Source organism: Agrobacterium sp. 10T429, assembly GCF_056393925.1.
In genome coordinates this window covers 1-55,994 of record NZ_JBFTGV010000010.1, presented here as the reverse complement: position 1 = coordinate 55,994, position 55,994 = coordinate 1, and the positions used below count along the sequence as shown (strand labels likewise).

Annotated in this window: 54 protein-coding genes, 1 tRNA gene and 1 pseudogene (1 of these 56 running past the window's edge); 17 read left to right on the top strand and 39 right to left on the bottom strand. The window is 58.1% G+C overall.

The window, feature by feature from the left end:
- The 5 genes from hutC to AC1DCP_RS20445 all read right to left on the bottom strand — a co-directional run.
- On the bottom strand, window positions 1-737 hold the 5' portion of the coding sequence (gene hutC, locus AC1DCP_RS20465) for a histidine utilization repressor (RefSeq protein ID WP_076845313.1). Its footprint begins 7 nt before the window's first position; 737 of the gene's 744 nt are visible here — the first part of the coding sequence; the start codon lies at window positions 735-737; its stop codon lies beyond the left edge, outside the window.
- A 104-nt stretch (window positions 738-841) separates the two neighbouring features.
- Window positions 842-1,756 (bottom strand): ABC transporter substrate-binding protein, encoded by a 915-nt coding sequence (locus AC1DCP_RS20460; RefSeq protein ID WP_003518329.1) that lies wholly within the window; start codon window positions 1,754-1,756, stop codon window positions 842-844.
- A gap of 61 nt (window positions 1,757-1,817) precedes the next feature.
- Window positions 1,818-2,495: an ABC transporter permease gene (locus AC1DCP_RS20455; protein WP_003518330.1), complete on the bottom strand. Its 678-nt coding sequence runs from the start codon at window positions 2,493-2,495 to the stop codon at window positions 1,818-1,820.
- Window positions 2,492-3,142: an ABC transporter permease gene (locus AC1DCP_RS20450; RefSeq protein WP_019566836.1), complete on the bottom strand. Its 651-nt coding sequence runs from the start codon at window positions 3,140-3,142 to the stop codon at window positions 2,492-2,494. The genes AC1DCP_RS20455 and AC1DCP_RS20450 overlap by 4 nt, the downstream gene beginning before the upstream one ends.
- Window positions 3,139-4,251: an ABC transporter ATP-binding protein gene (locus AC1DCP_RS20445; RefSeq protein ID WP_019566835.1), complete on the bottom strand. Its 1,113-nt coding sequence runs from the start codon at window positions 4,249-4,251 to the stop codon at window positions 3,139-3,141. Before AC1DCP_RS20445 ends, AC1DCP_RS20450 begins: the two co-directional genes overlap by 4 nt.
- 503 nt (window positions 4,252-4,754) lie before the next feature.
- On the opposite strand from AC1DCP_RS20445, the gene AC1DCP_RS20440 reads away from it, so the two are divergent.
- The gene (locus tag AC1DCP_RS20440) at window positions 4,755-4,958 is read left to right on the top strand and encodes a cold-shock protein (protein WP_003518333.1); all 204 of its coding nucleotides are present in this window, start codon (window positions 4,755-4,757) and stop codon (window positions 4,956-4,958) included.
- A gap of 61 nt (window positions 4,959-5,019) precedes the next feature.
- Here the strand turns inward: AC1DCP_RS20440 and AC1DCP_RS20435 are convergent, their stop codons facing one another.
- The 17 genes from AC1DCP_RS20435 to AC1DCP_RS20355 form a co-directional block, all read right to left on the bottom strand.
- Window positions 5,020-6,777 carry a putative bifunctional diguanylate cyclase/phosphodiesterase gene (locus AC1DCP_RS20435; RefSeq protein ID WP_476774588.1) on the bottom strand — a complete coding sequence of 586 codons (1,758 nt, stop codon included), beginning with the start codon at window positions 6,775-6,777 and terminating at the stop codon, window positions 5,020-5,022.
- A 66-nt stretch (window positions 6,778-6,843) separates the two neighbouring features.
- A complete protein-coding gene (locus tag AC1DCP_RS20430; protein ID WP_112401708.1) occupies window positions 6,844-7,830 on the bottom strand; it encodes a GlxA family transcriptional regulator in 987 nt (328 codons plus the stop codon).
- A gap of 299 nt (window positions 7,831-8,129) precedes the next feature.
- The gene (locus tag AC1DCP_RS20425) at window positions 8,130-8,435 is read right to left on the bottom strand and encodes a putative quinol monooxygenase (protein WP_026331023.1); all 306 of its coding nucleotides are present in this window, start codon (window positions 8,433-8,435) and stop codon (window positions 8,130-8,132) included.
- A 140-nt stretch (window positions 8,436-8,575) separates the two neighbouring features.
- Window positions 8,576-9,169: a nucleotidyltransferase family protein gene (locus AC1DCP_RS20420; protein ID WP_476774613.1), complete on the bottom strand. Its 594-nt coding sequence runs from the start codon at window positions 9,167-9,169 to the stop codon at window positions 8,576-8,578.
- 44 nt (window positions 9,170-9,213) lie between these two features.
- The gene (locus AC1DCP_RS20415; RefSeq protein WP_065663403.1) at window positions 9,214-10,173 is read right to left on the bottom strand and encodes an XdhC family protein; all 960 of its coding nucleotides are present in this window, start codon (window positions 10,171-10,173) and stop codon (window positions 9,214-9,216) included.
- On the bottom strand, window positions 10,163-12,361 hold the full coding sequence (gene paoC / locus AC1DCP_RS20410) for an aldehyde oxidoreductase molybdenum-binding subunit PaoC (RefSeq protein WP_112391844.1): 2,199 nt from the start codon (window positions 12,359-12,361) through the stop codon (window positions 10,163-10,165). The genes AC1DCP_RS20415 and paoC overlap by 11 nt, the downstream gene beginning before the upstream one ends.
- A gap of 4 nt (window positions 12,362-12,365) precedes the next feature.
- Window positions 12,366-13,316, bottom strand: a complete 951-nt coding sequence (locus AC1DCP_RS20405) for an FAD binding domain-containing protein (RefSeq protein ID WP_035200027.1) — start codon at window positions 13,314-13,316, stop codon at window positions 12,366-12,368.
- Window positions 13,313-13,951 carry an aldehyde dehydrogenase iron-sulfur subunit PaoA gene (paoA, locus tag AC1DCP_RS20400; RefSeq protein WP_003518348.1) on the bottom strand — a complete coding sequence of 213 codons (639 nt, stop codon included), beginning with the start codon at window positions 13,949-13,951 and terminating at the stop codon, window positions 13,313-13,315. The genes AC1DCP_RS20405 and paoA overlap by 4 nt, the downstream gene beginning before the upstream one ends.
- Window positions 13,952-14,169: 218 nt before the next feature.
- Window positions 14,170-14,346, bottom strand: coding sequence for a hypothetical protein (locus AC1DCP_RS20395; RefSeq protein WP_003518350.1), 177 nt, complete (start codon window positions 14,344-14,346; stop codon window positions 14,170-14,172).
- Between the two features lie 193 nt (window positions 14,347-14,539).
- Window positions 14,540-14,848, bottom strand: coding sequence for a hypothetical protein (locus AC1DCP_RS20390; RefSeq protein ID WP_141682257.1), 309 nt, complete (start codon window positions 14,846-14,848; stop codon window positions 14,540-14,542).
- 110 nt (window positions 14,849-14,958) lie between these two features.
- A complete protein-coding gene (locus tag AC1DCP_RS20385) occupies window positions 14,959-16,557 on the bottom strand; it encodes an MFS transporter (RefSeq protein WP_035200026.1) in 1,599 nt (532 codons plus the stop codon).
- Complete coding sequence (locus AC1DCP_RS20380; RefSeq protein WP_065658421.1) at window positions 16,554-16,997, bottom strand: DoxX family protein; 444 nt, start codon at window positions 16,995-16,997, stop codon at window positions 16,554-16,556. Before AC1DCP_RS20380 ends, AC1DCP_RS20385 begins: the two co-directional genes overlap by 4 nt.
- A gap of 173 nt (window positions 16,998-17,170) precedes the next feature.
- Window positions 17,171-19,153: an amidohydrolase gene (locus tag AC1DCP_RS20375; protein WP_065658420.1), complete on the bottom strand. Its 1,983-nt coding sequence runs from the start codon at window positions 19,151-19,153 to the stop codon at window positions 17,171-17,173.
- Window positions 19,153-19,440 (bottom strand): XapX domain-containing protein, encoded by a 288-nt coding sequence (locus AC1DCP_RS20370; protein WP_003519470.1) that lies wholly within the window; start codon window positions 19,438-19,440, stop codon window positions 19,153-19,155. The genes AC1DCP_RS20375 and AC1DCP_RS20370 overlap by 1 nt, the downstream gene beginning before the upstream one ends.
- 62 nt (window positions 19,441-19,502) lie before the next feature.
- Window positions 19,503-20,192 (bottom strand): hydrolase, encoded by a 690-nt coding sequence (locus AC1DCP_RS20365; protein WP_013762171.1) that lies wholly within the window; start codon window positions 20,190-20,192, stop codon window positions 19,503-19,505.
- A 723-nt stretch (window positions 20,193-20,915) separates the two neighbouring features.
- Window positions 20,916-21,833, bottom strand: coding sequence for a LysR family transcriptional regulator (locus AC1DCP_RS20360; protein WP_013762169.1), 918 nt, complete (start codon window positions 21,831-21,833; stop codon window positions 20,916-20,918).
- A 57-nt stretch (window positions 21,834-21,890) separates the two neighbouring features.
- Complete coding sequence (locus AC1DCP_RS20355) at window positions 21,891-22,823, bottom strand: VOC family protein (RefSeq protein WP_065663399.1); 933 nt, start codon at window positions 22,821-22,823, stop codon at window positions 21,891-21,893.
- Between the two features lie 120 nt (window positions 22,824-22,943).
- Here AC1DCP_RS20355 and AC1DCP_RS20350 point away from each other — a divergent pair, with 120 nt between their 5' ends.
- Window positions 22,944-23,843: a LysR family transcriptional regulator gene (locus AC1DCP_RS20350; protein ID WP_476774587.1), complete on the top strand. Its 900-nt coding sequence runs from the start codon at window positions 22,944-22,946 to the stop codon at window positions 23,841-23,843.
- Here the strand turns inward: AC1DCP_RS20350 and AC1DCP_RS20345 are convergent.
- The 3 genes from AC1DCP_RS20345 to AC1DCP_RS20335 form a co-directional block, all read right to left on the bottom strand.
- Complete coding sequence (locus tag AC1DCP_RS20345) at window positions 23,830-24,540, bottom strand: gamma-glutamylcyclotransferase (protein WP_173739259.1); 711 nt, start codon at window positions 24,538-24,540, stop codon at window positions 23,830-23,832. The genes AC1DCP_RS20350 and AC1DCP_RS20345 overlap by 14 nt on opposite strands.
- 75 nt (window positions 24,541-24,615) lie before the next feature.
- On the bottom strand, window positions 24,616-25,596 hold the full coding sequence (locus AC1DCP_RS20340; protein ID WP_162705606.1) for an alpha/beta fold hydrolase: 981 nt from the start codon (window positions 25,594-25,596) through the stop codon (window positions 24,616-24,618).
- 187 nt (window positions 25,597-25,783) lie between these two features.
- Window positions 25,784-26,575 (bottom strand): alpha/beta fold hydrolase, encoded by a 792-nt coding sequence (locus AC1DCP_RS20335; protein ID WP_065658417.1) that lies wholly within the window; start codon window positions 26,573-26,575, stop codon window positions 25,784-25,786.
- 143 nt (window positions 26,576-26,718) lie between these two features.
- Between AC1DCP_RS20335 and AC1DCP_RS20330 the strand changes: the two genes are divergently transcribed.
- Window positions 26,719-27,186, top strand: a complete 468-nt coding sequence (locus tag AC1DCP_RS20330; RefSeq protein WP_003519242.1) for a MarR family winged helix-turn-helix transcriptional regulator — start codon at window positions 26,719-26,721, stop codon at window positions 27,184-27,186.
- A gap of 21 nt (window positions 27,187-27,207) precedes the next feature.
- Here AC1DCP_RS20330 and AC1DCP_RS20325 read toward each other — a convergent pair whose 3' ends face one another.
- A complete protein-coding gene (locus tag AC1DCP_RS20325; RefSeq protein WP_065658416.1) occupies window positions 27,208-27,987 on the bottom strand; it encodes an SDR family oxidoreductase in 780 nt (259 codons plus the stop codon).
- Window positions 27,984-28,307 (bottom strand): nuclear transport factor 2 family protein, encoded by a 324-nt coding sequence (locus tag AC1DCP_RS20320; RefSeq protein ID WP_065658415.1) that lies wholly within the window; start codon window positions 28,305-28,307, stop codon window positions 27,984-27,986. Before AC1DCP_RS20320 ends, AC1DCP_RS20325 begins: the two co-directional genes overlap by 4 nt.
- 47 nt (window positions 28,308-28,354) lie before the next feature.
- Between AC1DCP_RS20320 and AC1DCP_RS20315 the strand changes: the two genes are divergently transcribed.
- Window positions 28,355-29,308: a LysR family transcriptional regulator gene (locus AC1DCP_RS20315; RefSeq protein WP_476774586.1), complete on the top strand. Its 954-nt coding sequence runs from the start codon at window positions 28,355-28,357 to the stop codon at window positions 29,306-29,308.
- Window positions 29,309-29,379: 71 nt separating this feature from the next.
- On the opposite strand, the gene AC1DCP_RS20310 is transcribed toward AC1DCP_RS20315, so the two are convergent.
- The 3 genes from AC1DCP_RS20310 to AC1DCP_RS20300 are packed head-to-tail and all read right to left on the bottom strand — an operon-like array spanning window position 29,380 to window position 31,966.
- Window positions 29,380-30,351 (bottom strand): alpha/beta fold hydrolase, encoded by a 972-nt coding sequence (locus AC1DCP_RS20310; RefSeq protein WP_025595168.1) that lies wholly within the window; start codon window positions 30,349-30,351, stop codon window positions 29,380-29,382.
- Window positions 30,352-30,375: 24 nt separating this feature from the next.
- Complete coding sequence (locus tag AC1DCP_RS20305; RefSeq protein ID WP_003519251.1) at window positions 30,376-30,894, bottom strand: Dps family protein; 519 nt, start codon at window positions 30,892-30,894, stop codon at window positions 30,376-30,378.
- Between the two features lie 52 nt (window positions 30,895-30,946).
- Window positions 30,947-31,966 carry a cupin domain-containing protein gene (locus tag AC1DCP_RS20300; RefSeq protein ID WP_038494755.1) on the bottom strand — a complete coding sequence of 340 codons (1,020 nt, stop codon included), beginning with the start codon at window positions 31,964-31,966 and terminating at the stop codon, window positions 30,947-30,949.
- Window positions 31,967-32,328: 362 nt separating this feature from the next.
- On the opposite strand from AC1DCP_RS20300, the gene AC1DCP_RS20295 reads away from it, so the two are divergent.
- From AC1DCP_RS20295 to AC1DCP_RS20275, 5 genes are all read left to right on the top strand, one after another.
- Window positions 32,329-33,906: an ATP-binding protein gene (locus tag AC1DCP_RS20295; protein WP_112524142.1), complete on the top strand. Its 1,578-nt coding sequence runs from the start codon at window positions 32,329-32,331 to the stop codon at window positions 33,904-33,906.
- Window positions 33,899-34,540 carry a response regulator transcription factor gene (locus AC1DCP_RS20290; RefSeq protein WP_013762159.1) on the top strand — a complete coding sequence of 214 codons (642 nt, stop codon included), beginning with the start codon at window positions 33,899-33,901 and terminating at the stop codon, window positions 34,538-34,540. Before AC1DCP_RS20295 ends, AC1DCP_RS20290 begins: the two co-directional genes overlap by 8 nt.
- Window positions 34,541-34,631: 91 nt before the next feature.
- Window positions 34,632-35,003 (top strand): response regulator transcription factor, encoded by a 372-nt coding sequence (locus AC1DCP_RS20285; RefSeq protein ID WP_065663393.1) that lies wholly within the window; start codon window positions 34,632-34,634, stop codon window positions 35,001-35,003.
- A 28-nt stretch (window positions 35,004-35,031) separates the two neighbouring features.
- Window positions 35,032-35,337 carry a UBP-type zinc finger domain-containing protein gene (locus AC1DCP_RS20280; protein ID WP_003519260.1) on the top strand — a complete coding sequence of 102 codons (306 nt, stop codon included), beginning with the start codon at window positions 35,032-35,034 and terminating at the stop codon, window positions 35,335-35,337.
- Between the two features lie 57 nt (window positions 35,338-35,394).
- Window positions 35,395-37,068 (top strand): FAD-dependent oxidoreductase, encoded by a 1,674-nt coding sequence (locus AC1DCP_RS20275; RefSeq protein ID WP_476774585.1) that lies wholly within the window; start codon window positions 35,395-35,397, stop codon window positions 37,066-37,068.
- Between the two features lie 96 nt (window positions 37,069-37,164).
- On the opposite strand, the gene AC1DCP_RS20270 is transcribed toward AC1DCP_RS20275, so the two are convergent.
- Both AC1DCP_RS20270 and AC1DCP_RS20265 read right to left on the bottom strand, forming a co-directional pair.
- The gene (locus tag AC1DCP_RS20270) at window positions 37,165-38,280 is read right to left on the bottom strand and encodes an FAD binding domain-containing protein (protein WP_111804901.1); all 1,116 of its coding nucleotides are present in this window, start codon (window positions 38,278-38,280) and stop codon (window positions 37,165-37,167) included.
- 10 nt (window positions 38,281-38,290) lie between these two features.
- Entirely contained in the window at window positions 38,291-39,514 is a 1,224-nt protein-coding gene (locus AC1DCP_RS20265) for an MFS transporter (RefSeq protein WP_320187732.1), read from the bottom strand.
- A gap of 156 nt (window positions 39,515-39,670) precedes the next feature.
- Between AC1DCP_RS20265 and AC1DCP_RS20260 the strand changes: the two genes are divergently transcribed.
- Both AC1DCP_RS20260 and AC1DCP_RS20255 read left to right on the top strand, forming a co-directional pair.
- On the top strand, window positions 39,671-41,956 hold the full coding sequence (locus AC1DCP_RS20260) for an FdhF/YdeP family oxidoreductase (protein WP_174043368.1): 2,286 nt from the start codon (window positions 39,671-39,673) through the stop codon (window positions 41,954-41,956).
- A 219-nt stretch (window positions 41,957-42,175) separates the two neighbouring features.
- On the top strand, window positions 42,176-42,757 hold the full coding sequence (locus tag AC1DCP_RS20255) for a TetR/AcrR family transcriptional regulator (protein WP_112496235.1): 582 nt from the start codon (window positions 42,176-42,178) through the stop codon (window positions 42,755-42,757).
- 40 nt (window positions 42,758-42,797) lie between these two features.
- Here AC1DCP_RS20255 and AC1DCP_RS20250 read toward each other — a convergent pair whose 3' ends face one another.
- The 4 genes from AC1DCP_RS20250 to AC1DCP_RS20235 all read right to left on the bottom strand — a co-directional run bounded on the left by AC1DCP_RS20250 (window position 42,798) and on the right by AC1DCP_RS20235 (window position 46,924).
- Complete coding sequence (locus tag AC1DCP_RS20250; RefSeq protein ID WP_013762153.1) at window positions 42,798-43,802, bottom strand: NADP-dependent oxidoreductase; 1,005 nt, start codon at window positions 43,800-43,802, stop codon at window positions 42,798-42,800.
- Window positions 43,803-43,913: 111 nt separating this feature from the next.
- On the bottom strand, window positions 43,914-44,738 hold the full coding sequence (locus tag AC1DCP_RS20245) for an oxidoreductase (protein ID WP_003519271.1): 825 nt from the start codon (window positions 44,736-44,738) through the stop codon (window positions 43,914-43,916).
- Window positions 44,739-44,992: 254 nt separating this feature from the next.
- Complete coding sequence (locus AC1DCP_RS20240; protein WP_112496236.1) at window positions 44,993-46,087, bottom strand: alkene reductase; 1,095 nt, start codon at window positions 46,085-46,087, stop codon at window positions 44,993-44,995.
- A gap of 48 nt (window positions 46,088-46,135) precedes the next feature.
- Entirely contained in the window at window positions 46,136-46,924 is a 789-nt protein-coding gene (locus tag AC1DCP_RS20235; protein WP_112496251.1) for an SDR family NAD(P)-dependent oxidoreductase, read from the bottom strand.
- A gap of 112 nt (window positions 46,925-47,036) precedes the next feature.
- On the opposite strand from AC1DCP_RS20235, the gene AC1DCP_RS20230 reads away from it, so the two are divergent.
- Window positions 47,037-47,585, top strand: a complete 549-nt coding sequence (locus tag AC1DCP_RS20230) for a TetR/AcrR family transcriptional regulator (protein WP_038494739.1) — start codon at window positions 47,037-47,039, stop codon at window positions 47,583-47,585.
- Window positions 47,586-47,802: 217 nt separating this feature from the next.
- Window positions 47,803-47,933: pseudogene (locus tag AC1DCP_RS20225) on the top strand (flavin reductase family protein); the annotation flags it as partial.
- Between the two features lie 23 nt (window positions 47,934-47,956).
- Here the strand turns inward: AC1DCP_RS20225 and AC1DCP_RS20220 are convergent.
- Window positions 47,957-51,067 (bottom strand): efflux RND transporter permease subunit, encoded by a 3,111-nt coding sequence (locus tag AC1DCP_RS20220; RefSeq protein WP_476774584.1) that lies wholly within the window; start codon window positions 51,065-51,067, stop codon window positions 47,957-47,959.
- The gene (locus tag AC1DCP_RS20215) at window positions 51,067-52,179 is read right to left on the bottom strand and encodes an efflux RND transporter periplasmic adaptor subunit (protein WP_038494733.1); all 1,113 of its coding nucleotides are present in this window, start codon (window positions 52,177-52,179) and stop codon (window positions 51,067-51,069) included. Before AC1DCP_RS20215 ends, AC1DCP_RS20220 begins: the two co-directional genes overlap by 1 nt.
- A 98-nt stretch (window positions 52,180-52,277) precedes the next feature.
- On the opposite strand from AC1DCP_RS20215, the gene AC1DCP_RS20210 reads away from it, so the two are divergent.
- The 4 genes from AC1DCP_RS20210 to AC1DCP_RS20195 all read left to right on the top strand — a co-directional run bounded on the left by AC1DCP_RS20210 (window position 52,278) and on the right by AC1DCP_RS20195 (window position 55,705).
- Entirely contained in the window at window positions 52,278-52,865 is a 588-nt protein-coding gene (locus AC1DCP_RS20210) for a TetR/AcrR family transcriptional regulator (RefSeq protein WP_003519277.1), read from the top strand.
- A gap of 173 nt (window positions 52,866-53,038) precedes the next feature.
- A complete protein-coding gene (gene fabF, locus AC1DCP_RS20205; protein ID WP_038494730.1) occupies window positions 53,039-54,322 on the top strand; it encodes a beta-ketoacyl-ACP synthase II in 1,284 nt (427 codons plus the stop codon).
- A gap of 107 nt (window positions 54,323-54,429) precedes the next feature.
- Window positions 54,430-55,383: a cell division protein FtsZ gene (gene ftsZ, locus AC1DCP_RS20200; protein WP_121556214.1), complete on the top strand. Its 954-nt coding sequence runs from the start codon at window positions 54,430-54,432 to the stop codon at window positions 55,381-55,383.
- A gap of 130 nt (window positions 55,384-55,513) precedes the next feature.
- Complete coding sequence (locus tag AC1DCP_RS20195) at window positions 55,514-55,705, top strand: hypothetical protein (RefSeq protein ID WP_038494727.1); 192 nt, start codon at window positions 55,514-55,516, stop codon at window positions 55,703-55,705.
- Window positions 55,706-55,908: 203 nt separating this feature from the next.
- On the opposite strand, the gene AC1DCP_RS20190 is transcribed toward AC1DCP_RS20195, so the two are convergent.
- Window positions 55,909-55,985, bottom strand: a tRNA-Met gene (locus AC1DCP_RS20190).
- Window positions 55,986-55,994 lie beyond the last annotated feature (9 nt).

Below are 55,994 nucleotides of genomic sequence, written 5' to 3'. Positions count from 1 at the left end.
CTGCTGTAAAGACGATAGCGGCTGCCGGGATAAAGGAGGCGGACGGAAGACACGATCCCCTTTGTCGACCATGTGCGACGACGCACGAGCAGGCATGGTTCCGTCTTGGAAATCGCCAGCAGCTTGCACTCCCAGGGCTGTGCGCTGACCGCCTCGATATGCTGCTCGGCCTTCACGATCGGTGCCACTCGCGTGAGATAACCGTTGGGTGTTACGAGGTTGAAATCCTGTTTGATGTAATCGGGCGCGCAGTCCGAATTGACGAAACGATCCTCGATTTGCATCGGCACGCCGTCTTCCGCATGCACAATGATCGAGTGCGCAGCAAGGCTGCCAGCCGGAACAGCGAGAGCTTCGGCAAGATCTGGATCGCAGGTTTCGATTTGAAGAAGTATGACCCGCGCGCTGTGAACACCGCCGTTTCGTGTTATTTCTTCGGCAATGTTGGGTACGCTCTGGAACTGCGATGTACGCTTTTTGGACGCAACGAACGAACCTTTGCCGCGTACACGCACCACAAGCCCTTCGTCGGCCAGCTCACGCAAAGCGCGGTTGGCCGTCATACGGCTGACACCGAGAATATCGACCAGTTCGTTTTCCGAGGGAACACGTTGACCGATCTTCCACTCACCCGCCTCGACGCGACTGCGGACATAGTCTTTCAGCTTTACATAGAGCGGTGAACTCTGGTCTTCGGTGCCCTGCGCGTCACGAGCGTCCTCAGATATCGGCGGCATCACTTCCCGGAAAATCTTTCTGTCGTGATCCATAGCTATGACGTCACCAATACGCAGGGTTGTCGGCAAAGGGCGGGGCAATGCCACGCCCTTTGCCGATGGATTCAGTTCAATTTGTGTTCGGCCAGCCAGTCGCCAGCCACGACATCGAAACTGTCGTGATTGGCCAGACGACCGTTCATAACGACGAGATCTTTCGTCGTCAGGGCGGCAGAAACAGCATCGAGAGTGCTTGTCACAACGTCGCTAACTTTCGGTGTGGCAATAACTGGTACGATGTTCTGGGCGGGAAAGAGGTTCTTGACGTCTTCAAGCACGATGAGATCGTTTGCAGCGATGGCCGGATCGGTCGAGAACAGGTTTGCAGCATGGACCTGACCGTTGATGAGTGCCGAAAGGGTCAGCGGGCCACCGACGTCAAGCGATTTGAACGACTGGAACTCGAGGCCATAAAGTTCCTTCAGACCGATAATGCCTTCCTTGCGCGTTTTCCATTCCGGTGGACCTCCAAGTACGAGCTGCGAGGCTACGGGTGCGAGATCGGCAATCGTCTTCAGCTTGTATTTGTCAGCGGTCGCGCGCGTCACAGCCACGCTATCGGAATCCTGTGCTGCGGAGGGTGTCAGCATCGAGACGCCTTTCGGCAGAGCCGCCTTGAGCGCTGCGGCCACATCGCTTGGCGAATGGGCCGTCGCGTTCTTGTCGAGATAGCTCAGCGTCGCACCAGCATACTCCGGCAACAGATCGATTGATCCGTCGAGCAACGCAGGGATATAGACTTCGCGGCTACCGATGCTCAACTTCGTTTCGACGGCAACACCCTTGGCGGCAAGGGCCTTGGCGTAGATCGTCGCCAGAAGCTGGCTTTCGGGGAAGTCGGCGGAACCGACGATGATTGTCGTCGTATCGGTTCGCGGAGTGGCTGGCGCGGCCAGCGGATTGCTTTGCGCCAATGCCGAAGCAGCGGAAAGTGCCATGAGCGCAAATGCGCTGGCGGCAGTGATGATCCTGAATGCCATGCGAGCTTCTCCTTTATGTTGAAACAGTCGTGGAATAGAAAACCCGGTTATTTTAGAACCTCTAACGCTTCGCTCGACGCGTCAGCCCTGGTGATACGGTGACCCTCGATATGACGCCGATGATCAGATCCACGGTCAGGGCCAACGCACCGACGAGAACGGCACCTGCGGCCATCTGATAATAATCGTTCTGCGCCCGCCCATCGATAATCAGGCGACCGAGACCACCAAGAGAAACATAAGCGGCGATGGTTGCGGTCGAGATGATCTGAAGCGTGGCGCTGCGCAGACCGGAAAAGATCAATGGCAGAGCGCATGGCAGTTCCACATCGAACAGAATATCGAGCGGACGTTTCCCCATGCCTCTTGCAGCGTCCACCGCAGCGGGATCCACCGCCGCGATACCGGCGTAACTGCCAGTCATGATCGGCGGCACGGCCAGAAGCACGAGCACGATAAGGCTGGGTACGATAAAAGCCATATCGGATGCGAAAACGGGGCCAAAAACAATCACAAGAAGTGCGATCAGGCCGAGGCTTGGAAGGGAGCGCAGCGCATTTGCAAGACCCGCGATGAAGACGACACCGCGTCCCGTGTGTCCCACATAAAGCCCAACCGGCAAGCCAATCAGACAGGCGAGAAAAAGGGCCGCAAAGCTATAAGCCAGATGCTGACCGACAAGAACGATGACACCATCACTCCCTGTCCAGTGAGCTGGATCGCTAAACCATTCGATCATCGCGCCGCACTCCCAGGCTGCCACGGCGTCAGGCGGCGTGAAATGAACAGAACAAGCCCGTCCAGCAAAGCTGCGAGCAGCACGCAGAGTACGATGCCTGCTATGATCGGCGTCAGGAACCGCAGTTGAAGCCCCTGCGTGAAGAGCAGACCAAGTTGCGGCGTTCCGACCAGTGCCGCTACGGAAACGATGCTGACATTGGAAACCACGGCCACACGCAATCCGGCGGCAATCACAGGGACCGCGAGAGGTAGCTCCACCATCACCAGACGCGCAACCTGTCTGTAGCCCATGGCATTCGCCGCCTGGAGGACGTCTGGCGAAACCGATTCCAAACCATCGTTCACTGTTCGCACCAGAAGCGCCAACGCGTAGATCGTCAGCGCGACGACGACGTTTAGCGGATCGAGTATACGGGTGCCGAGCACCAGCGGCAGCAGTACGAACAGCGCAAGCGACGGAATTGTGTAAAGAAGTCCGGCAACCCCCAGCAGGGTCGACCGGAATAAACCGGCCCGCTGCGCAATCCAACCGAGCGGCAGGGCAAGAAGCAGGCCGATCACCACCGGGATGACCGAAAGGCCGAGATGCCAGATAAAAAGCTCGAAAATCCGCCCGGATTCCCGGTAGAGCCAATCAAACCTCATGGTTGACCTCCGAAGCGACCGACCCGCGCGGCTTCGATGGCTTTGGCGACATCAGAGAGTGTGACGGTGCCGACAAGCTGGCCCGTTGACCCTACGATGACCCCGCGGCCGGAGGGCGAACTCAACGCTGCATCGAGCACATGGCGCAAACTGCTACCTTCCGGCGCCAGCGTACCGCTGAGATTGAGATCTCCCTCGCGCAGTGGCTGCCTGAGACCCTGCGCATCGGCCCATCCAATGGGACGATGTTCGGCGTCAGTCACCAGAACCCAGCGATCCGTTGCAACGCCACGAAGGCTGTCCGGTGTTGCGCCGAGCAAGGCTGTCGGCTCCGCACCGAGAGGGACTGCTCCGTCAAATTCTGCAAAACTCAGGAAGCGATACCCTCTGTCCCGGCCGATAAAGTCCGCCACGAAGGCATCTGCCGGGCGCGCCAGCAATTCCTCTGGAGTGGCGATCTGCGCAAGCGTTCCGCCGGCACGCAAAACAGCAACCTGATCGCCAAGCTTCAACGCTTCGTCAATATCATGGGTCACCATGATGATGGTCTTGCCAATCTCACGCTGCAAGCGAAGAAATTCGTCCTGCAACTGTGTGCGAACGACGGGATCGACAGCACTGAAGGGTTCGTCCATCAGCATGAATTTGGGATCTGAAGCGAGTGCACGTGCAACGCCGACGCGTTGCTGCTGGCCACCCGAAAGCTGCCACGGATAACGATCGGCAAAGGCGGCGGTCAGCCCTACACGCTCAAGCAACTCATGCGCCGTGCGCAGTGCTTTTTCCTTCGGCGCTCCGTTTAGCCGCGCAGTGGTCGCAATGTTCTGAACAACGGTGCGATGGGGGAAAAGCCCGGCATGCTGGATGACATAACCGATACGACGGCGCAGCAGTGCCACGTCCATGCCATCTGTCGGTTCGCCGTCAAGAAGGATCGACCCGGACGATTGTACGATCAACCTGTTGATCATCCGCAAGGATGTGGTTTTGCCGCAACCCGAAGGGCCGACGAACACGGTCAGCTTGCCGTTTGGCGCCGTCAGGGACAAACCGTTTACGGCAGTAGCCGCGCCCGCATATTGCTTGGTGACGTTGTCGAAGACGATCATGCAAATCTCTCCTGCGCTCTGTCTGCGCCTTCAGGCTCGGCAACTGTGATGACTGCCTAGGTTGTMTATACAAGCACGCAAATAGCGTATCCGCAAGATAGATCGATGAAAATATCCGCAACCCTAAAAATGACTAAACTTTAAGCATTTTGACCGCTATAGAGACGCTGTATGCACATAGAGCAAGCGGTCTCAGCGGCCGCAACTCTCTACGCCTTCAAACTGCGCTGCTTTTCCGATCAAGATCAGGCCCGCTCAACGCGACAAATTTGTTCATAAGCAACTCGTTGCTTCGATTTTTGTGCGCGGGAGCAGAATGGAAATACGAATTAATTCGTGCTGAAATTCAAAAGATCGCGCGCTGATCGTGACTGAGACCGCAAAACAGGCGTTTTTGAAAACCACTCATCCACGGCGACTTGTCTCGAGAAGGCCATAAAGCCTTGTGGCCACCGCCATCGAACAATAGTATTACCGCGTCGTATTCAATTAACGAGGATAACATGGCAACAGGTACCGTCAAATTTTTCGCACAGGACAAGGGCTTCGGCTTCATCACACCGGACAACGGCGGCCCGGACGTCTTCGTCCACATCTCCGCCGTAGGGTTTGGTGGTTCTCTTCAGGATGGCCAGAAGGTCAGCTACGATGTTGGACAGGACCGCAAGACTGGAAAGTCCAAGGCCGAGAACGTCAGCCTCATCTGATCAGCGTCTCTTGGCTCCGCGATTACTCGCGGGGCCAAATCGGTCCTTACTCCCGCTGACCTTAGGCTGTTTCCATCCCGTCGCTCCCAATCCGTGCCAAGCCGGCTGCAAAAACTTCGGCGTCGATGGGGCGGCCGAAAAGGTAGCCTTGGCCGACCGGACAGCCCATTTCGCGAAGCATTTTGCGCTGGGCCTCGGTCTCCACGCCTTCTGCAACCACAGTTAACCCAAGGGCGCGTCCAAGATCGATAACGGCCTGGACGATCACCCTTCTGGACGGCCTCGTTGCGAGTTCGCTGATAAAGGTGCGGTCTATCTTGATCTCGGTAACCGGAAAGGTTTCGAGCGAGCGCAGGTTCGAATAGCCTGTGCCGAAGTCATCGACGGAAAGGCCGACGCCGCTCTGTCGCAGCCGCTGAAATGCGTCCATCACGCCGGGTGTATCGCTGAGGAACATGCTTTCGGTGATCTCAAGCGTCAACCATGCCGGGTCGGCCTTGGTCAGGCACAGGACCCGATCCAGCATTTCGGCCATGTGATGCTGCAGGAACTCCCCGGCGGATACATTCACCGCAAAGCGCAAAGCCTTGTCGCGATGCGCGTTAATGCGCCGTGCATAAGCCGCGACGGTCGTCAGACTTCGTTCGGTCAGATCAAGCAGCAGACCTGATCGCTCGGCAGTCTCGACGAAACTTCCGGGGAGCTGGCTGCCAAACAGAGGATGATTCCAGCGTATCAGAGCTTCCGCACCCACCCACTCGCCGGTTGCAAGGTCTACCTGGGGTTGGAAGTGATACACAAATTCGTCATTCGCGACCGCGACCTTCAATTCGCGAGTCATTCGCACGCGTCGGCTTGCCTGTTCGTGATCCGAGTCTCGAAACCGTCGCGGACCACCCAGAGGGGCGGACTTGGCGGCCCACAGGGCGATGCCGGCATTGCGGATCAGCGAAATGGGTCTCGCCCGAGGCTGCCCCACCGCATAGCCGATGGCGAAACGCAGTGAGACACTCGCACCTGGCACGACGAAGTCAGCGGCAAGCGAAGCGGATACCGCTGCCACGATAGTATCCGCACTTGATCCATCCGCGAGCTCAAAAGCCAAAGCGAACTCATTGGCGCCCATGCGTCCCACCTGGGCAGCTCCCACGTCCCGCAGCCGCCGCCCGGTTTCATAAAGCAGGGCATCCCCGACTTCGAAACCGTATCCCGTGTTGAAATCGTGAAAACCGATCACATCCAGCTTCACGACCAAGGGCGTCGCTTTGGCATTGGTTGCGAAACGTTCCTCGGTAGCCAGGATAAATGCTTGACGGTTCAGGCAACCCGTGGTCGCGTCGAGGTTCGCGACACGATCCAGCGCGGTGTGCGCCTGGCGAATCGCCGAGACGTCGCGCAGTATGCCGACGTAAAATAGTTCTTCGCCCACCCAGGCAGGCCGGAGACTGAGACTGTTCCAGAACGCCGACCCGTCCTTTCGATAGTTACGCAGCGTTGAGTCCAGAGGCTCCGCCGCCTCGATCGCAGCGCGAATGTGGACGACCTCTTGTTGGTCGCGCTCGTTGCCCTGCAAATAGCGGCAATCTTTCCCGACGACCTCGTTCCGAGCGTAGCCAGTCAGATGCTCGAAGGCCTTATTGACATAGAGCAAAGGCGAATTGGCGCCCAAACGCTGTGCGATCGCGATCCCATCGGTTAGTTCTTCGACCAGCGTCGCAAGAATTGGCCTGATAGCGTCGGAGCTGAGAAGCGCATTGTCCGACATGACCGGCGCGGGCTGCATGAGGTGCGACTGCATGCGTTTTTCGAATTCTTCCATGACAAGAACCATGGACGGCGAACACAGACGGGGCAACCCGCAGCCGAGGCGGTTCCAGGACAAGCGTCAGCCGTTTTCGGACAAACTGATTCTCGCGCCATCGCCAGACGTCCGAAAGCGATCACGGTAGTCGGACGGCGTCACTCCAGCGTGCGAAACAAAGGCACGGCGCATCGCGCGTGTCGATCCAAAACCACTTCTCGCTGCCACCAATGCGATTGGCAGGCGGCTCCCTTCCAAAAGGAAGCGCGCAACGTCGATACGGGTCCGGTCGACATAGTCTGATGGCGATATACCGACCTCCTGCGAAAAAACACGCGTAAAGTTCCGCACACTCATGGCCGCGATCTTCGCCAAGGCGCTGACAGAGAGGTCCGCCGCCGGATGGTTCAGAACATATTGCTGGACGTTGTGTAGACGGCTGCGGTCGATAGCCTGTGCCGCCAGATGCACGCTGAACTGCGACTGATCGCCTGGTCGCTTCAGAAACACGACGAGTCGGCGAGCAACGTAGAGCGCAATCTCCCGGCCCAAGTCCTCCTCGACGAGGGAAAGGCCGAGATCTATAGCCGCGCTGGAACCGGCCGACGTGATCATCGCGCCATCACGGACAAAAACCCGGTCGCTTTCCACCCGCGTCTCGGGGAAGCGCTCGGCCAACAGTGACGCGAACTGCCAGTGCGTCGTAACACGCCGGTCTTTCAGTAGACCTGCCTCGCCAAGCACGAATGCCCCTGTGCAGACGGAGCCATAGCGCCGCGCCTGAGCCGCGATTTTAACAATCCAGTCGACAACACGCCCGCCCGGACTTTGCGGAACTCCGACGCTGCCGGCTACAAGCAATGTATCCGGGCTACCAAGGTACGCGTCGTAAGCGCAGTCGGTCAGGATTTTTAGCCCCGATGCACAGCGAATCGTGCCCTCGTGCCCTGCCAAGACAGCAACTTCGTAGAACAACTTTTCAACACGGGCATTTGCTTCGGCAAACACGTCCATTAGCCCTGCAAGCTCCAGAGAATGCACGTCCTTTGGAACGAAGATCACGATCCGCATGAGAGTATCTTTCCCTGCACAAAGGACTCAAAGCTCTCGACGAGGATCTAAGCGCCGACGCCGGTCTATGTGGCGACGGTTGCACAATGCTGAAGGTCCGTCAAAGTCAAAGGTATTAGCTCGAAGCGGCGGAAGAACTCTGCACGCGCTGACTTTGTTCGAACTGCCGACCACTAACGGATGTTTTTATGATTGCTACCGCAACCCCAGCCGCCCGCCATTGGTGAACGAGATATTATCTCATTTTGTTGCCGATCTGAGCCCATCTGTTCGACATTGTGAGGGTCGAATAGTCTGGGCTATGAACGCTTTTCGGCGAGGATAGACAGCATGTGTATCTGCGGCGGCTTGGCGAACAGGTCCCCTGCCTCTGCCTTCGCCATCAAGGCTGCAGCGACTTGGCCATTTAGGTGCGCATCCCTACCGTCCTCATCGTCGAACGTATCGAAGATTGCAAACGAACTTGGGCCTCCCTGTATCGCATACCAGGAAATCGTGCCGGGCTCTGCATTGACCAGCGGTAAGGCTGATCGCAGAAACTCGGCGACCTCCTGTTCCTTGCCGGGCATTGCCTCGAGCGGAACGTAAAGCGCGAATTTGGTCATGACCACCTCCATGGGCACATCATTGTGCCGCAACTGAAGGAACGCGTTAAGCACGACAAATGTTCGGTGATGGACAATAAAAAGGGGTGTCGATGTAAAAAAAAGCGATCCCCGCCTCTGCACACATGAGGTTTCGATGATCAGTCGATTTCTGGATGGCCACCTAAAGCAACGAGCTGCTCTGTGTTGTCTATGTCCACCTTGGCGCTTTCGCCGATCTCTATGTCGATGACGTCGAGACCAGATTGGGTGATTATCTTGCGCGCGCCGCTGTCGCCTATAAGCGCCATGAGCTGCGGGAATGCGGCGCGAGGAAAGACCACCGGGTTTCCCGGATTTCCTTCGCACACCGCGCGAATAATCGCCTTTCCGTTTCTCTCCGCAAAAGCGCCGATGAGTACGTCAATATCCGCAGGTTCAAGCAGCGGCATATCCGCAAGCATGATCATAATCCCATCGGGGGCTTGCAACGCGGCGCGCTGGACGCCGAGCACGATCGAGCTTGCCATTCCGTCACTGAAGTTGGAGTTTCTCGCGATGATCACGTCGAGCCCTGCAATTTCGGCCTCGACGTCCGAGCTTCGGTATCCGGTCACAACAAACACAGAATGACTGCCGGCCCCAAGCGCTGCCAATGCGGCCCGACGAACGAGGCTGGTTTCCCGAAAACGCGCAAGAAGCTTGTGCCCGGCACCCGCCATCCTGCTCGATCGTCCAGCGGCCAGGACAACCACGGCAACTGAAACTCGTCTAGCTCCTTCCGCTTCCAAACCGAACCTCACGCATAGAGGGACAAGCGGCTCGCCGCGATGTCGGCAAGGATGGACAGGGCAAGAGAGTTCGCATCGCGGGTTGGCCCGAAAAGCCCGATCGGTGCCCTTATCCGATCAGTATCTGCCCGGGAGAAACCGGAGCTGACAAGGAAATCGACCCGTCTACGGTGTGTACGGGTGCTCCCCAAGGCGCCGATGTAGAATGCGGGTGACCGTAACGCGGCTTGCAGAACGGCCTGCTCCGCATCAAGGTCGTGATGGAGAAGAACAACAGCGGTGTACTGATCGATATCGGGCACAACTTTTTCGTTTGCTGTGCAGGCAACCACCTCGTAGCCGGAGGATTGGGCTATATCAGCGGCCCTCTCGGCCTCTATACTTTGACCGGAAATCACGACACGCGTACGCGGCCGATAGACCGTGAAAAAGCGGTCGTCGGCGTAACCGGCCCGCGATGGCGGTTCGACGATCTCGAGCTGTTGGGTCTGCCTCGTGTAGCACAGGCCCGTGGTCCGGCGCTGATAAAGCTGTTCAAGAACGCCGCTCAACATCTCGGTATTTTGCAGCACGTGGATCGACACTGTAATCCCACCACCGCACGGCAGGGAAATGTCGAAAAAGGGGGAGCCTAATCCGAACTTCACCTCCCTATCTCTGTTCTCGCCCATTGCGTCGAGCGCCTCGGAAGCGACAGCCGCCTCAATGCAGCCCCCAGACACATAACCACAAAAACGACCATCGGCCGCAACGGCGACATGGGAGCCAAGCGCGCGCGCCGCTCCCCCGCGAATTTCGACAAGGGTGGCAAGTGCCACCCTGCCCTTTGCAAGCTCCCTTATCGCAAAGCCAAATATTTCTTCCGTATCATCGGTGAGCAACGACCTGACCGGCGTCGGCTTTGTCGCAGCTTGGATATCCTCCTGAGGACAGATATCCGTGAGGGCGGCGATGTCGTCATGCAACATCCGGCAGCCCGCCTATGATCTTGTCGAGCGTCACAGGATAGTGACGCACCCTCACCCCGGTGGCATTGTAGATTGCGTTGGCGACAGCTGCAGAAACCCCGCAGAGACCAAGCTCGCCAACGCCCTTGGCCTTCATCGGCGACGACATGGGGTCTGCTTCGTCCATGAAAATCACTTCCTGATGAGGAATGTCTGCATGCACCGGAACTTCGTAGCCAGCCAGATCGTGGTTGACGAAGAAGCCTTGCTTCGTATCGACCGCCAACTCCTCGGACAGGGCTCCACCCACACCCATTGTCATGGCACCAATAACCTGGCTGCGCGCTGTTATCGGGTTCAGGATCCGTCCGGCCGCACAAACGGCCAGCATGCGTCGAATGCGCGTTTCACCCGTGGCCACGTCAACGCCGACTTCCACGAAGTGGGCACCGAACGTTGACTGTTGATGGGCTTCGGAAAGATCGCCCCATTCCATTCCATCCTCGCCAACAAGGCCGTTTGGCGCAGCCGCCTCCGTAAGCGCTACCGAACGGTTTCCTGATCGAACCTGTCCGTTCTCGAACACGACGTCATCAGTGTTAAAGCCGAGTTTCTGCGCCACCGCCTCACGAAGCTTCACGCAGGCTGCGTAGACGCCGGAGGTAGAACAGTTCGCGCCGAACTGCCCGCCCGACCCCGCCGAAACCGGAAAGCGGGAATCGCCCAGCTGGACGGCTACTCGATCGACCGGCAGGCCCAGCATCTCAGCTGCTGTTTGTGCGATGATGGTATAGCTGCCGGTCCCGATATCGGTCATATCGGTTTCAACCGTCGCAATGCCGTCAGCGCCGAGCCGAACCCTTGCTGCGGATGGGAGGAGAAGATTGTTGCGCAAAGCGGCTGCAACACCCGATCCGATAAGCCAGTTTCCTTCTCGTCGGGACCCCGGCTTGCCGCGCTGGTTCCAGCCAAACCGTTCCGCCCCGAGCTTGAGACAGCCGACCAGGTTCCTTTGGGTAAAAGCGCGCTCGGGCTTCTCAGGGTCGACCTGAGTGTCGTTGAGTATCCGAAACTCGACCGGATCGACGCCCACCTTTTCGGCTATCTCGTCTATGGCGATCTCGAGGGCCATCAACCCCGGCGCTTCGCCGGGCGCCCGCATCGCATTGCCTTCTGGCAAGTGAAGCGTGGCCAGTCTCATGGCAGTCATCCGGTTCTCACCCGCGTAGAGCAGTCGTGTCTGATTGACAGCCGTTTCCAGCTGGCCCCCAGGCTGGTCACCCGACCAGCTTTCGTGAGCAATCGCGGTGATTTTGCCGTCCTGTGTCGCTCCAATGCGAATACGCTGGATCGTCGCCGGCCGATGCGTCGTGTTGTTGGCTATGAACGGACGGGGAAGCGCGACCTTGACCGGACGTCCAGTAGCCTTTGCTGCAAAGGCAGCGAGCACCGCGTCGGCTCGCAAGAAAAGCTTACCCCCGAAACCCCCGCCTATGAATGGCGACATCAAATGGATATTGTCCTTGTCGATACCAAGTGTAGTCGCCAGATCGGATCGCCACCAATCAATCATCTGGCTGGACGTCCAAACGGTCAGTTTATCGCCATGCCACGCAGCGATGGACGCATGGGGCTCCATCATGGAATGTGACTGATCTGGAGTGGTATAACTTTCGTCGAGAGTGACCGGTGCGCTCTTGAAGGCTCCCTCGAAGTCACCGACTGCCGTGTCGGGCTGCTGCTTCTCGTCAGGCTTGACCGCACTGTCCTTGGCCTTCTTGAGATCGAAGCTCCCGGGCGCAGTTTCATATTCTACTGTCACAAGCGAAGCTGCGGCGCGCGCCTGCTCGAAGGTTTCTGCGACGACCACTGCCACCGCCTGGTGATAGTGCTGGACTTCATCGCCACCAAAAAGATTGGCTGTGTTGAATTTACCCTTCTCGCGCTTGCCCACGTCCAAGGTGGTGACAACAGTCAAAACGCCGGGGGACCGCTTTGCGGCGTCGGTCGATATCGACCGGATACGGCCCTTCGCAATCGCGGCACCGACCGGATACCCGTAGGTGTAAGGAATATTCGGATCATGCCATTCATAGGCATACATTGCTCGGCCCGTCGTTTTCTCTTGGCCGTCAATGCGGGGGATAGGCTGACCGACGACTTTCATCCGGTCGATGGGATTGTTGATTGCAGGTGTGTCGAATTTCATGTCGTTATCCCCTTGCCTCTGCGATCACCGCACCGATCGTTCGTTCCACGAGGGTTATCTTGAAGCGATTTTGCTCCGTCGGGCGAGCGTCGCCGAGAAGTGCCGCACTTGCGGCTTTTGCACCACTCTTTAGCTCCTGGTCACCTGAGCCTGTTCGCCAGGGCTTGTGAGCGACGCCACCGACAGCCACGCGGCCGGTGCCATCCGGCTGGATCACCGCAGCAACGGATATGAGCGCAAACGCGTAGGAGGCCCGATCGCGCACCTTGCGATAGATATGCTTGCCCCCAATTGGCTTCGGCAGCGTGACCGCAGTTATGAACTCGCCCGGCTCCAGGACCGTCTCGATGTGTGGGGTATCGCCGGGAAGCCTGTGAAAGTCTGCGATCGGGATTGCGCGGCTACGACCGTCGCCATTGACCGTTTCGACGGTTGCGTCGAGCGCCCTCATCGCAACAGCCATGTCGCTGGGATGAGTGGCGATACAGGATTCGCTGCTTCCGACGACTGCATGCTGTCGCGAAAAACCGCCAAGGGCCGAACATCCGCTTCCCGGCTGCCGCTTGTTGCACGGTTGGTTGGTGTCATAGAAATACGGACAGCGCGTACGCTGGAGGAGATTGCCCGCGGTGGTGGCCTTGTTTCGCAGTTGACCAGACGCCCCGGCGACCAGGGCGCGGGTAAGCAAACCATAGTCGCGACGGACAGTCTCGTCGCTTGCCAGATCGGTATTGCGGACCAGAGCCCCTATGCGCAGACCGCCATCAGAGGTGGTTTCGATCTTGTCGAGACCAACTCCGTTGATGTCGATGAGATGCGCCGGGTGCTCGATCTCCAGCTTCATCAAGTCCAGGATATTTGTCCCGCCGGCGATGAATTTGGCTTCCGGATTGGCTGCTGCCGCTTTCGCTGCCGCCTGAGCCGTTGTGGCTCGCTCGTATGTGAAGGCTCTCATGCTTCGATCCCCCCGACTTCGGCAATTGCATCGAGAATGTTCGAGTAGGCGCCGCATCGACAGATGTTGCCGCTCATTCGTTCCCGAACTTCTGCCGCGGTGACTTCAACCTTTGCGGAAATGTCTGCAGTGGCATGGCTTGGGATGTTCGACTTGATTTCCTCCAAGACCGCCACGGAGGAACAGATTTGTCCGGGAGTACAGTAACCACACTGAAAACCGTCGTGTTTGATGAATGCGGCTTGCATGGGATGCAGGTTTCCAGGTTGTCCGAGGCCCTCGATGGTGGTGACCTCGTCACCGTCGTGCATCACAGCCAACGTCAGGCACGAATTGATCCGGCGTCCATCCACCATCACGGTACAAGCGCCGCACTGTCCGTGATCGCAGCCTTTCTTTGTGCCGGTTAGATGAAGGTGCTCGCGCAAGGCGTCGAGCAAGCTCGTGCGATTGTCGAGTTCGAGATCATGCATCTCGCCGTTCACTTTGAAGGAAACACTCGTCTTGAAATTCATTTCTTCCCCCGAGGACTGTGCTGCGGCTCCTTTTGCCGCAACTCCCGTGACAGCAATTGCCGCCGCCGAGGAAACAAGTAAGTCCCGCCGCGAAAGTTCCAAATGTGAGTGATCTCTCATCTCCAGCTCCATTCGTTGTTGATGGTCTGGCGCACTCGGAGAAACGCCATATCCCAACATAGGGAAGCAAAAGAAGATGATTAGATGCGCCTTTTCGCTAACACTTATTAGCGAGGCTCATAAATCGGCATACGCGATCCATGGGGCAGCCACCGTCAGCCGCCCACTGTCACCCAGGCTGTCTTTCTAGAGATGGAGTAGACCACGCGCTCATAAAACTAACGCATCTGGCAGAGTTGCGACAATTGCGACCCCGTCCAGCGCCTCGCGAGTTCGCTGGCATCCACCGTGCCGGGCAGGAGGCTTCCCAGCTCACCGCCGATCTGAATTTGAGCATCGGTGATTTTGCATGCTCTTTCGTTGACTGAAACGATCACCGCAATCTCCGACTGCATCGGTGGCATCTCGAAAAGCGCGTCGGGAGGGCTTTCGCAAGTAACTATGGCCGTAGCTCTAAGAGTGGAGTTTTGATCCACGCCACGGCAAAATTCTGCGGATTGCACGCGGAAACTGCGAGTTTGGTTGGGTCCGGCTGGGAGCTGCTCACAAACCTGTGCTGAGGAAACTGCCCCTGCAATGAGCGGCCATTCAGGCCGCCCAACCAGAGAAACGCAATTTGCGAAAACGGGGGCGGTTGAGGCGACGAGCGACGCCATACATACAAACAGCGCTGGGATAGGATGTTTCACGGTGCCACGCTCCTCCACGTCTTTCAGACAGTTGTAAAGCTGGATTGCGGCTTTTTCGCTTCGAATGCAGCAGGAGCCGGTTAATCGATCCGTATATGCGCCGTTTGGTCAGGCTTTTCTGGCGGGGAGGATGGGCGAGAAAACCAAAACGATTGGCGCGATAGCGCTCGTGTTTTGAGATGTCGCTTGCATGATGGCCGACATCCATCTGGTACCTTTCACGACAACGGATGAATGAGAAAAGTTTAGTCGGCTCCAGGTTTCCTGCGTCAAATGGCATAAAAAAGGGCGGCCAGAGCCGCCCGTTTTATGGAATGTTTACGCCGCCCCTGGCCGGTTGATCGTCAGGAAGTGACGAACGACGGGTTTGTCCGGACCAACATGGTAGGTCAGAACCTTTCCCTGCACGTCTGCATCGGCGTTGGAAACCCGCTTGTGCTGGCGGAGGTGCTCAGCCCAGGATTCCACCATGAACCACTCGACGATCTTTTCCGGATCGGCGGAATCTTCCGTCACACCCCACCCATAGGCACCATCGCGGCGGCGTTCTTGAGAGAGGTGGTCGAGAGCACGCAGGAAGGCTGAACGATGCTGTTTCTCGACCTTGTACTCGATGAGGATCAGGACAGGACCACGGTCATGAGCAACAGGCTCGGCGACCAGCGGTTCCGGCCAGTGGTTGGACGGCACCATGTCGGCGTCACCAGCCGGGAGCTTTACGCGGTGCATGATGAACCCTGCAACGAGCAAGCCAGCTGCACCGATAAGCAATGTCGTCTGAATTCCAACGGCTTCGCCCACAGCACCCCAGCCGAGGCTGCCCGCCGTCATGGCTCCGTTGAATACGGTCAGATAGACAGCGAGGCCACGCCCACGCACCCAGTTGGGCAGAACAGCCTGGGCTGCGCCGTTCAGGGTCGTCAGGGCGGTGATCCAAGCACCACCAAGGAACAGAAGAGCGATAATGGCGACGATCTTCGGCGGGGCGAGCGAAAGAACACCCATGACGACTGCGGTGATCACCGCTGCGCCAAGAAGCAAACCATCCGAGCTCAGGCGTTCGCGTAGCCTCGGCATGACCAATGCTCCACCGATCGCACCGGCGCCGACCGCACCAAGCAGAATACCGTAGAAGCTGGCATCACCACCCAGCAGTTGACGGGCAACCAGCGGAAGAAGTGCCCAGACGGCACTGGCGAATGCGAAGAAGATGGCGGCACGAAGAAGGACGACATGCAGGGGGCGGCTTGAGCGAGTGTAACGTAGGCCAGCCCTGAACGCGCCGAAGAAGTTCTCTTGTAGAGCGTCGTTGGCGTTTTTGGCACGTGGCCACCACACCAGAGCCGCGATAACGAAGATGTAGCTTGCAACGTCTGCGCCATAGGTGATCCCCGCCCCGAACGCTGCCAAAAGCAAACCGCCAGCAGCTGGGCCGATGGAACGAGCGATATTGATGCCGAGGGAGTTGAGAGCGACAGCGCTCTTCACGTCCTCGCGTTTCACCAGTTCAGGAACAATCGCCTGCCAGGTCGGGCCCATCAATGCGGCACCAATGCCGCCGAGGAACGTCAGGCCGATCAGTGCGCTCACGGAAAGCATGCCTGTCTGCGAGAGGACCATCAGCGAGATACTTACGAAGGCCAGCAGGAGCTGGACCGCAATCAGGAACTTGCGGCGATCCAGAATGTCGGTGAGAACGCCTGCCGGAATGGCAAGCAGGAAGATCGGCAATGTTCCGGCCGCCTGAACCATGGCGACTGCAGCAGGCGATGCCGAGAGGTCCGTCATCAGCCATGAGCTTGCGACATCGCGCATGAAGCTTCCGGTATTGCCGAGAACCGTTGCAATCCAAAGGACCGCGAAGACGGGCTGTGCGAGAGGAGCAAAAGTGCCCCCGGATGTTTTCGCGGCGCTCATTTACCCGCTCCCTTTGCAAGGTCGGCCGCTGCAACGAAGATGAATGCACCGGCCAGACCGATGTGTTCGAAGAAGGCGTTCGTTGCCATCATGCGGTCCATGCCGGGCGCCATTTCCCAGAAGCGAAGAGCAATGAACGTTGCGAGAAGCGTAAAGCCTGCAAGTGCGAGTGCGCCTGCCCAGCGCAGGAAGCCCGAGACCACCATCGCGGAGGCCGTAAGCTCGAACACGATGACGACGACGGCAAAGAGAGCGGCAGGCTGCAGACCGAAATGATTCATCTCAGCAAGCGCGCCATTGAAATCGAAAATCTTGGTGAGTGGACCCTGGATGTAGGCAGCGCAGAGAGCAAGCAGCGATACAGTTCTCGTAATGGGAGAGCCGACGACGCGTGCAAGTCCGCTCAAGGCCGAATTCGATATAGGGGATTGGTAGGTCATATCCTGCTCCTTTTTGGTCGCTGACGTGATCGAGCGGCCGCGTTTGATGGAGCGATATTGGCCGGTGATCGCTCTGCCAACAATTGCAGCAATAGTTTCGATTTAATTGCCAATATTGCAATTATAGGGTCGGATCGCTTGGGCGAACAGAAGTCGCCCAAGCGAGGACACGATCAGACTGCCCAGCAAGAGCAGCCAAGAGCGCCGAAGAAACCCTTGAGGTCGGCGATCGGCAGTTTCGAGGTCCAGGCTCCCGCATGGTCGTGACCATGCACGCCGCAATCGCTGGCGCAGCCACAGGTCGAGATAGCCGTGCGCCTTAGAGACCGCGCGCCAGCACCTTCCGGCTCGCCCCATGCAGCATATCCGCCGAACTTGCGGACTGGAGACCAGTCGGGCATTGCAGGCGGCACGTCGTTCTCGTCGAGCGTTTTGAAGTCACCCGCTCCATAGACGATTTTGCCGCCAACCATGGTCAGCTCCGATACCAGGAACGAGATCTCGTCTTCGGCGCAGGAGAAGAAGTCCTTGTCGGGAACGACAAGGTCGGCGAACTGGCCTTTCTCGATACGGCCTTTCTTGCCTTCTTCATTCGAAAACCATGTGACTTTTTCAGTCCACATCCGCAGAGCCGTCTCGCGATCGAGGCAGTTGGCACGCGGATAGAGTTGCATGCCACCAACCGTCTTGCCGGTCACCATCCAGGACAACGAGACCCAGGGGTTGTAGGAGGCGACGCGGGTCGCATCCGTGCCGGCGGAAACGTTGACGCCCTTGTCGAGCATCTTTCGGATCGGTGGGGTCGCTTCGGCAACGCCTTGGCCATATCGCTCGACGAAATATTCGCCCTGATAGGCCATGCGATGCTGGGTTGCGATGCCGCCACCAAGGGCCGCAATGCGGTCGATGGACCGGTCCGAGATGGTTTCGGCATGGTCGAAGAACCAGTTCAAACCTTCAAGCGGAATGTCCTTGTTGACCTTCTCGAAGACATCAAGCGAACGGGAGATTGTCTCGTCATACGTGGCGTGCATGCGCCATGGCCAACGGTTCTCGGCCAGAACGCGCACCACTTCTTCGAGTTCGCCTTCCATTTCCGGCGCCATTTCCGGACGTGGCTGGCGAAAGTCCTCGAAGTCCGCCGCGGAGAAGACCAGCATTTCGCCGGCACCGTTGTGACGGAAATAGTCGTTGCCCTGCTTGTATTTGACCGAAGACGTCCAGTTGAGAAAGTCTTGCTTTTCTTCCTTGGGCTTCTGGGTGAAGAGATTGTAGGCCAGACGCACCGTCATCTGGTTCTCGTCAGAGAGTTTTTGAATGACCTCGTAGTCATCAGGGTAGTTCTGGAAGCCACCGCCTGCATCAATCACACCCGTTACGCCAAGACGATTGAGCTCACGCATGAAATGGCGGGTGGAGTTGACCTGATAGTCGAGAGGCAGTTTGGGTCCCTTGGCAAGGGTGGAGTAGAGAATGCCGGCATTAGGCTTGGCCAGCAACAGACCAGTCGGATTGCCGTTGGCATCACGGGTGATTTCGCCACCGGGTGGATTGGGCGTATCGCGGGTGTAACCGACAGCGCGCAGTGCAGCACCGTTCAAGAGCGCGCGGTCATAGAGGTGCAGCAGAAATACTGGGGTATCTGGCGCGACCGCGTTGATCTCCTCAATCGTCGGCAGACGCTTCTCCGCAAACTGGTGTTCGGTGAACCCGCCGACAACACGCACCCATTGCGGGGCTGGCGTTATCGCCACCTGGCGCTTGAGCATGTCCATTGCATCTGCCAGCGAGCGCACGCCGTCCCAGCGCAATTCCATATTGTAGTTTAGCCCGCCACGCACAACGTGGGTGTGGTTATCGATGAGGCCGGGCAGGACGCGCTTGCCCTTGAGATCGACGATCCTGGTGTTGGAACCAGCAAGGGACATGACCTCGCTGTCCGAACCGACTTCAAGAAACAGTCCATTCTTGATGGCGACCGCGGTCGCGTTTGGATTGGTGCGGTCAAGGGTCGTGAAGCGACCGTTATGGAGGATCAGGTCTGGGTGCATGGTATCTATTCCGGTCTGGTTGGGATCGGCGGCATTGGCCTTTGAGAAGAGGTTCGAAAACGCCAGGCTCGAGGCCGCTCCAAGGAAGGTTCGGCGCGTCGTCATCAGCTCCGCTCCTCCAAATTGGTTTGCGAACGATGGGCAATCTCCGGAGAATTTCCGCCCTTCGGCATGTGACCGAACATGTGCGGCTTCACCTGCTGGAGCCAGGAAACCGCTGCCGGCTCCTTACTCCAGAGCGATTTGGCGAGCGGGATGATCTGCTCACCGACGAGAATGCCGAGCAGGCCGACAAGCGCGATAACGGGCGGAGCAGGCGAACGCACGTTGAGCAGGCTGTAGACGATGCCGACCAGCAGACCCGCGCCAAGAGACAGAAGATAGATTTTCATGAGAGTCATCCTCGTTAAAACGGACAACCGCTCCGATGCGTCACCGGAGCGGTTGATCTGGCTTACTTCGCGGGGTTCGGCCCGATGCGCTTGCCATGGCTGACGCGTTCGGCACCGCCGTGGACGTGGGTGACTGCGTAATCGATGCCCATGCCGTAAGCGCCGGAATGCTCCTTCACCAGTGTGGTGACCGCATCGTAGGTTTCCTTGCGAGCCCAGTCGCGCTGCCATTCGAGCAAGACCTGCTGCCAGGTGACGGGTATGACGCCAGCCTGCACCATGCGGTCCATTGCATATTTGTGCGCATCGGAAGAGGTGCCGCCGGAAGCGTCGGCGACCATGTAGATTTCGTACTCCGGAACGTCATGCAAAGCAGAGAGTGCAAAGGTCGTGTTGCAGACTTCGGTCCACAGACCGGAGACGACAATCTTCTTGCGGCCGTTGGCAGCATTCTTTGCCAGCGCATCGCGTACGTTCTGATCATCCCAGGAGTTCATCGAGGTGCGTTCAAGGATGTCATTCTGCGGATAGACGGCCAAAAGTTCGGGGAAGGTGTTGCCGGAGAAGCTCTCGGTCTCAACCGTGGTAATCGTGGTTGGCACGTTGAAAATCTTGGCAGCCTTGGCCAAGCCAACAACGTTGTTCTTCAGGGTCTGGCGGTCGATAGACTGAACGCCGAATGCCATCTGCGGCTGCTGATCGATGAAAATGAGCTGGCTGTTGGCGGGGGTAAGAACTTCAAGCTTGGACATGTCAATTCCTCTTCGGTTGTTTTGGACCGCGAATGCGGCCGGTTATGAAATGAGCAGGACCTTTCGGTCGGATGCCGTGCCCAGGGACACAGCTTCCAAGACCGTCGGGAAGTTGAAACCGATGCTTTCTTTCGCTTGCTGCCTCGGCTGCTGAAAGAAAAGGTAGCGCGAGTTGCGACCCCGTAGAATTGCAATATTAATTGCGAATGAATTGCTTTTATCGCAACAATAATCTCTCGATCCGGCTGAGCTGCGGACTTCGCACGGGGCTGCGATACGCGGCCACTCGTTCCGAAAACTTCTGAAGGAAATTTGATGCGCAGAGTCGGCGTTGAAGACCTCTGCAGCGTCCTTGATTTCGCTGCTCGGTGGGAAGCGATTTGGTTGAATTTGCCCTGCGCGGCACTGCCACTGAACAACCGTTGCGCGGTGTGTGAGCCGCGTAACCCTTGGCAGTCTGCCGTTGAGTATTGACGCGACAAGATGGCGGGTCACGGTTGGCATTGACGCCCCATATCGCGATCACGTCGCCTTATACTTGATCTGAACAACCGTTATTCCAAATTGCAGGTGGGTTCGTGCGACCAAGGAGCCAAGCCTGTCACAGCATACTCCCATTCGGGATAGAGCCACGGGCTCACATCAGCCGTGGGATATCGTCAAAGAAGAACGTGGAGAAGCCCGCCGTTGTGGAGTAACTATCCATGGATATGGATAAAGCTATCAGGACGTGGCGGTACCCTCGTCGTAGGCAGAAAACACGCCCGCAACCCAGTCTGCAAATACCCGATACTTCACGCTCGGAAACCGGCCCGCTGGCCTAACTATGTGAACAGGATAACGTGGTGGCGCCCAATCTTGCAGGATGGGGACCAGTGCGCCGCGAGCGATATGGGCGCGTGCCAAAAATTCAAATGTCTGTCCAATACCCAGCCCCGCTAATATACCATGCAAATGCGCAGTCGCATCACTGGTGGAGAGCTTGATCGGGCTGTAGATTTCTATTTTCTCGTCACCATTCATCAATCGCACTGGTGCGGCCTTCAGGCTGCGCGCGAAAAAGTACTGAACGAAAACATGATCACGCTGCAGATCCGATGGCGAAGCTGGCACGCCGTATTTTTCGAGGTACGCCGGGGTGGCGCAGGTTACTATCTCGACGCTGCATAGTTTCTTCGCAACAAGAGATGCGCTGGGCAGATCTCCGGCACGAATGACGCAATCTATTCCCTCTTCAACGATGTCGGCCTGACGTTCTGTCACACCAAGGTGCAACTCGATCTCTGGATAGAGCGCGTAAAACTCTGGCAACCGAGGGATCAGAATCGTATTGGCGAAGGTCCCTCCTACGTCAACACGAAGTTTTCCCCTCGTGGCAAGGCGCCCGCGGGTCGCCTCGTTGTTCATTTCATCGAAATCGGCGATCAGCCGGAGGGCGCGCTCGTAATAAGCAACGCCCTCGGGTGTCACCGTGAGTGAACGTGTCGTTCGTTCCAGCAATTTGAGGCTCAAGCTGGCCTCAAGATCCTGAACAAGCTTGCTCACGGTGGACCGTGGCGCACCCATCGTGCTGGCAGCCTTTGCAAAGGATCCGGCCTCGACGACGCGAACAAAGGCTCTGATTGCTCCCAATTGATCCATTGGCATTTCTCCATAGAAGCCCGATCAGTTGCCACAGACACCAGTGAGCGGGGGTTGTTAGGCAGTCAGCGGCTCGAGATTTGCCTGGATCTGGTCACGGAACGCTTCATACCGGCTCGGCAACTTAAGCGCCTCGCCCAGATGTGCCGTGTCCTCATCCCGGTCAAACCCCGGCTCGTTCGTGGCAATCTCGAACAACACGCCGCCTGGTGTGCGGAAGTAGATTGCCCAGAAATAATCGCGGTCAATGACGGGCGTAACCTGATAACCGGTGTCCATCAGTGCCTTGCGAACTTCGAGTTGCTTTTCGCGGTTTTCGACGGCAAAGGCGATATGGTGAACCGAACCGGCGCCCTGACGGGCAAACGACGTTTTCGGCAGTGCTGCGACATCAATCGTATCGGCGCCGTTTCCATTGGGAATGATAAAGCGGGTCACGTCACCTTCCTTCTCGGCGCGTTGATACCCCATGAAACCCAGAAGCTCTTCTGTCGCGGCAGTATCGTGCAGGCTGAACCGGGCGCCGGCAAAACCGCGGATAGCTGCATCGCCCGGAACGCCGTCCGCCAGCCACGGCGCGCGGTTGTCATCGGCAGATTCAATCAGCGCCAGACTGTCACCGTCCGGACCCATGAATTGAAGTCTGTTGGCGCCAAAGACGGTGTCAGTTTTCAAGCCATCGACACCGTGCGCGGTAAACCGATCCTGCCAGAATTTCAATGCGCCCTTTGGCACGGAGAACTGGGTTTCCCCGACCTCACCAACACCGGGACGACCCAGCATCATGTTCGGGAACGGGAAGTAGGTCATGACGGTGCCTGCGGAGCCGTTCTCGTCACCATAATAAAGGTGGTAGACGTTTGGGTCATCGAAGTTAACGGTCTGCTTGACGCGACGCAGGCCCAGTGTGTCGGTGAAGAAGCGATTGTTCTGACGCGCATCCGAAGCCATTGAGGTTACGTGATGCAGTCCCTTGATATCCTTGATCATGTCATTGCCTTTCAATGTCGCCGTTAGTGTTTGGCTGTTGACGAATATCTAGGCCGATTGATCACGTCAGAGAATTGCAATATTCATTTCGACTGCGTTGCTCTTTTTGAAACAATCCCAATGAACGATTACAAAGCTCTGCGAACCTTCCTCCTTGCGGCCGAAAAGCGAAATTTCGCCCAGGTTGCCCGCGAACTCGACATGACGCCGGCTGCAGTCACAAGGGCTATTGCGGCACTTGAAGCCGAACTCGGCGTTCAGCTGTTTGTCCGTACGACCCGGCAAGTGTCGCTGACAACAGACGGTGCGATCTTCGCCGCCCAGATTCAGCCGGCGGTGAAGACGCTTGAAGAAGCGCGCCGCGACGTGATGAACGCTCACAAAGCCGACGAAGGGCGTCTCAGGATCAGTGCGCCGACGTGGTTTGGCAAGGCGGTGCTCCCACCGATCCTCTCCGGCTTCAAAGAGCGGTACCCGAAGATGGGCTTCGAGATATCACTGTCCGACGGACTGGTGAATATCGTTGATGATGACTACGATCTGGCGATCCGCATCTCGTCTCAGCCATCGGACAAGTTCACGATATGGAGGAAAATCCGCGTCGTGCCGCGCATTCTGGTTGCGGCACCGGGAAGCCGGTTTGTCGAGATGCAGCATCCGAACGAGCTGACGCCAGACGATTGCCTCGCCTATAGCGGCGAAAGCCGGCGAGAGAACTGGGTGCTCTCGGACGGCGGCACGAGCATGACGATATCGGCAGGGCGCGCCTTCAGCGCCAATAATGGTGAGGTTCTGGCCGACATGGCCGCAGATGGAGCAGGCGTTGCCATGCTGCCGAACTTTCATGTCTCGGAACACCTCAAGAGTGGGCGCCTCGTGCATGTCTTCAAGGGCTGGGCCCCACCCGATCTGTGGTTGACCCTCTACTACCCGCCCTATCAGGCTCTGCCTCCCCGCATTGCATCCTTCTCCAAATTCTTCGAGGAGCAGGTTGCGGCGCAGATGGTCATGCTTGATTGATATCCCGGACTGTCCCGCCACAGCGTCCTTGCTGTGCGGAGATCTCGGCCGCGACCCGCGCCTGTAACTGCCAGAGGTTTCGATCGCGAATGCCCTCTGCCTGAAGATCGACGATCGTGTTGTGCAGATACTGGGCGCAGGAACCGCCCTCTCCGCAGGCGCTGGCGATCAGTTTTGCGGTCGTTTCCACCGGTAGCGGCGCCGTCAGACCCGCGCGCTTTGTGCTCGCCCAGAATGTCAGAGCCTTCTGGATGCCGTCAGGCGTTTTGACCTTTACCCAGCGCACCATGTCGATGACTTCCCGATACCTGATTTCGCGGGCGACGAGAGCTCGAAGGTCGACACGCCGCCGCTCGGACGAGAGTTGCAGGATGACACCGTCGCACTGTCCACCACGCTCAAGCGCCATCATCAGACCTGGCTGTGCGCTCGTTGCCCGCCAGCGCTCGATTTTCAGGGAAAACGAACGATGCCAGCCATGGGCGGTGGCGCGTCGCCTGCCGGCTGGCTTGAACTCAGGATTCCAGATCAGGGAACCGTATGCAAACACCCAGATCGGATCGCTATCGGCTTCACGCTCGATAGCGGCAACCAGAGCGTCAAGTTCTGTTTCAGATAACGGCGTCCAGCCCGGCTCCGGGCCGTCGTCACGGACGTCTCTGATGGTCAGGGCTACAAGCTCGGGCGTCAACTGCATCGTCGTCTCGATCGGTAGTGCGGCAAGGATTGCATCAGTGGCCGTGGCAGGTTCCGCCACGGCCACCTCTTATCGTCAGGATCGAATGAATGCCAGAAGATCGGCGTTCAGCACATCGGCATTCACGGTCAGCATGCCATGCGAGAAGCCGGGATAGGTCTTCAGCGAACCATTCCTCAGCAGCTTGGCGGACTTCAGTGCAGAATCCGCGATTGGAACGATCTGATCGTCTTCGCCGTGGAGAACGAGCGTCGGCACCGTGATTGCCTTCAGATCTTCCGTCTGGTCGGTTTCGGAGAAGGCCTTGATGCCATCATAGTGCGCCTTTGCACCGCCCATCATGCCCTGGCGCCACCAATTCTGGATTACGCCTTCCTGAACCTTGGCGCCATCGCGGTTAAAACCGTAGAACGGGCCGGCCGGGACATCGCGGAAGAATTGCGCCCGATTGGCCGCCAGCGCCGAACGGAAGCCGTCGAACACTTCGATCGGCAGGCCTTCGGGATTGGCTGCGGTCTTCAGCATCAGCGGCGGGACTGCCGATACCAGAACGGCCTTGGCGACACGACCGGCCGGCTGACCAAACTTCGCCACATAGCGTGCCACTTCGCCACCGCCGGTGGAATGGCCGATATGCACGGCATTTTTCAGATCCAGCGCTTCGACGACAGCGAAAGCGTCGGCGGCATAGTGGTCCATATCATGCCCTTCGGAAACCTGGGCAGAGCGTCCGTGGCCACGGCGATCATGGGCAACGACCCGGTAACCGTTGGCGAGGAAGAACAGCATCTGGGCATCCCAGTCGTCAGACGATAACGGCCAGCCGTGATGAAATACGATGGGCTGAGCATCCTTGGAGCCCCAATCCTTGTAGAATATTTCGACACCGTCCTTGGTGGTGATAGTACCCATGGTCTTGTTTCCTTCGATTGATGTGTTGGTGGGGGCAGCGTTTGCTGCGAAGGTGAATACGGGTGAAATGGCCATCGCCGCTGCGGCTGCACCAACTGAAAGCAGTGCGCCACGGCGCGTTATGGAAAAGTCGTTCTGGGTCATTTCACGTCCTGTAAATGTATGGTTTCGTGTTTCAGGCGACGCCGTTGCTCGTCTGATGCGTGGATATTGCTACCAAGTCGCGGGCACAACAATTGAACTAATAATTCATAGTTTGTTGTGAAATTCGAAATAATACGTTCCGGTCGTTATCGGGACAGTGCGGATTGTCCCGATAACGCGGAATCTATCATTTCTGCTTTGCCGAGACGGCCTTTGCGGCTGCATCGATGGTATCAGCGACGACCGTCGGCTGCGTCATGAACAGGGCGTGGCTTGCTGAGACCTTGGTGATCTTGGCTTTGATGCGTTCGGCCATATGGATCAGCATTGCCTGGTCGAATGCCTTGTCCTCAGTAGCGATCACAGCCCAGCTGGGCTTGGTACGCCAGGCAGCATGTTCGAGCTTCGTGCCGAACGCCGACATGTTGATCGGGACCTGAGCGTCCCTCATGAACGCAACATCGGCATCGCTAACGTCATGAGCAAAACCAGCCTTGAACTTTGCCGGGCTGACATATCCAAAACCATCCTTCGTGGTTTCGATGACGAATTCCGATGCGGGAGCAAACCCCTGATATTGCTGGGCTGTCGTTTCGCCGGCATCTGGTGAGAGCGCAGAGACATAGACGAGGCCAGCAACCTTTTCATCAACGCCCGCTTCTGTAATGACGGTGCCGCCCCAGGAATGTCCGACCAGAATGACCGGACCATTCTGCCGCTCGAGAGCACGCTTTGTGGCGGCAACGTCGTCTGCCAGAGAGGTCAGGGGATTCTGGACGATGGTCACGCGGTAACCACGCTTTGTGAGATTGTCGTAGACACCCTTCCAGCCAGAGCCGTCAGCAAAAGCGCCATGGACGAGCACGACGTTTTTTACGGACTGGTTCTGGGAAATGGTGTCGGCAGCGTTTGCCGGCAGTGCGGCAGACAATGCGGCGGCGGCAATTGCAGAAAGGGCGGTTGCGGACTTGCGTGTCATGGCTTCTTCCTTTTTGTTTTGCGATAACTGTTATCGCGATATACATAAGCTGACAGATGCCGATCCTTCCGTCAAGATAATTATTATCGCGATATTTATTTTTGCCGTATGATTGGCTATATGTATGTGTGAAGGAGCCTAGAATGACCATACGTCACAACAATCCACCGCCCTTGCACGACCAGCTGTGCTACGCAATTTATACTGCCGGCATTGCCATCCAGCGCGCTTACAAGCCCCTTCTGGATGAGCTGGGGCTGACGTACCCGCAATATCTCGTGCTAAACGTGCTTTGGAGCGGAGATGAGCAAACCGTTGGCGCCATTGCAAACGCCCTCGCATTGGAATCGAGCACACTGACGCCGCTCTTGAAGCGCCTTGAGACAGCCGGCTTGTTGCGCAGGACCAGAAACCTCAGCAATGAGCGGCAGGTGGTGATCGCGTTGACCGAGGAAGGCCGCGCATTGCAGCACAGGGCGGGCTGCCTCAGCGACACCTTGCTTGCAGCTTCAATGCAAACTCCAAAGGAGCTGGCCGATCTGAACCACGACGTCCGCCATCTCCGCGACGCGATCTATTCACAGATCGGCGGGTGGGACGCGCCCGCCTGATCTGCAGGCGCATCTCGGAACCTACGCTGTCGGCACCGTCCCCCCATCAATTGTGTATTCGGTACCAGTAATCGAAGCCGCGCGGTCGGAAGCGAGGAAGGCGATCAGGTTTGCGACCTCTTCCGGTTTTGCCGGGCGGCCGAGCGGAATGCCGCCCAGTCCATCCATGATGATCTTCTTGCCACCCTCAAGGTCAGTTCCGGCCTGCTTCGCCAGGCGCTCTGCAAGGTGGACGGAGGCTTCCGTTTCGATCCAGCCCGGCGAAACCCGAACGACGCGCACGCCTTTGGGCGACACTTCCTTCGACATCGCCTTACTATAGGTCGAAAGTGCCGCTTTTGCTGCGGCATAGGCTGTTGTCGATTCCGGAAGTGGCAGGACTCTCTGGATGGATGTCACATGCACGACGACGCCGCTTTCCCGGGCGACCATATCCGGGACCAGTTGCCGATCCAGTCGGACAGCCGGATAAAGGTTAAGCGACATTTCCTTGTGCCAGTCATCCTCCGACAGGGCAGAAAAGCCGCCCCCCGATGCTGAGGAGCCACCCAGCATATGGACGATGACATCGACGCCGCCAAGGCGCCGCCGCGTGGCCTCTGCGACGATTTCACATCCCTCTTCGGTGCTCAGGTCCGCATCGACGAACAATTCTTCCGGCATGTTTTCCGGACGGGCACGCGCTGTCGTCAGCACCTTTGCGCCGAGTTCGCGAAACAGGCTGACGGTCGCAGCGCCAGCACCCTTGGTTCCAGCCGTAATGAGTGCGCGTTTGCCTTTCAGATTGAGAAAGTCGATCATGACCGGATCTCCAGCCTGACGATCCTGTCGTCCTTGATCGTGAAGGCATGGATTAGCATCACCGGACTACCGGGAAACTTGCCACTCACCCTCGCCCGCACGAGTGCCTTGTCACCGTCAACCGTGGTTTCCACAGGTTCGGCAACGTATTGAGCCGACCTCTTGGCGGCCACCCACCATTGACGGATGGCGGCAGTGCCCTGATAGCGGGCATTCTCGTCCTCGACCACCGCATCGACATCAAGCGTTTGCAACAGCCCGTCGGCATCGTTGCGGGTGTCGGCGTCAAAATACATATTCACAACTTGGGGCATATCCATCTTATTTCTCCTTGTGAGGTGCCCCTAAGTTAGTGCTCTACCATTGCATGGATAAGTGGGATAAACATGCACGCGATGTTGAACAGATCGGGATAATGAAACAGTTAAACCTTAGGGAACTCGAAGCAGTCATCGCGATCGCCAGGCGCGGGACGTTTCGCGCAGCGGCTATCGATCTCGGTATGTCCACAACTGCGCTCAGCCACACCATCGGCAGGCTTGAGGCGGGGCTCGGCGTACGATTGTTCAATCGCACTACGCGCAGCGTCTCGCTGACAGATGCCGGCAGGCTCTTTGTACAGCAGGTTGCGCCTTCACTTCAGGACCTTCATGCCGCTCTGGAAACGGTGCGCTCTCAACGCGAGACACCGTCTGGAACGATACGCATCAATGCGGCACCGTTTGCAGCACGCGCCATCATCTCACCGCTCGTGCTTGAGTTCCTGCGTCGCTATCCCGAGATGAATGTCGATCTGGTCACGGAAGGAAAAATGGTTGATATCGTCAATGACGGTTTTGATCTGGGCGTAAGGGTGGCAGGTCTCGTTCCCAGCGACATGATTGCCGTTTCGCTCGGCCGGCCACAGCGACACGCTGTTGTCGGTTCTCCGGACTATTTCGCACAACATCCCAAACCCGTGGTTCCTCCCGATCTTCTCAATCACAGATGCATTCGCGTTCGCTTGCCGGACGGCTCACTGTTTCGATGGCGGTTTGAAAAAGACGACGAGCCGGTGCAAATCGATGTGCGAGGCCCGATCACACTCGATGAAGCGGGCCTTGTGAGGACTTCGGTGCTGGAAGGTACCGGCCTGGGCTATACCATGGAAGAGGAAGTGCTTTCCGAGATCAGGGCCGGGCGCCTTGTCCGGGTTCTGGAGGACTGGACACCACCGTATCCGGGGCTCTGCCTGTATTATCCCGGGCGCCGAAATCTGTCGGCTGGAGTGAAAGCGTTTCTTGATCTGGCCCGCGAGCTTTCGCGACGAGCGGCTGACTGACCCGCTGACCCCGCATTTGTAGTGGCGGCCCTTTGGGGAGCCGCCACACATGTCTTGGGATAGGGAAACAATCAAGCCTTGATGAAAGCCAACAGGTCTGGATTGATCACGTCGGCATGCGTGGTCAGCATCCCGTGCGGGAAGCCCTTGTAGATCTTCATCGTGCTGTTCTTGATCAGCTTGGCCTGAAGCTCTACGGCGGCCTTGTAGGGAACGACTTGGTCGTCATCACCCTGGGTCACCAGCGTGGGAACGGTAATCGCCTTCAAGTCTTCGGTCTGATCTGTCTCCGAAAACGCCTTGATACCTTCATAGTGCGCCACGGCGCTGCCCATCATCCCCTGGCGCCACCAATTGTCGATCACACCCTGCGAAACTTTCGCATCCGGCCGGTTGAAACCATAAAATGGGCCCGACGCAACATCGAGGAAGAACTGCGCGCGATTGGCTGCCAGGGCGCTACGGAACCCATCGAAGACTTCCATCGGCGTGCCATCAGGATTGGCTGCGGTTTTCAGCATCAGCGGCGGAACGGCGCTGACGAGGATAGCCTTTGCCACGCGGCCCTGTGGCTGACCATGCCGTGCGACGTACCGAGCGACTTCGCCGCCGCCTGTGGAGTGGCCGATATGAACGGCATTGCGCAGGTCAAGATATTCGGCGACGGCGGAGGCATCGGCAGCGTAATGATCCATGTCGTGACCATTGCTCACCTGGCTGGAGCGTCCATGGCCGCGGCGGTCGTGGGCCACGACACGATATCCCTTGCTGAGGAAGAACAGCATCTGGGCATCCCAGTCGTCTGACGACAGCGGCCAGCCATGGTGGAAGACGATCGGCTGTGCATCCTTCGGACCCCAGTCCTTGAAGAAGATCTCTACGCCGTCTTTGGTGGTGACGAAATTCGTGGTCATCGATGCAATTCCTTCTGGGTTACGGGAAATTTTCTTTTCGGAAGCCATCGCCGGCATGGCCAAGGCAAGAGAAACCGTGGTGCCGGCCAACAGGACCTGCCGACGGGACAGTGAAAGTTCGTTGATCATGGGCCTCTCCGAAATTTCGCGCGCTCATTCGGCGCCGCGGGTGCTTTCGAACAGGAACCAGGCACGGCGCTCTGCCTCATCCACCCAGTTTTCGATCAGGCTGGCGGTTGCGATGTCGCCATGGTCTTCACAAAGATTGTGTGTCGCCTTCATCAGCGAGACGAGTGTGAGGTTATCGTCGCGAAGCTCGGCCAGCATATCCGCCGGGGTCACGAAATCGGCGTCGTTGTCGAGAAGCCGCTGCAACCTGGAAATATGGCTGATCGAACGAAGTGTGGTGCCGCCGATCTTGCGAGCTCGCTCGGCAATGTCGTCCGTCATGGCGAAGATCTGCTCGCCCTGCTCGTCCAGCATCAGGTGGTAATCACGGAAATGCGGACCGCTCATATGCCAGTGAAAATTCTTCGTCTTGAGATAAAGCGCGAAGACATCGGCCAGCAGCGCCGTCAACGCGCCGGAAATATCGGCGGTTGCGTTCGTGCCAAGGGCAGTCGGTGTTGCAAGAGGCGACTTGCGATGTTTTTCAGCGAGGGTGCGGTTCATGGTAATCTCCATTGGGTTTGGGTTTGGGTTTGGGTTTCAGGGATTCAGGGCTTCAGAGCCGTGCAACGATCAGCGGATCGTCGATATCGACAGGAAGAGGCAGGAGGGCTTGCTCGGAAAGGCCCAACTGGCTAGCGATCACATTGCGTGAATAACCGGCCGCCGCTGCTCGGTAACCGATATCTTGTGGCGCGCTGTGACTGAAGAAAATCAGGATATGCAGTGTGCCACTGCCGGCGTTTTCGATGTGATGCGGGTAAGCCGGCGGCACGAAATAGGCGTCGCCCGGATGGATCGAATAGGTGTCAGCGCTTCCATCGGGATCAAGGACTGTCATCTGACCGGTCCCTTCGAGCACATAGCCCATTTCGGCGGTCTCGGGGTGCCAGTGCGGTTCGCGCAGGCCAATCTCGCTGATGCGGACAGAAAACATCGAAAGACCATTTAGAACAGACCAAGCCGGAGCCTGCGCGGTCCTTGCAGAGCCCGCCGGCGACGATACGTGCGGCGCTGACTCCTCGACACGGAATTTGAGCCTGTTTGGATGAAGCGCCTGCTTTTCAACGGCTGGCTGGGCCTGCAGGTCGAATATCTCTGTGTTTGCGTTCAGCCTGCCAAAACTCGGCGGCGTTTGCGGTTGCCACTCGAATGTGCTCAGCAGCACGGCGTCGGACATCACGTCGAAGGCGCCAGACAGGCCGAAATCTTCCGGATCCTCGTTCGAAAAGGCAAGGATGAACTCCGCCTCCGTCTCACCGGTATTTTCAATTGCGTGAACCGTGCCTGACGGAACGAAGAACATTTCGCCAATGCCGATAAGAAAGACGTCGCGGCTGCCATGATTGCCGACGACAGTCACCAGTGCCTGGCCGCGGACACAGTAGCCCAGTTCATTGGCATTCGCATGCCAGTGAGGCTCCCTGATCGCGTGTGCCGTGAGCACCAGCCTGCGTATTGAAAGGCCTTTGAGGATTGGCAGTTGATTGCGACCAAGGCACATGATCGATCCCGCCGGGCTTTCGAAGGCTGCAGGCCGGTCCTTGAGAGAAAGAACATGTTTTGAAATCTGCATCTTCAACTCCTGCCCACATCGTTTGTTTGACGAGATGGTTGTAGGCGAGGATCTGGTTGTGCGGTATCCAATGCTTGGTTAGTCGGACTGACACCTAAGTATAGTGGCTCGCCTGCCGAACCGAGGCTACAAATTCAGGCCCTCCACTGAAGAGATGCTGGATGCCAATGCACCCTGAATGTTCAAGCGCGCCCTTTCACACGGATGTCGCGATCCATCTGAGGCCATCTCAGTCCTGGAATGGCCTTTCTTTTTTGCGCGGTTATGAGATTGAGTTTGCATAGGAATATTGGAATTGCCAATTGCGTTTCGGCAGCAGGGATGGCTTGATAATGCGGTCGATCTCAACGTGGGAAATCTCCTTGCATTCGCTGGTCCTGGTAAACCCGGAAAGACGGCTGCCGGCGCGCTTTGAACTTGGCGTGCTCGTCTGCGCATTTTTGCTCGCAGCGCTGATCTTCTATCTCGATACCTATACCGACATTCACAGCGCGCTTGCCACGCTCTATGTCATCACCTTGCTTCTGTCGGCAGAAACCCTGACAGAAAAAGGGACGATGCTGGTGACCGGTATCTGTATCAGTCTGGCGGCAGTCTCGTATCTTGCAGCTCATGGGCTGCAAACCGACCTCGCCGCAACCCTACGCCTGGCGGTCGCGGTTGCTGCAATGTTGATCACCTGCGCCTTGATCATCCGCAATCAGCGCGCGCGCCTCAATCTTGTGAAATTCAATGCCGCCCTGCAGAGCAGCGAAGAGCGCTACCGTACGATTTTCGAGCAAAGCCGCGTTGCACTTTGGGAGCGCGACTATTCGCAGGTCCGCGCAATGCTGATGGCGTTGAAAGCAAATGGTGTCAAAGACCTTGGTGCTCACGCTCGGGAGAACCCGGATTTTCTGGAGCGATGCATTGTCAGCGTCCCTACCGTTGCCGCCAACGCGGCGGCACTTGAATTGCTGGGCCATGTGGGCAACAGCAATCCCGGCTCCATGCGCCGCTATATTGCCCAGGACGACGCCACCTTTCTCGATCTCATCGCGGCAATTTTCAACAACGAGACGCATTTCGAAGGCAAGGGCAGCATCCTCACCAGCGATGGCACCAGCAAATTTGTGCTGCTGACCGTTGGCTTTCCTGAAGATCCTGCCAATTTCAACCGTGTCATTGTCGGTATGTTCGACATTACGGAGCGGGAACTCGCCCAGAAAGCACTGTTCGAGGCCCAGGCGGAATTGGCATTGGCGTCGCGCGCGGCAACCGTCGGCGCGTTATCTGCCTCGCTCGCGCACGAACTCAATCAGCCGCTCGGCGCCTTGGTGGTCAACGCCCAGACCCTGCAGCGCTGGCTGGATCGCGACCCGCCGGATCTGGCAGCCGTTTCCCGCTCAGCTGAGCGCATCGCTCGTGACAGCCAGCGTGCCAGCGACATCATTCAGAGCGCACGATCAATGCTTGGTAACCGCCCGCCCGATATCGAGCCGGTTTCGCTGGCCGATCTCGTCACGGAGACACGCGCGCTGATGGAGAGCGAGCTTGTCAGAAACGGGGTCATTGTTGAAATAGCTGAAGCAAGCGATGTGCCCACCGTCAACGCTGTGCGGATAGAGCTGCAGCAAGTCTTGATCAACCTGATCACCAATTCGCTTCACGCCATGGCCGAAACCCCGGAAGCGATGCGGCGGATATCGGTAACGATCGAGCCTGGGGATGATCAAAGCGTGATCATCAAGGTTCTCGACACAGGTCCCGGGCTCAGTCCGGACGTTCTCAAAAACCTGTTCAAACCATTCTGCACGACCAAACCAACCGGGCTTGGCATGGGCCTTGCCATCTGCCGCAGCATGCTCGAAGCCCGCGGCGGCACGCTGTCTGCCGGCAATCACACCGATGGTGGCGCATTGTTCGAAATGATCGTCCCGATGGAGGCAACCCATGAATGATGCGAGAAAGTCCGCCAAACCGCCGAACGGCGATACGCCGGTTGTCTACGTCGTCGATGACGATACTGCGATACGCGAGGCTTTGGTCGATCTGTTCCTGTCAATTCGAACAGAAGCAAAATCCTTTGAAAGCGCCCAGGACCTGCTCGAAAATGCCGATCTGGACCGACCTGGCTGCATTCTTCTCGACGTTCGCCTGCCCGGTGCGAACGGCCTTGATTTTCAGCTCCACCTGGAAAAACTGGGCAACCGAATGCCTATCATCTTCATGACGGGTCACGGTGATATACCAATGACAGTCCGTGCCATGAAAGCAGGCGCCATCGACTTCCTGACCAAACCTTTTCGGGACCAGGACATCCTCGACGCCGTCTCGGTCGCTTTTCAGAAAGATCGGGAAATGCGCCAGCAATCTGCTGCAAATGGCGCCGTCGTGGAGCTGGCCAAGACATTGACCCGCCGCGAGCATGAGGTCATGACGGCTGTCGTGCAAGGCCTGATGAACAAGCAGATTGCGTTCAACCTCGGGATCAGCGAGATCACGGTCAAGCTGCATCGCGGCAATGTCATGCGCAAAATGGAGGCGCGCTCCGTGGCCGAACTGGTGCGCAAGGCGGAACTGCTGGGCCTTTGAGGCCAAAACCTAGACCCTTGTATGGTGCAATGTTGTGTCTCGATGGCGCATATAGAAGCCAGTTGATTTTAAGAGGCAAGGCCCAATCAAATTGTCCAGAACACCTGTCATAGCCATCGTTGACGACGATCGGTCGATCCGCGAAGCCCTTGACGATCTCGTTTTGTCCTGCGGTTACGAGAGCCGGCTGTTTTCGTCTGCGGAAGACTTTCTGGCCTGCGGTGATCGCGTCGCGATCGACTGCATGCTGGTCGACGTTAAAATGCCAGGCTTGAGCGGCATCCAGATGCAGGACGTGTTAAACTCGCGTGGTGATCAAAAGCCGCCGATGATTTTCATGACATCCTATTGCGACGAGCGAACGAGAGCAGCGGCAATGGATGGCGGTGCATTCGCATTCCTTGGGAAACCAGTCGATTTCAACCAGCTTATACTGTGTCTTGAAGAAGCACTGAAGCACTGAAATTTCCAACACGTTCAGGAGTGGAACCATGTCTGATCAATGCTCGCACCTGCCGACGATCCGATCGGTCAAGCCCATGACGCTTGGCTGCGAGGAATGTCTCGAAACTGGCCAGATATGGCTTCATTTGAGGCTCTGCCGCGAATGTGGTCATGTCGGCTGCTGCGATCAGTCCCCCGGCCGCCACGCGACCGCGCATTTCCACACCACCCGCCACCCCATCATCGAGGGCTATGACCCGCCGGAAGGCTGGGGCTGGTGTTATGTGGACGAAACCATGGTGGACCTGCCTGATCAGACACCGCAACGCGGGCCGATACCGCGATATTACTGAACTTCGCCGAAAGATCGGCGGTGACCTGCGGACGACATTTCCAGCTGGAGGTAACAGATGGCAGATCTCAGCGCGCGCCTGGACCAGATGTTTCCGGTGCTCACCCCCCATCAGGTCGAGACGGCCAAGCGTTTTGCCAGCGGCGAGCCAAAAGATTTCGCCCGTGGTGACTTCGTCTACAAGGTAGGAGACCACGCAGCGCCCGCCTGGCTGGTGCTGAAGGGATCGATGGACGTGTTTCGCCACGAAGGTCTTTCCGGCGAGGCGCCGATCACGACGCATGGAGCAGGCCAGTTGTCTGGCGAAGTCAACCAGCTGTCGGGTCGACCGACACTTGCCGGGGCCCGCGCCGGGTCCGAGGGCTGCACGGCCATTCCCTTTGATGCCGCCCATTTGCGGGCCTTGGTGATCGGATCGGCCGATGTCGGCGAAATCATCATGCGCGCCTTCATCCTGCGCCGCGTCGGTCTGATCGATGCAGGCGCAGGTTCTGTTTTGATTGGAACCGCTGGCAATGCCGCGCTCTCGCGCCTGCAAGGATTTCTAGCCCGCAATGCCTTTCCCCACATCGTGCTTGATGCTGCCATGGAGGGTGAAGGTAAGGCGCTGATCGAACGTCTGGGTATTCTCGCCTCCGACCTTCCGCTAATGGTCTGCCCCAACGGCACCGTGCTCAAGAAACCGACCGATGCGGAGGCCGCAGCATGTCTCGGCATGACGCCGGACCTCAAGCCCGGAAAGCTCTATGACGTCGCTGTTGTCGGCGCTGGACCGGCGGGCCTTGCCACCGCCGTCTATGCCGCTTCGGAAGGGCTCGACGTCCTTGTCATCGACGAACACTCGATTGGGGGGCAGGCCGGCGCTTCGTCTCGGATCGAAAACTATCTCGGCTTCCCGACGGGCATATCCGGACAGGCGCTGGCGGGACGTGCCTACAATCAGGCACTCAAGTTCGGGGCGGAAATGGTTCTTCCCGTCGCTGTCAAAAATCTGATCCCTCCGAAAGATGACGCAGGTGTGCTGGCGCTCGAACTCGACGGTGGAAAATCGGTGACGGCCCGCAGTGTCGTCATCGCATCCGGCGCTCGCTACAGGCGGCCGGACATCACCAACATCGACGGTTTCGAGGGCAACGGCGTTTCCTATTGGGCCTCGCCGATCGAGGCAAAACTTTGCGCCGGCGAAGAGATCGTCCTGGTTGGCGGCGGCAATTCGGCAGGCCAGGCCATCGTTTTTCTGGCGCCTCAGGTCAAGACACTTCATCTGGTCGTGCGGCGCGCACTCGAAGATACGATGTCGCAATATCTGATCGACCGTATCAAGGCCCTGCCGAATGTCCAACTGCACATGCATTGCGAAGTGGACGCGATCAATGGCGATAACGCCACTGGCATCTCCTCCGCAAGACTGCGCAACCGCCTGGATGGAAGCGTGAACACCTTGCCGCTTCATCATCTCTTCCTTTTTATCGGCGCGGATCCGAACGCTGGCTGGATCAGCAGCCGGGTGCAAACCGACGACAAGGGCTTCATCGTCACTGGGCAATCCTTCGATGAGCATTGTCGTTTTTCCCGAAAGCCATTGCCTCTCGAAACCAGCCTGCCGAATGTCTTTGCCATCGGGGATGTCCGTGCCGGATCGACCAAGCGGGTCGCGGCAGCAGTTGGGGAAGGTGCCGCCGTCGTCTCGCAAATCCACGCCGCACTAAGCCTGATGAAGCCCCCAAACTGAAGCATCCGACCTTTCTCAAAATCAAAAACCCGCTGGCAGAAGCCAGCGGGTTAAAAATATCGTTCTTGAGTACCGTGACAGACAGCCGGTCGATACTCAGATAGCCGACGCACCGAGTTGCCGGCCATAAGCAACGATTTCCCGGCCAACCGCGATGCGATCATCCTCGAACCGCTGCAGGGCATTGGGAAGGTCAACCTCGGACTCCAGGCAGTTGCTCAACGCCATGACATCGCCCGCTGCTTTCGACACGCCCATCGCGGTGTGCGGACGCGCGACAAAGGCGGCGTCGCCGATGAGGACGACCGAACGGCCCGTCATGCGGGGCGACTCGTAGTCGAAAATGCCCTGGATAGAGGGGCTTGGCTCCGCCTCGACCGCCTGGGCGAATTGCGGCGGAAGCATCTGCAGCGCATCGACGCGCAACGCCTCCAGACGGTCGCTCGACAAGCCACCACGCGGCAGCGAAAATGCATGCGTTCGCCCATCCAGATCGGTGAACGTGTGGGCAAGTTCGCTTGCTGGCACTTTGCGATACCAGACCCAGTTATATCGGCGATTGCCGATGTCCATTTCGCCCTTTGAGCCCGGGACAAGATAACCGAGCGCATGTACGCCCGGCCTGACATGAAAGGCAAACCGGTCGAGAAGCAGATTAGCTGCCGTTGGAAGCCTCGTTTCCGGTATCAATCCACGCCATGCGACATAGCCGGAATAGCGGTTTTGAGTGTCTCCGGGATTGACCGCTGCGCGCACCACCGAACCAAGGCCATCGGCACCGATAACCAGATCGGCATTCACCCGCGTGCCGTCACCAAAAATCAGCTCCGCGCCACTCTCGCCATCCAGCACTTTGACGACATCCCGACCCAACACATAGCTTCCTGAAGCGATGCGGGAAGCGACAGTTTCGAATAGGTAATCCCAGGAGATCTGGGTCTGGGGCGCCTTAACGGTCTGGGCGATACGTCCGTCCTGATCGAGATAGATGCGTTCCTTAGCCACCACGCCGATACGGGCGACATGCTCGCAGCCAATCAGCCGGAGAATGTGCAGCAGGTCCCTCTGACCGACGAGGCCCGCTCCCCGACCTGCAAGACCGCTCTTCGATCGCTCGTAGATGCGGACATCGTGGCCAGCCTGTTGTAACATGATGCCAGCGAAGAGGCCGGCAAGCGAACCGCCGACGATTCCTATACGTAGCTTTTCCATCGTTCCGCCCTCAGTTTCCGACAACCGTCAGCGAATGCCGGCGATGATGAAATATTTTCACCGCGAAGGCTGCGAGGCCAAACGCAGCGCCGAGAAGGCTGACGACGAGCCAGCCGCCCTGCCCCCAGGCCAGTGTCGCCATCGCCGAACCTGTGGCACCACCCAGAAACATGCCAGTCATGAAGACCGTGTTGAGACGGCTACGCGCATCGGCATCCAGGGCATAAATGATGTGCTGGTTAGAAATCAGCGCGCTCTGTATGCCGAAATCAAGTACGATGACGCCTACAACCAAGGAAGCGATCGATGCCCAGAGGCCGAAGATAAGCCAGGCGGCGACCGTCAATCCGGCGCCCATCCAGACCACGAAATGCGGTCCCCGTCTGTCGGCAACAACTCCTGCCAGAGGCGCTGCAAATATGCCGACCGCACCGACGATCCCAAACAGACCCGCGACATCCGCACCGAGCTGAAATTCTGGCCCCGCCAGATAGAGAGCGAGGATGGTCCAGAAGGCCGTGAACGACGCGAACAGAAACGCCTGGATGATCGTCGCGGCCCTCAAGGCCGGGTGGCGTTTCCATAGCTGGCCGAGCGACCGGAGCGCCTGATGATATCGCAAAGTCGAGGTTGGCCGATGATGCGGCAGGACCGCAAACATGAGGCCCGCGGCGAGCAGGGCGAGCGGTACGCCGATCCAGAACATTTCCCGCCAGCCGGCGTGTTCGCCCACGAAGCCCGACAGGGTACGGCTGAACAATATGCCCGACAATACGCCTGCCATGACGGTGCCGATTGTGGCGCCGCGCTTTTCCGGCGCGGCCAGCGATGCCGCAAAGGGCACGATTTGCTGGGCGACTGTCGAGCATGCTCCAACCATGACCGATGCTGCAACCAGCATCCAGGCCGTCGGCGCCAGTGCAGCCAGCGCGAGCGCGGCGGCAAGCACCACGAATTGCCCGATGATCATCCGGCGGCGATTAACGAGGTCGCCGAGCGGCAGTAAAAGAAATAACCCCAGTGCGTAACCGAGTTGCGTTGCGGTGGGCACCATGCCGGTAACTGGCTGCCGACTGAAATCCGCCTCGATAAGCCCGAGCATCGGCTGATTGTAGTAGATGTTTGCGACGGCAATACCGCCCGCGACGGCCATGGCCAGAAGCGCCACTTGTCCGATCGCATCATTGTGGGTGGCGCTTGCCGCCCCGGCTTGCATCTGTCCTGTCTTTTCCATGATACTGTTCCACCGCCAATCTTGATCTGGGCAAAATATGCTCAATCTCGTTGGCCGCACATTCGATAGACGTCTACCTGGACCTATACATCGGTCTAGGTTCGTACTGATGCGTTCGATGCTAGATTTATTCAAACACGCTGAAGGGAGACTGTGATGAGCGAGAAGCGGCCGGAAGGGATAGAGCATTACAAAGCGCCAGCAGGTGGCTGGGGCGCACTAAAAGCCGTCGCCAAAACCCTTGCTCACCAGCAGATCATCGCCGAGGGCGCGGCGACATTGTTAAAGGCAAACCAGCCCGAAGGCTTCGATTGTCCCGGCTGCGCCTGGCCCGATCCGAAGCACACAAGTTCGTTTGAGTTTTGCGAGAACGGAGCAAAAGCGATCACCTGGGAATCGACGGCCAAGCGCGTTGGCCCCGATTTCTTTACCGCTCATTCGGTGACTGATCTCTGGCAATGGAGCGACCACAAGCTTGAAGATCAGGGGCGCCTGACGCATCCGCTGATCTATGATCATGCCAGTGACCGCTACGTGCCGATCGAATGGGATGCCGCATTCGCGCGTATTGCCTCGGAGTTGAACGCCCTTCCCAGCCCTCATATGGCCGAGTTCTACACGTCCGGTCGTGCCTCCAACGAAGCGGCGTTTCTCTTTCAGCTCTTCGTTCGCGCCTATGGCACCAACAATTTCCCCGACTGTTCCAACATGTGCCACGAAGCCACCAGCGTCGGTCTGCCCCTGTCGATCGGTGTCGGCAAGGGCACTGTAACGCTGGAGGATTTCGATCATGCCGACGCGATCTTTTCGTTCGGGCACAATCCCGGCACCAACCATCCGCGCATGATGACGACATTACATGAGGCCTCCCGCAGGGGTGTGCCGATCGTCGTCTTCAATCCACTCAAGGAGCGGGCGCTGGAGCGGTTTGCAGCCCCGCAGGATCCGATCGAAATGGCGACGATGTCATCCACGCCGATCGCGTCTGCCTATCATCAGGTTCGTACCGGCGGCGATCTTGCCGCACTCAAGGGTATGATGAAGCGCATCTTCGAGCGGGACGCGGCCGATATCGAAGCTGGCGGACCCGGCGTCATCGACCGCGATTTCATCGCGGCGCATACGATTGGCCTCGAAGCCCTCCAAGCCGATATCGACCAGACGCAATGGCCGGAAATTATCGAGAAATCCGGCCTGTCACTGGAAGCGCTCGATAGCGCCGTGGATGTCTACCTCAAGGCGAAAAACGTCATTCTCTGTTATGGCATGGGCATCACACAGCATGCCCACGGCACGGCCAATGTGCAGCAACTCGCCAATTTCCTGATGCTGCGCGGCAATATAGGCCGGCCGGGCGCCGGTATCTGTCCCCTGCGCGGCCATTCCAACGTTCAGGGCGACCGGACCGTCGGCATCACTGAAATTCCCAATGAGGCTCTTCTTGCTGGCATGGAAAAAGCCTTCGGTTTCCGCCCGTCTGGTGAAAAGGGCCATAACGCCGTAGAGGCAATCGAGGCCATCATTGAGGGCAGGTCGAAAGCGTTGGTGTGCCTTGGTGGCAATCTTGCTGTCGCCATGTCCGATCCTGAAGCGACGTTCGCGGGCATGCGGAAACTCGATCTGGCCGTTCATCTTGCGACAAAGCTCAATCGCTCGCATCTGCTGCTGGCAAAGACATCGATCCTCCTGCCGGTTCTGGGCCGAACGGATCTGGATATTCAGGCGACAGGGCGCCAATCCGTCACGGTAGAGGATTCCATGTCGATGGTGCACGCGTCGCGCGGTTTCCTCAAACCGCCAAGCGATGAGTTGCGCTCGGAACCCTGGATCATTGCCGGCATGGCCAAGGCGACGCTTGGTAACCGACACGACATCGACTGGGACGGCATGGCCGGCGACTATGAGCAGATCCGCGACAAGATCGAAATCGTATTTCCCGATTTTCATGATTTCAATACGCGCGTGAAAACGCCCGGAGGCTTCCGGCTCACGGTCGCAGCTTCTGATCGTGTGTGGAATACGCCGTCCGGCAAGGCCGAATTTCTCGTCGCACCGGGCCTTGATGAGGACACACGCTTGCACGACCCCGAAGCCCTTGTGCTGACCACCTTGCGCAGTCATGACCAGTACAACACCACCATATACAGCCTCGACGACCGCTACCGTGGTGTCTACGGCCGCCGCGACGTCATCTTCATGAACCAGCGGGACCTTGAAACGCGGGGACTAAGAGACGGAGACCTCATCGATGTCGAAGCAATTTGCGGGAGTGGCGCCAAAACCGCTACCGGATTTACCGCCGTTGCCTACAATATTCCGCCCGGCTCGGTAGCAGGTTATTACCCCGAAATGAACCAGGTCATTGCGCTCGCAGACTACGACAGGAAATCCGGCACCCCAGCATATAAGGGCGTTCCAGTGAGGATACGCCGATCCACGTAACCGAGCTTTATTTTACTAACAATCCGGGCCAGCTTCCCAGAAACAGAAGTCTTCGTTGCAGCAAGCGACAAGATGTCGGCGGCGAAGGACGGAAAATTAGGTAGCCCATACGACGTGTTCCTTGTGTTGAGCGCATTATTAATGATAAGCGTCAGCAATACTCTCAATCCATGATGATATCCAACATCATGGAGACGGCGCCGTCGAAAGGGTTCGGACATGCGGATCACCAAGGAAAAGAAGCAGGAAAATCATGAACGGATTGTTGCGATTGCATCCGGGATGTTTCGCGAACGAGGGTTCGATGGCGTTGGCGTGGCTGACCTGATGGAGGGTGCGGGCCTGACCCATGGTGGATTTTACAACCACTTCGTCTCGAAGGAGGCGCTCATAGCAGAAGCCTCCGCCAAAGGGCTTTCCGAAACGTTGGCACGCTATGCCGGGTATGATTTGGGCGAGATGATCGACGCCTACATCTCGCGCACGCATCGTGATGCGCGTGGCCAAGGCTGCACGGCCGCCGCACTGAGCGGGGAAGCAGCGCGGCTGCCAAACGAAACCAGAGCTGTTTTCGGCGAAGGCATCGAGCGCCTTGTTGACGCACTGGAGAGCAATCTTGCGGCGAACCAGCCCGCCGGCTCAAATGCCCGCACGCAAGCCATCAGCATTATGGCGCAAGCTGTCGGGGCCATCGTGCTATCGCGGGCCTGCCCGGACGCATCGGCCCTGGCGGACGAAATTCTTGATATTTGCCGCGCCGATTGCCGGGCCTCTGTCGAAAATGGCGGGCGGGAGCAATAGGGCCGCAGCCATGCGGCCCCATCTCCTGCAAAATACGAACTCAGTCTGCGACCTTCACAACCACCTTGCCCCTGGCGCGCCCGGTCTCTACATGGGCCAAGGCCTCCGCCGTCTGAGCAAAGGGAAATACCTTGTCCACGACCGGACGGATCACGCCAGCGTCGATCAGCTTGGCGATCTGGGCAAGTTGTTGCCCTTCCGCGCGCATAAACAGGAAGGAATACAAGACGCCCCGGCTTTTCGCCTTCTTCAGCACGCCCCGGCTCAGCATCCGTACCACCAAGCGCAGGAACATGTTCAGCCCCAGAGATCTGGCAAAGGGAACATCCGGCGGCCCCGAGATCGATATCAACCGACCACCCGGTTTCAGAACATTCAGCGACTTGGCCAGCGTCTTGGCATCCTGACTGTTCAGCACCAGATCATAACCGGATAGCACCTGTTCGAAATCCTGCGTCCTGTAGTCGATCACCACATCGGCGCCGAGGCTTTTGACCAGGTCAATATTCGCGGCACTGGTCGTGGTGGCCACCGTGGCGCCGAGATGCTTGGCAAGCTGGATGGCAAAGGTCCCAACCCCTCCGGAACCAGCCTGAATGAACACTTTCTGGCCGGGCTTGACCTTGCCGACCTCCACCAGCGCCTGCCAGGCGGTCAGTCCAACCAGCGGTATGGATGCAGCCTGCTCCATCGAAAGGCTCGCGGGCTTCAGCGCGACATCGGCGGCGTCAATTGCGATGAACTCTGCAAAGGTACCGGCCCGGTGATCCCTCGGACGGGCGTAAACCTCGTCCCCAGCCTTGAATTGCCGCACATTCGCGCCCACGCTTACAACCGTTCCGGCTAGATCGTGACCCAGAATAAAGGGCGGGCGATAGGGCAGGAACAGCTTGAACTCGCCGTCCCTCACCTTGGAATCCAGAAGGTTGATCGCCGTGGCCTGAATGCGAACCAGAACATCATTCGCGCCCATCCGGGGCTCGGGCATGTCTGCCAGACGCAAGGCGCCCTTCTTTTTGTATTTGTCGACAACGAAGGCTTTCACGGACGTTCTCCAGTGTAAAAATATTATCGGCTCAGATGGCTAGAAAAGCCAAGGCTTTCAGCGCGAACTGAGCATGTTGTTGGAAGGCCCTGCCGTGGCCCTCATTCTCGCTCACGCGATGTTGAATTGCTTGCGCAAGGTTCGATCAAACAGCGCGCGCGGCAGGAAACGCCGGGCAAACGATGTCTGCCGTGCCGCCTTGCCGGAGGGGTAGCGCAACCGCGGCGCCTTGTCCTGTGCCGCCATCAGGATGGTGGCCGCAACATCATCCGCCGTGTCGCCGGTCGCCATGGCCAAGTCAAACGCCGTGCGGTATCTGGCCAGTGTCTGGCCATAGGCTGCAACCGGACGGTCGCCTTGCGGAGAATTAGCCTCGATCGAGGTTTTCGTTGCCCAAGGCTCGATCACGGCGACACGGATGCCGAACTGGCGAACCTCATGGTCCAGCGATTCCGAATAGCCCTCAATGGCGTGCTTGCTGGCCGAGTAATAGGCTCCAAAAGGACCGGGTATTAAGCCCAGGACAGAGCCGATGTTCAATATCCTGCCATAGCCCTGTTGGCGCATCATCGGCAACACGGCATTGGTCACCCGAACGACACCCAGAAAATTGGTTTCGAACAGCGAACGAACCTGATCCACCGAGCTTTCTTCGGCCGCCCCGGACAGGGCGTAACCGGCATTGTTGACCAGAAGGTCGATACGGCCAAGTTCCTGATGCGCCAGCGCCACGGCATCCGAGACAGACAAATCGGAAGTCACGTCACAAGCAATCATCCGAATGCCATCACGTATCTCGCCAGGTGCGGCCTTACGACTCGTGCCAATCACCCGGTAGCCTGCCCGGGCCAGAGCCGTGGCGGCCGCCTTGCCAATCCCACTGGAAGCCCCGGTCACAAAGGCAGTCTTCTGTCTCTTGGTTGCAAACGTCGCCATAGCGTCTTTCTCTCTTTTCGGTATCACCATGGATTGCCGCCAAGGCATATGGTTTTACGACACTAATTTAATGATGATCATTATCATCATTGATGATTTTTAATGATATATATCATCATTAAAGTCAAGCGTGACTTTCATGTGGTGAGGGAAAGGGTAACCCTTCAGTGTCGGGACCCGGCACCAATCCGCAAAGGATCAGGCACAGCAAACTGATTTGATGGGGCCGCACCAGCGAGCGACCCCAAAAGTAGTCAACGCCCGGCAGCTGCCGCCAACGAGGGGTAATCGATATAACCCGCGGCACCGCCACCATAGAGCGTAGCCGGGTTTATCTCTGCCAACGGCGCATCGCTTTTCAATCGCTCAACCAAATCGGGATTGGCAATGAACGGCCGGCCGAAGGCGATCAGATCCGCCCGACCCTCGGCAAGATGCGAACTCGCCAGCTCGAAGTCATAGCCGTTGTTGGCGATATAGGTCTTGCTGAAGCGACGGCGCAATGATCCGAAGTCGAATGGCGCGACATCGCGCGGCCCACCTGTGGCACCCTCGACGACATGAATGTACACGATGCCAAGGGCTTCGAGCTGATCGACGATGTAATCGAACTGCGCCTGCGGATCAGTACTCGAAATGCCATTGGCGGGCGAGACCGGCGAGATGCGGATGCCGGTGCGTGCAGCGCCGATTTCCTGGACAACCGCGGCCGTGACTTCCAGCATGAGGCGCGCACGGTTTTCGACAGAGCCGCCATAGGCGTCTGTGCGAACATTGGCACCGTCCTTGGCGAACTGATCAAGCAGATAGCCGTTGGCCCCGTGGATCTCGACACCATCGAAACCAGCCTTGATGGCGTTGGCTGCTGCCTGACGGAAATCGTTGACGATCCCAGGAAGCTCTTCCAGTTCAAGGGCACGGGGTTGCGAAACGTCCACGAAGGCATTGTTGACGAACGTCTTTGTCTCGGCGCGGATGGCTGAAGGGGCAACCGGCGCTGCGCCGTTCGGCTGGAGATCAACATGGCTGATGCGACCGACGTGCCAGAGCTGGAGGAATATATGGCCACCCTTCTCGTGCACCGCACTGGTGACCTTGCGCCAGCCTTCGATCTGCGCCTGGGTATAGATACCGGGCGTGTCCTGGTATCCCTGCCCCTGCCGCGATATTTGCGTGGCTTCGGAAATGATGAGCCCGGCCGAAGCACGCTGGCCGTAATATTCAGCCGTCAGGTCACCTGCGACAAAGCCCGAACCGGCGCGATTGCGCGTCAGGGGCGCCATGACGATCCGGTTGGAAAGCGTCAATGAGCCGAGCGTATAGGGTTCGAAAAGCGTCTTTTTAGTCATGATTTGCCTATGTGTTGCCGCCGCAGCGGTATGGGTTGCGCGGTCTGCTCAAGCGACGGCGCGGTACCGTTCGGCTGGCAGCGCATTGCCGAAGTTGGCCAGCATGGTCTTGCGCGCAGCTTCAAAGGCTTCCCACTGACCGGCATCGGGAAGCGGCGGGATGGTCACCGGCTCGCGACGGTCGAAGCCGACCAGAGCCGCATCCACAAGATCGCCCACCTCCATGACGTTGTTCAGTGCGTTAACGTCGGCGCCGACATGGTCCCAGATTTCGGTTCGTGTCGTGGCGGGAAGAACAGCCTGAACGTAGACGCCCTTCGGTCCAAGCTCGAGGCTTAGCCCCTGAGACAGGAAGAGGACAAAGGCCTTGGTTGCGCCGTAGACCGTCATGCCGAACTCCGGCGCCAGACCAACCACGGAGCCGATGTTGACGATTGCACCCTCACCTTTCTTGACGAGTCGAGGGGCAATTGCGCTGGCAAGGCGAACGAGTGCAGTCGAATTGAGTGCAACAAGCCGGGCCATGTCGTCGGTGCTCTGCTCGATGAACGTTCCACCGATGGCCGTTCCGGCATTGTTGACGAGGATGCCGATGCTGTCATCGTCGCGCAGTCTCGTCTCTACTTTCGCAAGATCGGCGAGTTGCGTGAGATCCGCCTGGACGATGTCTATGGCCACGCCGGTTTCCTGTCGCAGACGGCTTGCAACGGCCTCCATTCGCGCCACGTCACGGGCGACCAGCACGAGATCGTGGCCGCGCCGCGCAAACCGATCGGCATAGGTTGCACCAATACCGGTGGAGGCGCCGGTGATGAGGACTGCAGGATTTGTGCTCATAGGATTGCTCTTTTCTGTGATGGAACCTATATTCATGACAATCATCATGATTGGATTTAAATATGATAGCCATCATGTAAATGTCAACGACCATGTTGGGAGAATTGTGAAAATGAAGGTCAGCCGAGAACAGATGGCGGAAAACCGTCGCCGGATTCTGGATGTCGCCAGCCGGCTGTTTCGCGACAAGGGGTTCGATGCCGTCAGCGTTGCGGAGGTGATGAGGGCAGCCGGTCTTACTCACGGCGGCTTTTATGGACATTTCAGTTCAAAAGACGATCTGGTCGCGGAGACCCTTGCCCATGCCCTTGCTTCAGATAGCGTCGGAGGAGGCAACTTTAGCGATTTCGTCAAATCCTATCTTGCGCCTCGCCATCGCGACAACGCTGCCGGTGGCTGCCCAACCGCCGGTCTCGCTGCAGCAATTCGCCACCAGACGCCGCCGGCGCGCTCCGCCATGACAGAAGGCCTTCGTGCGCAAATTAGCCGGATCGAAAAGGCACTCCCGCAACTGGACCCGGCAGATCGCCGGCGCACAGCGATAGGAAGCTGGGCGGCCATGGTTGGGGCGGTCATACTCGCCCGGGCAATCGACGATCCGGAACTATCGGACGAGATTCTGGAACAGACGCACGCATGGATCGATAACAGCATCAGTTAGTCCGCAAAAAACGACGACGCGGACCGGCATGACCCTCCCACGTAACCTTCATCCAAATGCGATTGGAGGCTCTGCGTTTTTCAACATTCCAGTTGGCGCGGTGTGGGCAATCGGTAGCAAAGCGAAGCTTTGATCTCCCGCAGCATCGGAGCCGGGCGCAGTGATGATCCCGGCATGGCCTGCCGGGGTCTGGTATCCGCGTGATAAGTCCGGCCGGAAGATCGGTCCGGATGTGGATGAGATGGAAACCCCCAGCCTTTCAACCGTGCCCGGCCAGATGGTGTGCGGCCCCGCATTGTTGCGGCTCCTGCTGCCCTTGAACGCCGCCGTCACACCACTCTTCAGGTGTGAGCCGGCACGCATGGACGCCCCTACTCTGCCGCGAGCGCCAGCGGCTGCCCTACGTGCTCGACCGTCTCTTTTTCGGCACCTGCCTTGGGTGGCTTGATCCGGAACCAGACAGCATAGAGGGCCGGCAGGAAGAGCAGGATCATTACCGTGCCTGCTGCCGTTCCACCGATCAGGGTATAGGCCATCGACCCCCAAAATACTGAGTGGGTCAGAGGTATGAACGCCAGGATCGCCGCGAGAGCCGTCAGGATCACGGGTCGTGTCCGCTGCACTGTCGCTTCGATAACGGCATGATAATCATCGAGCCCTGCCGCCTTGTTCTCCTTGATTTGCTCTGTCAGGATAAGCGTGTTGCGCATCAGGATACCCGCCAGTCCGATCAAGCCGAGAATGGCGTTGAAGCCGAAAGGCTGATTGAACAGGAGCAGGGTCGGAACCACCCCGGCAAGACCAAGCGGCGCTGTCAGCATCACCATTGTCATTGTCGAGAGACTGCGAACCTGCAGGATGATGACGATCAGCATGGCAGCAATCATCACCGGGAAAACCTGAGCGAGTGCCGTATTGGCCTTGAGAGACTCCTCGATGTTGCCGCCCATCTCGATACGATATCCAACGGGAAGCGACGCGATGAGTGGCCGCAGAGCTTTCATAACCTGCTGGGAAACCTCCGGAGGCTGCGTCGCCTCGTTGATATCAGACCTGATCGTGATGACAGGCGTGCGGTCGCGACGCTTCAGGATAGGTTCTTCAAACCGGATTTCGGAGTGCCCGAGTTGATCCAGCGGAACCTGACGGCCATCCCTGCTCATTAGAGAGAAATCGGCAAGACGTGACGGATCGAGGCGGTTTTCGCCAGCACTGCGAGCGACGACGGGCACGTTGCGGATATTGTCGCGCACCTGCGTAACGGGGATGCCGGAGAGCAGCATCTGCAATTGCTGGGCCGCCTCCGATGGAGAAAGACCAATCAGATTGAGCCGCTCCTGGTCGGGCACAAATCGCAGAACGGGTGTTCGGTTGCCCCAGTCACGGTTGGCTTGGCGAACATCGGGGATAGTCTTCATGATCGCCAGAGCCTGCTCAGAAATCCTGTAGAGTTCATCCTGATCGGGACCCATGATCCGGAACTCGACCGGGAACGGCGTGTAAGGACCAAACACAAGCTGGGTGACGCGGACGGACGCTTCAGGAACAAGACCGTCCGAAATAGCTGCACGAAGGCGATGCTTCAGTTCTTCACGAGCGTGGGCATCGGGTGTGAGCACGACGACCTTGGCGAAGGCAGGGTCAGGTAGTTCCGGTGCCATGGCAAAGAAGAACCGGGGTGCGCCCTGCCCTACGTAGGACGTGACGATATTGGTCTCAGGCTGAGTTTGCAGCCAGTCCTCGACTTTCTTCACCGCAGATGTCGTCGCCTCAATGCTCGTGCCCTCGGGCATGCGCACCTCGACCAGCACCTCAGGCCGATCCGACGTCGGGAAAAACTGTTGTTTCACGCCGCCCATTCCAACGACCGAAACGGCCATGGAAATGCCGACCACGGCGCAGACCATGAACTTATGGCGGACAGCGAACTCTATGACGGAACGCAGACGGCGGTAATTCGGCGTGTCATAGATGGCGTGATGACCGCCCTCGACCGGCTTGATGTTGGGCAACATCTTCACACCGAGATAGGGCGTGAAGGTGACGGCGACGATCCAGGATACGATGAGCGCAAACCCCACGACCCAGAAGATGTTGCCGGCATATTCGCCTGCGGTCGACTTGGCAAAACCCACGGGCATCAGGCCGATGATCGTGACCAGCGTGCCGGACAGCATCGGCGCTGCCGTATGGCTCCAGGCATAGGCCGCCGCCTTGATGCGGTCCATGCCCTCTTCCATCTTCACCACCATCACTTCGATGGCAATGATGGCATCGTCAACTAGAAGGCCAAGCGCGAGAATCAAAGCGCCAAGCGTGATGCGGTCGAAGAAGCGCCCGGTCTCCAGCATGATGAGGAAGACGACCGCAAGGGTGAGTGGCACAGCAAGTGCGACAACAATACCAACGCGCCAGCCAAGTGCCACCAGACTGACAAACAGAACCACGCCGAGCGCCATCGCGAACTTGAACATGAACTCGCCGACGGCTTCATCGATGTTGACGGCCTGGTCGCTGACTTTGGTAAGCGTCATCCCCAGCGGCAATGTTTGCGCAATGGCGGCAGAGCGAGCCTCAAGCGCCTTGCCGAGATCAAGACCGTTCCATCCCGCCTGCATCACCGCACCCAGCATGATTGTCGGTTCACCCTCGTGGCGGATGATATACGTGGCGGGATCCTGATAACCGCGTCGCACCTCTGCAAGATCGGAGAGCTTCAGCGTTCGTCCAGCAGCAACGATCGGCGTGTCGGCAATCGCCTGCACACTGTTGTAAGCTCCGTCGAAGCGGATAAAGACCTGTGGACCTCGTGTGTCGATTGAACCCGCAGGCGTGACCGTGTTCTGTCGCTGCAACGCAGAAGCGATATCCTGCGCGGATATGCCGAGTGTCGCGAGCTTCGCATAGGAGAACTCGACGAAAATCTGCTCGGGGCGCTCGCCGACGATATTGATTTTCTTGACGCCAGGCACGTGCAGGAGGTCCTGGCGGATGACTTCCGCTTGCCGAACGAGATCGCGCATCGGCATTCCCTTTGCCTTCAGGGCATAGAGGCCGAAACTCACGTCAGAATATTCGTCGTTGACGAATGGGCCCATGACGCCCGGGGGGAGATTGCGGGCTTCGTCGCCAAGCTTCTTGCGCGCCTGATAGAACTCTTCTGCAACCGCACTTGCCGGCGTGTTATCCTTGAGGGTGACGGTCAGGAAAGCGTAACCTGGCCTCGTTGTGGTCTCGACGCGGTCGTACCAGGTCAGTTCCTGAATACGTTTCTCAAGCGGCTCGGCGACGAGGTCCTGCATTTCTCGCGCTGTTGCACCCGGCCAGACTGACGTGACCGTCAATGTCTTGATGGTGAAGGACGGATCCTCGGCGCGCCCCAGCTTGACGAAAGCGTAGACGCCGGCTGCGGCCAGCAGCACGATAAAGAACAGGGTGATGGCGCGTTCGCGAACCGCGATGGCTGACAGGTTGAAGCGCATTAGTTTTTCACCTCTTGGCTCGAGGCAATCCTGACGGTCGCGCCATCGTCGAGAAGATGCGCGCCGAGGGCAACGACCTGCTCCCCGGTGCCGATCCCCGTGACAAATGCCGTCTCCTCGCCAATCTGCTGAACTTTAATCGGGGTGAACTTCACCTTTGACGTTGCGCCGTCGACGATCCACACACCTGTGCGATTACCGTCGTCCAGAATGGCGCCGACGGGCACGGTGACTTCCGACTGGCGTTCGGCATCCGGTGTTCTGATTGTTACAGTGGCGCCAAGCGGTGCTGAGGCCGCATCACCCTCAAGAATGTAACGCGCTTCATAGGTTCTCGTTTGAGGATCAGCCGAATCGGAGATTTGTCGCAGTCTGGCGTTTCCACTAAGCCCGTCGCTTCCATAAACACTGGCCTGTGCTTCCGATCCCACCTTAGGTCGCAGTGTCTCAGGCAGCCAGACGACCGCCTCGCGAGGGCCCGCCTTTGCGAGTTGAACAACCGTCTGGCCGGCGGCGACCACTTGTCCCGGATCACCGAGAGTTTCGACGACCGTTCCATCCGAGTCAGCAACAAGAGTGGTGTAGGTTGCCGCATTCTCGGCAACCTCCGCTTCGGCCTCGGCCGCCGCAAGCTGTGCTGTCGCTGTATCGAGAGCCGCCTTTGCCTGTTCATAACGCTGGGGCGTGGCCGCCAGGCCATTCTTGACCAGTGCCGCATAGCGCTTCTCATCGGCTTGCGCCTGAAGCAGAATAGCACGCGCTGATATGACCGAATTCCGCTTTGCTGTCAGTGCAAGCTGAAGATCGGTCTCATCAATGCGCATCAGCGGTTGGCCCTGTTTGACCTGCTGACCGACATCGACCAGCCGCTCCACGATTTTACCGGGAACGCGAAATCCGAGATTGCTTTGAACGCGCGATGCGACCGTCCCGGTGAATGACCGGTCGGCCCTGCCGGTCCTTTTCGCCTCCGCAATCCTTACCAGTGGTGAAGCCGTCCTTGGGTCTGCGGCCTCGGCTTCCCGTTTTGGGGTTTCAGAAACGAGGAAAAAGGCGGCGGCCCCAGCCGCTGCGACAAGACCCACGACAGTCAGGACATGTTTGCTTTTCATTGTAAGTTCTCTTCTTGACCAGCGGTGCAAATGATTTAGATTGCGATCTAAATCTATATGCGTTATAAATGTCAAACGAAATCTAACCGGAGGTCGATATGAGAGTGAGCCGGGCACAAGCCGAGGAAAATCGGGAGACGGTGATCAACGTTGCCAGCCGTCTGTTTCGCGAGCACGGATTCGATGGCATTGGCCTGAAAGATTTGATGAAGGGTGCAGGACTCACTCAAGGCGGGTTCTACAAGCAGTTTGCATCGAAGGACGATCTTGCAGCCCAGGCTTCGAGGCGCGCGATGGAAAGCGCTACACGCAGATGGTCTGAAGCGGCTGCGGACAGTTCCGATCCTCTCGAAGCAGTGATGGCGTTCTATCTGTCCAAGGACCACCGTGGAGAAAAGGCAGAAGGTTGCCCCCTGGTGGCACTGGGGTCGGACGCTACTCGGCAGAGTGAAGAAGTCAGGCGTCCATTCGAGGATGGGATACGCGCTCACTTCGAGGTGCTCAATGAACTGCTTGATGACACCAGAAGCTCCAATCCCAGCGGCAAGGCGATGGCGATCCTGTCTCTCATGGTCGGCGCCGTTACCCTGTCTCGGATCATGGAAGACGAGAATACGTCTCAAGGAATCCTCGACGCAGCGGCGGAGGAAATCAGGCGCATCGCAGGCGCTGATCATGCGGCCTGAGGATCGCGCTCGGTAGCTAGGGAAAACAAAAGCCAAACGCAGTCGCCGCGTCGGGTTCGGGCGGATGCGATTTAGGCACTGAAGAAACTGCATATCCGGAGAACAGGCCCTGACCGCACCGTCGGTCGGGATGCCGAAGGCATGCCAATTTAAACGAAGAACAGGTGTAAAACATGCGTCGTATCGTTGTCACAGGAATGGGAGCTGTCAGTCCCCTTGGAGCGAATGTCGGTATCTCCTGGTCGCGCCTGCTCGCGGGTCGAAGTGGTATTCGACGGCTGGGTGACGACGTGGTGGCGGACCTGCCATCGAAAATCGGGGGCGTTGTCCCCTCATTGATGGAAGATCCCGAGGGCGGCTTCGATCCCGACACCATTGTGGCTCCGAAGGACCAACGCAAGGTCGACCGTTTTATCATATTTGCACTGGCAGCCGCGGAAGAAGCGCTTGCACAAGCAAACTGGAAGCCGACCTCGAATGAGGAACGGCTGAGGACCGCGACGATTATCGCGTCCGGTATCGGCGGCTTTCCTGCGATAACCGAAGCGGTCCGCACCGTCGATCAACGCGGTGTCCGTCGCCTTTCGCCCTTCACCATACCGTCGTTTCTGGTCAATCTCGCAGCCGGGCATGTCTCAATCCGTCATGGCTTCAAAGGCCCTCTCGGTGCACCGGTAACCGCGTGCGCCGCCGGCGTTCAGGCAATTGGCGATGCTGCGAGGCTTATTCGGTCAAATGAAGCCGAAATTGCGATATGCGGCGGAACAGAAGCCTGCATGAACATCGTCAGCCTCGGAGGTTTTGCAGCCGCCAGATCTCTGTCGACTGCTTTCAACGAAACACCAGACAAGGCATCGCGCCCCTTCGACACATCACGCGATGGCTTCGTCATGGGCGAAGGAGCGGGCATGCTTGTCATTGAATCCCTGAGCCATGCACTTGCTCGCGGCGCTACACCAATTGCCGAACTTGTCGGCTACGGCACGACAGCCGACGCTCATCACATCACGTCAGGACCAGAAGACGGGAATGGTGCCAAAAGAGCCATGGAGATCGCCATTGCGCAGGCAGGAATTTCCCCGCGCGAAATAGGTCATCTGAATGCCCACGCCACCTCGACCCCGGTCGGAGACCTCGGCGAAATCAGGGCCATCAAAAGTATCTTTGGTTCCGAGAAGACTGTCGCTGTCAGCGGGACGAAGTCAGCAACAGGACACCTACTTGGCGCGGCTGGAGGATTGGAAGCAATCTTCACCATTCTAGCACTCCAGCACCAGATTGCGCCGCCAACTCTCAACCTGAATGTTCCTGATCCGGAAGCCGAAGGCATCGATTTTGTGGCGAACCACGCGCGCCAATTAGACGCTGAATTCGCAATATCCAATGGTTTCGGTTTTGGCGGTGTCAATGCGAGCGCAGTGTTCCGGCGGTGGCCGAAGGCAAACGGCGCTGGCTGAGGATCACCGTCGCGCCACCACACTCTGAAACTGTTTCGCTTGGGAGTTGAACGTCAATGAACCAAACCTTGGGCACGACACCGGACATACTGCACCTCTAACCGAGGATTGCCATTATAGGCGTCGGCGGCGGTGGTGGTAATGCGGTCAACAACATGATGGCGCAGAAGCTGCAAGGGGTAGAATTCATTGCAGCAAACACCGATGCACAAGCTCTCTCCATGTCTAAAGCCCCACGAGTTGTTCAACTCGGCCTGATCGCGACTGGCGGGCTTGGGGCCGGATCACTCGCCGAGATCGGACAAGCGGCGGCCGAAGAAACGATCGACGAAATCATGGGACATCTGACCGGGATGCATATGTGTTTCGTGACCGCAGGCATGGGGGGCGGCACTGGAACGGGCGCCGCGCCTGTTATAGCTCGAGCTGCGCGGAAGGCCGGAATCCTGACGGTCGGCGTGGTAACCATGCCATTCGCATTTGAGGGCATACATCGAATGCGAATGGCCCGACACGGGGTAGAGTGTCTAGCCGAAAGCGCGGATACCGTGATCGTGATCCCAAATCAGAACCTCTTCCGGGTGGCAGATGCCGCAACGACGTTTGCTGAGGCTTTCGAAATGGCGGATCGGGTTCTTTATGCAGGCGTCAGCTCCGTCGTCGATCTGATTGTCAGGGAAGGGCTTATCAATCTCGATTTCGCCGACCTAAGGTCAGTGATGCGCGGTATGGGCCGAGCTGTGATGGGCACGGGAGAAGCGGCAGGCGAAGGCCGTGCAAGAGCTGCCGCCGAAGCAGCGATTGCTAATCCGCTTTTTGACGACACATCGGTCAAAGGTGCCAAAGGGCTCCTCGTCTCGATTTCCGGTGGACCGGACATGACGCTGTTCGATGTGGACGAAGCAGCCACGCGCGTGCGCGAAGAGGTCGACGCTAACGCCGATGTCGTGATCGGCGCGACGTTCGACGATGCGCTTGCGGGTCGACTGAAAGTGTCCGTTGTCGCGAGCGGATTGCGGCAACCGGCAGAGGTGATCTTTCTTGCGGAGCGCACGGGGTGAGCCTGCTCCTTTGCACCCTCGAGCGAGCATGTCCTTGCAGACTTGAGAATGCCTGCGTGTCTGCTACCTCCCGGCCCAAGACAGGGCGACATAGAAAATTCCAGTGAAATCGATCGAGAGGAAACAGCACATGCTGAAGCACTTCTTAGAAAAATGGCGTCTATGGGAAGAAGCATTCCTCGGTATCGATGATTTGCAGGGGGACTATCTCTTCTCCTTGGAAAAGCGCGTGGCTCGGCTCGAGGCAGCTACGGAGGCGTTAGATAGAAAACGCCTGCCTGCGACCTTGCCCCAATCTGCCGAAACAACGCCACGTCGGTGACGCGGAAACCCTGATCACAAAGTGAATGCCGCTCTGAGCGCTTGAAGTGCTTGTTCCGGCTCGTGTTTTACGAAGGCCTAGGTGCACGCTATCAAAGCCCCACGGGGCTATGCCGCGAGCAAGTCATTTGCGGTATCCAAGGCCCTAAATGCAAAGTGCCCTCCGGGATGGGAGGGCTTTGTTGTTGATAGTCTTGAAGATATTGGTTGCGGGGGCAGGATTTGAACCTGCGGCCTTCAGGTTATGAGCCTGACGAGCTACCGGGCTGCTCCACCCCGCGTTACCAGCG

What these genes read in the sequence shown, in the direction of transcription:
- AC1DCP_RS20460 (WP_003518329.1), bottom strand. Translation starts at nt 1,756, where the DNA reads ATGGCATTCAGGATCATCACTGCCGCCAGCGCATTTGCGCTCATGGCA.
- AC1DCP_RS20455 (WP_003518330.1), bottom strand. Translation starts at nt 2,495, where the DNA reads ATGATCGAATGGTTTAGCGATCCAGCTCACTGGACAGGGAGTGATGGT.
- AC1DCP_RS20450 (WP_019566836.1), bottom strand. Translation starts at nt 3,142, where the DNA reads ATGAGGTTTGATTGGCTCTACCGGGAATCCGGGCGGATTTTCGAGCTT.
- AC1DCP_RS20445 (WP_019566835.1), bottom strand. Translation starts at nt 4,251, where the DNA reads ATGATCGTCTTCGACAACGTCACCAAGCAATATGCGGGCGCGGCTACT.
- AC1DCP_RS20440 (WP_003518333.1), top strand. Translation starts at nt 4,755, where the DNA reads ATGGCAACAGGTACCGTCAAATTTTTCGCACAGGACAAGGGCTTCGGC.
- AC1DCP_RS20435 (WP_476774588.1), bottom strand. Translation starts at nt 6,777, where the DNA reads ATGGAAGAATTCGAAAAACGCATGCAGTCGCACCTCATGCAGCCCGCG.
- AC1DCP_RS20430 (WP_112401708.1), bottom strand. Translation starts at nt 7,830, where the DNA reads ATGCGGATCGTGATCTTCGTTCCAAAGGACGTGCATTCTCTGGAGCTT.
- AC1DCP_RS20425 (WP_026331023.1), bottom strand. Translation starts at nt 8,435, where the DNA reads ATGACCAAATTCGCGCTTTACGTTCCGCTCGAGGCAATGCCCGGCAAG.
- AC1DCP_RS20415 (WP_065663403.1), bottom strand. Translation starts at nt 10,173, where the DNA reads ATGTTGCATGACGACATCGCCGCCCTCACGGATATCTGTCCTCAGGAG.
- paoC (WP_112391844.1), bottom strand. Translation starts at nt 12,361, where the DNA reads ATGAAATTCGACACACCTGCAATCAACAATCCCATCGACCGGATGAAA.
- AC1DCP_RS20405 (WP_035200027.1), bottom strand. Translation starts at nt 13,316, where the DNA reads ATGAGAGCCTTCACATACGAGCGAGCCACAACGGCTCAGGCGGCAGCG.
- paoA (WP_003518348.1), bottom strand. Translation starts at nt 13,951, where the DNA reads ATGAGAGATCACTCACATTTGGAACTTTCGCGGCGGGACTTACTTGTT.
- AC1DCP_RS20395 (WP_003518350.1), bottom strand. Translation starts at nt 14,346, where the DNA reads ATGCAGTCGGAGATTGCGGTGATCGTTTCAGTCAACGAAAGAGCATGC.
- AC1DCP_RS20390 (WP_141682257.1), bottom strand. Translation starts at nt 14,848, where the DNA reads ATGGATGTCGGCCATCATGCAAGCGACATCTCAAAACACGAGCGCTAT.
- AC1DCP_RS20385 (WP_035200026.1), bottom strand. Translation starts at nt 16,557, where the DNA reads ATGAGCGCCGCGAAAACATCCGGGGGCACTTTTGCTCCTCTCGCACAG.
- AC1DCP_RS20380 (WP_065658421.1), bottom strand. Translation starts at nt 16,997, where the DNA reads ATGACCTACCAATCCCCTATATCGAATTCGGCCTTGAGCGGACTTGCA.
- AC1DCP_RS20375 (WP_065658420.1), bottom strand. Translation starts at nt 19,153, where the DNA reads ATGACGACGCGCCGAACCTTCCTTGGAGCGGCCTCGAGCCTGGCGTTT.
- AC1DCP_RS20370 (WP_003519470.1), bottom strand. Translation starts at nt 19,440, where the DNA reads ATGAAAATCTATCTTCTGTCTCTTGGCGCGGGTCTGCTGGTCGGCATC.
- AC1DCP_RS20365 (WP_013762171.1), bottom strand. Translation starts at nt 20,192, where the DNA reads ATGTCCAAGCTTGAAGTTCTTACCCCCGCCAACAGCCAGCTCATTTTC.
- AC1DCP_RS20360 (WP_013762169.1), bottom strand. Translation starts at nt 21,833, where the DNA reads ATGGATCAATTGGGAGCAATCAGAGCCTTTGTTCGCGTCGTCGAGGCC.
- AC1DCP_RS20355 (WP_065663399.1), bottom strand. Translation starts at nt 22,823, where the DNA reads ATGATCAAGGATATCAAGGGACTGCATCACGTAACCTCAATGGCTTCG.
- AC1DCP_RS20350 (WP_476774587.1), top strand. Translation starts at nt 22,944, where the DNA reads ATGAACGATTACAAAGCTCTGCGAACCTTCCTCCTTGCGGCCGAAAAG.
- AC1DCP_RS20345 (WP_173739259.1), bottom strand. Translation starts at nt 24,540, where the DNA reads ATGCAGTTGACGCCCGAGCTTGTAGCCCTGACCATCAGAGACGTCCGT.
- AC1DCP_RS20340 (WP_162705606.1), bottom strand. Translation starts at nt 25,596, where the DNA reads ATGACCCAGAACGACTTTTCCATAACGCGCCGTGGCGCACTGCTTTCA.
- AC1DCP_RS20335 (WP_065658417.1), bottom strand. Translation starts at nt 26,575, where the DNA reads ATGACACGCAAGTCCGCAACCGCCCTTTCTGCAATTGCCGCCGCCGCA.
- AC1DCP_RS20330 (WP_003519242.1), top strand. Translation starts at nt 26,719, where the DNA reads ATGACCATACGTCACAACAATCCACCGCCCTTGCACGACCAGCTGTGC.
- AC1DCP_RS20325 (WP_065658416.1), bottom strand. Translation starts at nt 27,987, where the DNA reads ATGATCGACTTTCTCAATCTGAAAGGCAAACGCGCACTCATTACGGCT.
- AC1DCP_RS20320 (WP_065658415.1), bottom strand. Translation starts at nt 28,307, where the DNA reads ATGGATATGCCCCAAGTTGTGAATATGTATTTTGACGCCGACACCCGC.
- AC1DCP_RS20315 (WP_476774586.1), top strand. Translation starts at nt 28,355, where the DNA reads ATGGATAAGTGGGATAAACATGCACGCGATGTTGAACAGATCGGGATA.
- AC1DCP_RS20310 (WP_025595168.1), bottom strand. Translation starts at nt 30,351, where the DNA reads ATGATCAACGAACTTTCACTGTCCCGTCGGCAGGTCCTGTTGGCCGGC.
- AC1DCP_RS20305 (WP_003519251.1), bottom strand. Translation starts at nt 30,894, where the DNA reads ATGAACCGCACCCTCGCTGAAAAACATCGCAAGTCGCCTCTTGCAACA.
- AC1DCP_RS20300 (WP_038494755.1), bottom strand. Translation starts at nt 31,966, where the DNA reads ATGCAGATTTCAAAACATGTTCTTTCTCTCAAGGACCGGCCTGCAGCC.
- AC1DCP_RS20290 (WP_013762159.1), top strand. Translation starts at nt 33,899, where the DNA reads ATGAATGATGCGAGAAAGTCCGCCAAACCGCCGAACGGCGATACGCCG.
- AC1DCP_RS20280 (WP_003519260.1), top strand. Translation starts at nt 35,032, where the DNA reads ATGTCTGATCAATGCTCGCACCTGCCGACGATCCGATCGGTCAAGCCC.
- AC1DCP_RS20275 (WP_476774585.1), top strand. Translation starts at nt 35,395, where the DNA reads ATGGCAGATCTCAGCGCGCGCCTGGACCAGATGTTTCCGGTGCTCACC.
- AC1DCP_RS20270 (WP_111804901.1), bottom strand. Translation starts at nt 38,280, where the DNA reads ATGGAAAAGCTACGTATAGGAATCGTCGGCGGTTCGCTTGCCGGCCTC.
- AC1DCP_RS20265 (WP_320187732.1), bottom strand. Translation starts at nt 39,514, where the DNA reads ATGGAAAAGACAGGACAGATGCAAGCCGGGGCGGCAAGCGCCACCCAC.
- AC1DCP_RS20260 (WP_174043368.1), top strand. Translation starts at nt 39,671, where the DNA reads ATGAGCGAGAAGCGGCCGGAAGGGATAGAGCATTACAAAGCGCCAGCA.
- AC1DCP_RS20255 (WP_112496235.1), top strand. Translation starts at nt 42,176, where the DNA reads ATGCGGATCACCAAGGAAAAGAAGCAGGAAAATCATGAACGGATTGTT.
- AC1DCP_RS20245 (WP_003519271.1), bottom strand. Translation starts at nt 44,738, where the DNA reads ATGGCGACGTTTGCAACCAAGAGACAGAAGACTGCCTTTGTGACCGGG.
- AC1DCP_RS20240 (WP_112496236.1), bottom strand. Translation starts at nt 46,087, where the DNA reads ATGACTAAAAAGACGCTTTTCGAACCCTATACGCTCGGCTCATTGACG.
- AC1DCP_RS20235 (WP_112496251.1), bottom strand. Translation starts at nt 46,924, where the DNA reads ATGAGCACAAATCCTGCAGTCCTCATCACCGGCGCCTCCACCGGTATT.
- AC1DCP_RS20230 (WP_038494739.1), top strand. Translation starts at nt 47,037, where the DNA reads ATGAAGGTCAGCCGAGAACAGATGGCGGAAAACCGTCGCCGGATTCTG.
- AC1DCP_RS20220 (WP_476774584.1), bottom strand. Translation starts at nt 51,067, where the DNA reads ATGCGCTTCAACCTGTCAGCCATCGCGGTTCGCGAACGCGCCATCACC.
- AC1DCP_RS20215 (WP_038494733.1), bottom strand. Translation starts at nt 52,179, where the DNA reads ATGAAAAGCAAACATGTCCTGACTGTCGTGGGTCTTGTCGCAGCGGCT.
- AC1DCP_RS20210 (WP_003519277.1), top strand. Translation starts at nt 52,278, where the DNA reads ATGAGAGTGAGCCGGGCACAAGCCGAGGAAAATCGGGAGACGGTGATC.
- fabF (WP_038494730.1), top strand. Translation starts at nt 53,039, where the DNA reads ATGCGTCGTATCGTTGTCACAGGAATGGGAGCTGTCAGTCCCCTTGGA.
- AC1DCP_RS20195 (WP_038494727.1), top strand. Translation starts at nt 55,514, where the DNA reads ATGCTGAAGCACTTCTTAGAAAAATGGCGTCTATGGGAAGAAGCATTC.